This window comes from Ochrobactrum soli, assembly GCF_003664555.1.
GTDB classification, from domain to species: Bacteria; Pseudomonadota; Alphaproteobacteria; order Rhizobiales; family Rhizobiaceae; genus Brucella; species Brucella teleogrylli.
Map to the genome: position 1 here is coordinate 282,995 of NZ_RCHH01000006.1, position 56,071 is coordinate 339,065.

Below are 56,071 nucleotides of genomic sequence, written 5' to 3' on the forward strand. Positions count from 1 at the left end.
TTCCGTGCCCTCAAATGCGAGATAGGCGCCGCCGATCATCAGAAGCGGCATGATGAGACCGGGCGCGAAATAGCTGAAGATCAGCGCCAGCGGCAGCAGAAAGATCAGCTTGTTGCGCAGCGATCCCTTGGTGATTTTCCAGATGACCGGCAATTCCCGTTCCGGCTTCAGACCAACGACATATTTCGGCGTCACCGCCGTATCATCAATCACAATGCCTGCCGCCTTGGCGCTGGCCTTTGCGGTTTGTCCAGCCACGTCATCCAAAGAGGCCGCCGCCATTTTTGCGATTGCTGCCACGTCATCGAGAAGTGCAAACAAGCCGGACGCCATGGGAGGCCTTTCTTTGTCATTGCGATAAAGGTTAGCTAAACTTGTAGGGGGCCTCAGTCCAGCACCTATTGGCAGGGAAAGCCAATTGTATTCGATCTGGAGACAATCTGTGTATGATTGTCAATATATCCAGATGCATTCCGATCATTATATCTTGCTGCAACACAACAGGAGAGATCGCCATGCTTAATCAGATCAAAGGCCTTCACCACGTTACGTCGCTGGCAGCAGATGCCCGTTCGAACAACAAGTTCTTCACGGATGTGCTGGGATTGCGCCGCGTCAAGAAGACCGTGAACTTCGATGATCCGAGCGTTTATCACCTCTATTACGGCGATGAAGTCGGCACGCCGGGCACCGTCATGACCTATTTCCCCTTTCCCGGCATTCAGCGCGGTCGCGATGGTACGGGCGAGGTGGGAACAACCGTTTTTGCAGTCCCGCAAGGCTCGCTCGGTTTCTGGAAGGATCGCTTCGCGCAATCCGCCGTCACGGTCGAATCGGAAGATGCAGCTTTTGGCGAAAAGCGCGTCTTCTTCCGTGGCCCGGATGGCGACAGCTTCGCTCTGGTGGAAGTGAAGGACGATCCGCGCGAGCCTTGGGCGCATGAAGGCATCGATGCCGATCACGCCATTCGCGGCTTTCATTCGGTTTCGATGCGCTTGCGTGACGAGGGCGCGACTTCGGAACTGCTCAACTATATGGGCTATCAGAAACTGGACGCGAAGGATGGCATTACCCGTCTCATCATGCCGGAAGGCAACGGAGCCGGTGTGATCGATCTTCAGACCTTGCCTTCTGTCGGTCGTAACCAGCAGGGAGCAGGTTCGGTGCACCACGTCGCCTTCGCGGTCGAAAACCGCGAAAAGCAGCTGGAAGTTCGCAAGGCCCTGATGGATACCGGCTATAATGTCACTCCAGTGATCGACCGCGATTATTTCTGGGCGATCTACTTCCGGACACCGGGTGGTGTTCTGTTCGAAGTCGCAACAAACGAACCCGGCTTTGATCGCGACGAAGACACCGCGCATTTGGGCGAAGCTCTGAAGCTGCCGTCGCAGCACCAGCATCTTCGTGCTTATCTCGAAGAACATCTCGACAAGATTTAAGCGCGAGCAGGAGACAGATTATGACCATTCAGACCTACGTGCACCGGCTGAAGGCCGGTGCGGTCGGCGCGCCGCTGTTCATTGTCTTTCACGGCACCGGCGGCGATGAAAATCAGTTCTTCGGTTTGGCCGAACAGCTTTTGCCGGAGGCGACCATTGTTTCCCCGCGCGGCGACGTGTCGGAATTTGGTGCCGCCCGCTTCTTCCGTCGGACGGGCGAGGGCGTCTATGACATGCCAGACCTTGCCCGCGCCACGGACAAAATGGCTGCGTTTATCGCCGCTCTGGTCGAAGAGTATCAGCCGTCGGAAGTGATCGCTTTGGGTTATTCAAACGGGGCCAATATCATGGCCAATCTGCTGATCGAGAAAGGCAGGATATTTGACAAGGCAGTGCTTCTACATCCGCTTATCCCGTTCAAACCAGCGAATAATCCGGGGTTGGAAGGCGTGAAAATCCTGATGACGGCTGGCCGAATGGACCCGATCTGCCCGCCGGATTTCACGGAGGCGCTCGCGCACTACTTTGAAAGCCAGCAGGCCTACGTCGATCTTGTCTGGCATCCGGGCGGTCATGAACTGCGCCAGACCGAACTGACAGCTGTGCAGGAATTCCTCGGCTGACAAAGTCGATCACCGCCATTCGTAAGGATGGCGGTGATTTTTATCTCTGTGGAACTCCAGATACCGCACTTGATTTTATCAATATATATTATATGTAAGCGTATATTGAATTTGGAGTTGCCTCATGGATAGTGTTACGGGCACCCTTGCCGTCATGTCGCGCCAGCAGATGGAAAATCGTGCGGGCGAAGTGGCCGAATTGCTGCGCACCCTGTCGCATCCGGCCCGTCTGATGCTGGCCTGTGCGCTGGCGGAAAAAGAATATTCGGTTGGTGAATTGGAACATGGGCTTGGCATTCGTCAGCCGACCCTGTCGCAGCAACTCGGTGTACTGCGGGAATCCGGCATCGTCGAAACCCGGCGCGAAGCCAAGCAAATATTCTATCGCCTGACGGAAACCAAGGCGGCGCAGCTTATCGAGGCGCTGTATGGCATCTTCTGTCATGACGCGCCTAAGGGAGATTTGTCATGATGACCTATCTCCAGTCGCTGGCAGGCGGCATGCTTCTCGGTGCAGCGGCGATTTTTCTTCTGATTTTCAATGGTCGCATTGCCGGTATCAGCGGTATCGTCGGCAGATTGCTGAACGGAAGTCAGGCCGCGCTCAATGCAGCTTTCGTTCTTGGCCTCATTCTCGGTCCGTTGGTCTATGCTGCGCTTTTCGGGAGCTTTCCTGCTACAACCATTTCGGCTTCCTGGCCGATTATCGTCGTCGCCGGTCTTCTGGTCGGCATTGGAACGCGCATGGGCTCGGGCTGCACATCTGGCCACGGTATCCTCGGCATGGCCCGTTTTTCCAAACGTTCCATCGCTGCAACAATCACCTTTCTGATAACTGGTGTTGCAGCAGCAACTCTCGCGGGAGTTCTGTTATGAAAAGTTTCGCTTATTACCGGCTCGCGGCAGCTCTTTTCACAGGCGCGTTATTCGGGTTCGGATTGTCGCTTTCAGGCATGATCGACCCGTCACGGGTGCAGGGCTTTTTGAATATCGCAAGCGGTCACTGGGACCCCAGCCTTGCATTCGTGCTCGGCGGCGCTCTTCTGGTCGCCATCCCGGGCGTAATGCTACAGCGTAAGCTGGCAAAGCCGGTGCTGGATGACAGCTTTCACCTCCCCGAAAAGACCCAGATCGACCGGCCTCTGCTGTTTGGCTCGGCGTTGTTCGGTCTCGGCTGGGGACTGGCCGGCTTCTGCCCGGGACCTGCGGTCGCAGCCTTGTCTATCGGCTTGCCGCAGGTCTGGTTATTCGTGGCTGCCATGGCGGCAGGCATGATCATTCACGACCGTTTTTGGAAGGCTTAAAGCCCGCGCGCAATCACGAGTCGCTGAACTTCGCTCGTGCCTTCATAAATCTGGCAGACGCGCACATCGCGATAGATGCGCTCAACCGGATAATCGGCAAGGTAGCCATAGCCGCCGTGAATCTGGATGGCGGCGGAACAGACTTCCTCTGCCATTTCCGACGCCACAAGCTTGGCCATCGAGGCTTCCGTCAGGCAGGGTTTGCCCGCCTCGCGCAAGGCTGCGGCATGCAGGACCATCTGGCGGGCCGTTTCGATCTTCGTCGCCATATCGGCAAGACGGAAGGCTACGGCCTGATGTTCGGCAATCGGCTTGCCGAAGGTGATGCGCTCTTTGGCATAGTCGCGGGCTGCTTCGAAAGCGGCGCGCGCCATGCCCACGGCCTGCGCGGCAATGCCGATGCGTCCGCCTTCAAGATTGGCAAGCGCAATTTTATAGCCTTCACCTTCCGCCCCCAGCCGGTTTTCCAGTGGCACGCGCATATTGGTGAAAGCCAGCGCGCAGGTATCGGATGAATGCTGGCCGAGCTTGTGTTCGACCGTCATGACCTCGTAGCCTGGTGTGTCGGTCGGCACGATAAAGGCCGAAATGCCCTTCTTGCCCGCAGCGGGATCGGTGACCGCAAAGACAATCACCACACTGCCATTCTTGCCGGACGTGATGAATTGCTTGGAGCCGTCGATCACATAATGATCGCCATCAAGCCGGGCGCGGGTTTTCAGCGCCGACGCATCGGATCCGGCCTGCGGTTCAGTCAAAGCAAAGCCGCCGATCCATTCGCCCGAAGCCATTTTCGGCAAAAAGCGGCGTTTCTGGTCCTCCGTCCCGAAGCGCAGGATGGGTACGCAGCCCACCGAGGAATGCACCGAAACGATGGTGGAGCAGGCGCCGTCGCCTGCCGCGATTTCTTCCAGAGCCAGCGCATAGGCCACCATGCCGAGGTCGGAGCCGCCCCATTCTTCCGGCACAAGCATGCCGAGAAAGCCAAGTTCGCCCATCTCGGTCAGTTCCGCACGCGGAAAGGCATGTTCGCGGTCACGTTGGGCGGCACCCGGTGCCAGACGCTCCTGCGCGTAATCGCGGACAGCCTCGCGGATCTGCTCCTGCGTATCGGTCAGAAGCATCACACGATCCTTTCAATGCCGATTGAGGTGGCTTCGCCGCCGCCGAGGCAGATACCAGCCACGCCGCGTTTCAGGCCATGCGTTTCAAGTGCGGCGAGCAGCGTCACCAGAATGCGCGCGCCGGAAGCGCCGATCGGGTGGCCGAGCGCGCAAGCGCCGCCATGAATATTGACCTTGTCGTGCGCCAGATCGAGATCGCGCATGGCCGCCATCGTGACGACAGCGAAAGCTTCATTGATCTCGAACAGATCGACATCCTTGAGGTTCCAGCCGATCTTTTCCGAGAGCTTGCTGATTGCGCCGATAGGCGCGGTCGCAAAAAGGTTCGGCTTGTCGGCATAGGTCGCATGACCAACCAGCACCGCGCGCGGGGTCAAGCCACGCTTCTCCGCTTCAGATGCGCGCATCAGGACGAGCGCCGCAGCGCCATCGGAAATCGACGAGGAATTGGCCGCCGTTACTGTGCCGCCATCGCGGAATGCAGGGCGCAGCGAGGGGATCTTGTCGAGCTTCGCCTTGCCGGGCTGTTCGTCAATCGAAACCTGCACCTCGGCGCGACCGGATTTCACCGTGACGGGTGTGATCTCTGCCGCAAACAGACCGTCCTTGATGGCCTTTTGCGCGCGGGTCAGCGAGGCAATGGCGAACTCGTCCTGCGCTTCACGGGTGAACTGGTAGGCTTCCGCGCAATCTTCCGCAAAAGTGCCCATCAGGCGGCCCTTGTCATAGGCATCCTCAAGACCGTCGAGGAACATATGATCCAGAATCTGGCCGTGGCCCATGCGATAGCCGCCACGCGCCTTGGACAGCAGGTAGGGCGCGTTGGTCATGCTTTCCATACCGCCGGAAACGATCACATCCGCCGAACCGGCCAGCAACAGATCATGCGCCAGCATGGTGGCTTTCATGCCCGAACCGCACATTTTGTTGACGGTCGTAGCCCCGGTCGAAACGGGCAGTCCAGCCTTGATCGAAGCCTGCCGCGCCGGGGCCTGTCCCTGACCCGCAGGCAGGACACAGCCCATCAAAACTTCTTCGACAGCTTCTGGTGCCAGACCCGCACCGGCCAGTGCGCCGCTGATTGCTGCCGCGCCGAGATCGGTCGCCTGCGCGCCGGAAAAGTCGCCCTGAAAGCCGCCCATGGGGGTGCGGGTTGCGCCGACAATGACAATAGGATCGCTGTGGGACATGATTATTCCTCGCTTCCTGATGGTGAATTTATTTCGCAGCCATGCGCAGCGCACCGTCGAGACGGATGACTTCGCCGTTGAGCATCTGGTTTTCCGCAATGTGGCGCACGAGCGCTGCATATTCCGCCGGGCGTCCAAGCCGCGACGGGAACGGCACCGATGCGCCGAGCGCGTCCTGCACGTCCTGCGGCATGCCTGCCATCATCGGTGTCTCGAAAATGCCGGGGGCAATCGTCATGACGCGAATGCCGTGGCGCGCCAGTTCACGCGCGACAGGCAAGGTCATGGCCGCAACGCCGCCCTTCGAGGCGGAGTAGGCGGCCTGTCCGATCTGGCCGTCAAAGGCGGCAACCGAGGCGGTGTTGATGATCAATCCGCGTTCGCCGCCATCGCCCGGTTCATTCTTTGCCATGGCTTCGGCTACCAGCCGCAGCATGTTGAAGGTTCCGATCAGATTGATCGAAATGGTGCGCGCAAAACTGTCGAATTTGTGTGGACCTTCGCGGCCTAGCACCTTTTCGCCCGGCGCAATGCCTGCGCAATTGACGAGCGCATCGATACGGCCAAAAGCCTTGAGCGCGGCAGCAATGGCAGCTTGTCCATCTGCCTCGCTGGTCACGTCGGTGCGCTGGAACATAGCGGCTGCACCAAGCGCTTTCGCCGCCGCTTCACCCGCTTCCGTGTTGACATCCAGAAGGGCTACCTTGCCGCCAGCTTCGACAACCATCCTGGCCACAGCCGCGCCGAGACCTGAGCCCGCGCCGGTGATCAGAAATACCCGATCTTGAATCTGCATAATTGTACCTCAGGCTGTTGTCTGTTGCTGTTTGTCGATTTCTGCCTTGCGCAGCAGAAAGCGCTGGATTTTTCCGCTTGGCGTTTTCGGCAGCTCGCTGACGAAATCGATCTCGCGCGGATAGGCATGGGCGGAAAGCCGTTTCTTCACATGTTGCGCCAGTTCTTCGGCAAGCGCGGGCGTGCCTTCCTGTCCGGGTGCCAGAATGACGAATGCCTTGACGATTTCGGTGCGTTGCGGATCAGGAACGCCGACGACCGCCGCCTCATTGACCGCCGGATGCTCCAGCAGGGCGCTTTCCACGTCGAACGGTCCGATGCGATAGCCGGATGAGGTGATGACATCATCGGCACGACCAATGAAGCTGACGGAACCGTCGTCTTCGAATTCCACCGTATCGCCGGTGCGGTAATAGCCGCCTGCAATGGCTGGTGTTTCCTGCTTGTAATAACCGAAAAACCAGAGCAGTGGCGATTTTGCGATATCGATGGCGAGAACACCCGGCTGGTTCGGGCCGAGTTCATTTCCGGCCTCATCCAGAACCGCGACGCGATAGCCCGGCATGGCATAGCCCGCCGAACCCTGACGCACGGCATGTTCAAGACCGTGGTGATTGTTGACCACCATGCCGAGTTCCGTCTGTCCGTAATGGTCGTGGATCGGCGCGCCGAGATTGGCGTCGAACCAGCGGATCACTTCCGGATTGAGTGGCTCGCCCGCACTGGAAACCACGCGCAGACGTCCCTTGATCCGGGCTGCCGCCTCCGGGCCTGCCGCCATCAACAGGCGAAAGGCGGTTGGCGAACCGGCCAGACTGGTAACGCCCAGACGTTCGATAATGTCGTAGGTGCTTTCGGCGTTGAAACCGCCTTCGTAAAGCGTGGTGGCGATGCCCAGTTGCAGTGGGCCCGTCACGGCATAGTAAAGCCCATAGGCCCAGCCGGGATCGGCAATATTCCAGAAAATGTCGTCGGATCGCAGGCCCACGGCTTCGCGCATATAGGCGCCAAAGGCGAGCAGTGCGAAAAGCGGAACCGGCACGCCTTTTGGCAGGCCAGCCGTGCCGGAGGTGGACATCATCATGAAAAGATCATCACCCTTGCGCATGACAGGCGGACAATCGGTGGAGGCAGCGGCGAGCGCTGCGCGGAAATCGATATCAGCGGCAGGTGCGGTTTCGTCGGGCGCAAGTATCGTTGCGACCTGCGGGCAATTTTCGACTTCGTCAAGCTTGCTGCGATTGGCAAGATTGGTCACGACCAGTTTTGCATCGCTTGTCTTGAGACGGTGTTCGATGGCCTTTGGACCGAAAGCGGTGAAGAGCGGCTGATATATAGCGCCGATACGCCAGGCACCGAGAATGGTTGCAACAAGTTCGGGTGTGCGTGGCAGGAGACCGGCAACGACATCGCCCGCACTGACGCCTGCATTCTTCAGCACGTTGCCGACTTTTGCGGAAAGATCGCGCAATTTTTCAAAGGTGAGTTCTGTCACCTGGCCGTCGGCGGAAATCGCGCGCAGCGCTATCCGGTTCTCGCCGACATAACGGTCGCAGCATTCCACGCAGGCATTGAGGCCGGTGTCGGGATGGCCCGCAAGCTGTGTGATGGCATGATCGAGTTCAAACTTTGCCACGGCGTCATCATAACGCACACGCTGCGTGAAAGCAGACGCTTCAGTCATTCCGGTATTCCTCCCAGACTAGTCACGGCAGCGCCAAGCTCCTCTAGTAACGCTGCGAGGAAGAGGTTAATCCCTCAATCATTGCAAACAATGACATTAGAGGTCTTAATTGGTGACCGTTTTTGCAATAAAGTTCAGTCCATGGAACGCCATAATATCACACCCGGCTTCGTTGAAGATGCTTTGGAAAGCGTGCGCCAGCGTGGCATCGATACCGCGCCATTGATGGCGGCAGTCGGTTTGCCGGATAGACTGACCGAGCCGGTCACGAATATCCAATACGGTCGCCTGTGGTGGCTGATTGCCGAAACCATCGATGATGAGTTCTTCGGTTTGGCCGCACGCCCGATGCGGCCCGGCAGCTTCAACCTGCTTTGTCATGCCGTTTTACATGCGGGCACTCTGGAGCGTGCCTTGCGCCGTGCCTTGCAGTTTCTCAATGTCGTGCTGGACGATCCGCGTGGCGAATTGCGCATTCGCGACGGCATGGCGCATATCGTGCTGACGGATGCAGGTTCGCCGCGCCCAGCCTTCGCCTATCGCGCCTACTGGCTAATCCTGATGGGCGTGGCGTGCTGGCTGGTGGGGCGGCGCATTCCGTTGCGAACACTCGATTTCGCCTGTCCGGCACCCGTGGACCGGCAGGATTATCGAAAATTCTTCGGCGCGCCGGTGCTGTTCGATCAGTCCGCAACGCGACTGGTTTTCGATTCATCCTATCTGGCCTTGCCGATCATTCGCAGCGACGTAGCGCTCGAAAATTTTCTGCGTGAGGCTCCGGCCAATATCCTGATCCGCTATCGCCACGATCACGACATTTCCTCACGGGTTCGCGGGCATCTGAGTCAGATGCCTGCGCAGGAATGGCCTTCATTCGAAGATATAGCCGTACAGTTGAAAATGTCCGCCCCGACGCTGCGGCGCAGGCTGAAAGCCGAAGGGCAGAGTTTTGGAACGATCAAGGACGAGTTGCGCTTCGTAACAGCACAGCAACTGTTGCAGGAGGACAGGCTGACCGTTGCGGAAGTTGCGGCGGAACTCGGCTATAGCGAGCCCAGCGCATTCTATCGCGCCTTTCAAAAATGGATCGGGCAAAGCCCCGGGACATTCAGAAAAATCGAGCCTTCCCAATAAAGGCCAGCGGGTGCAAGCGCATCTGCTCCAACTTTTTTGCGAATGAAAGCGTTAATATCTGTACCCGGCGGTTCTCCGGTGTTAAAGCACCCGCGCAACAAGAACTGGCGGCCTCCCACCGCGCAAGCAGCTGACATATCCGAAAATATCGTATTGACGACAGATTTGGCTTCATTCATGTCGTAATCCGACCGTTTGCTGTTCCAGCCTGGAAACCCTGACAATGACCGAACGTCTTTCTTTCGCCCGTGATCGCATCAATGTTCTTCTTCTCGAAGGCATCAATCCGACTGCCGTTGAATACTTCAAATCCTCCGGCTACACGAATGTCACGCATCTTCCCAAGGCGCTGGACAAAGCCGATCTGATTGAAGCGATTTCGCATGCGCATATCATCGGTATCCGCTCGCGCACGCAGCTGACCGAAGAAATCTTCGCCGCAGCGAACCGTCTGGTTGCAGTCGGCTGCTTTTCCGTCGGCACCAATCAGGTCGATCTGAAAGCGGCCCGCAAGCGCGGCATTCCGGTTTTCAACGCGCCGTTTTCCAATACGCGCTCGGTTGCAGAATTGGTGATCGGCGAGATCATCATGCTGATGCGTCGCATTTTCCCGCGGTCGGTATCGGCTCATGCCGGCGGCTGGGATAAGACTGCGACCGGCAGCCGCGAAGTGCGCGGCAAGACGCTCGGCATTATCGGATACGGCAATATTGGCTCGCAGGTCGGCAATCTGGCCGAAAGCCTCGGCATGACCGTTCGCTACTACGACACATCCGACAAGCTGCAATACGGCAATGTGAAGCCAACGGCGACACTCGACGAATTGCTGAAGATTTCCGATGTCGTCAGCCTGCATGTACCGTCGAACAAGTCCACGTCGAAGCTCATCACCGAAGCACGACTGCGCAAGATGAAGAAGGGCGCCTTCCTCATCAACAATGCGCGGGGCACGGTTGTCGATCTGGATGCGCTGGCAAAAGTTCTTCAGGAAGGCCATCTTGCCGGTGCGGCAATCGACGTTTTCCCGGTCGAGCCTGCTTCCAACAACGACAAGTTCGTTTCACCGATTCAGGGCATCGAGAATGTCATTCTGACGCCGCATATTGGCGGTTCGACGGAAGAAGCGCAGGAGCGCATCGGCATCGAAGTGACGCGCAAGCTGATCGAATATTCCGATGTTGGCTCGACGCTGGGCGCCGTGAACTTCCCGCAGGTTCAGCTTCCGCCGCGCCCGACCGGCACGCGCTTCATGCATGTGCATGAAAACCGTCCCGGCATCCTCAACAGCCTGATGAACATTTTCTCCACGCATGGCATCAACATCGCCAGCCAGTTTCTGCAGACGGATGGCGAAGTGGGCTATCTCGTGATGGAAGCTGACGGCGTCGGCGAGGCCAGCGACGACATTCTGAACGCCATGCGCGAAATTCCCGGCACCATTCGCGCGCGCCTTCTGTACTAACAGTCAAAACAGCTGTTTTAATTCTATGACGGCGTACCCCGGTGCGCCGTCATATTCGTTTCAAGAAACTGTATTATATGCCCGGCAAATAAGGACTTTTTGCCATGCAGTTTTTAAAGACATTTGATCTCTTTCCTTTTCTGGATACGGTCGTCAGCCTGACCGCAGCATTCATTTTCGGCACGCTGATCGGCGCGGAACGCCAGTATCGGCAGCGGACCGCAGGACTGCGCACCAATGCTCTGGTGGCGCTCGGCGCTGCCGCTTTCGTCGACCTTGCGGTACGTATTGCCGGGGCGCCGGAATCCACGCGTGTAATTGCCTATGTCATTTCGGGTATCGGCTTTCTGGGCGCAGGCGTCATCATGAAAGAGGGCATGAATGTGCGCGGCCTCAACACTGCCGCGACGCTCTGGTGCTCGGCAGCAGTGGGCGCATTTGCGGGAACCGACATGGTTGCCGAAGCTGCGTTGCTCACGGTTTTTATCCTGTTCGGCAACACGCTTCTGCGTCACCTCGTCAATCTCATCAGCCGCATCCCGATCCATGAACGCGCTTTGGAGCAAACTTACGAAGTGCGCGTCATCGCTTCTCATGACGGGATGGAGGAACTGCGCGAATTGCTGGTCGAACGGCTGGAAGACGCGAAGTATCCGGTCAGCGACGTGGAGATCACTGATCGCAACCCGAAAACCGTGGAGATACTGGCAACCCTGGTCAGCACATCCATCGAGCCGGATGAAATCGAGGCAGTCACTGCTTTCATGGAAAAGCAGAACGGCGTTTTCTATGCGGGCTGGGAAGGCAGTTCGAAGGACTGACGCTCGAAGGCTATGCGCTTATCGGTCGATGCGCGTGGAAAGCACAATGGACGACATGGTGCGTTCCACGCCTTCAAGCGCGCCGATCCTGTCGAGAACTGCGTCCAGTTCCTGAATAGAGGGCGCTTCAACCACGACAATCATATCGAAATGACCGCTGACGGAATGGAGCGTTCTGACCGTCATCATGCCGCGCAGCGCGGTTTCAACCTTTGGCGCTAGTTTGGGCAGTGCTGTCACTAGCACATGGGCGCGCACCAGATCGCGCTCGAATTCCGGTGCGATTCGAACGGTATAGCCCTCGATGACGCCCTGCTTTTCCAGCTTTTCGATGCGGCTTTGCACAGTTGTTCGCGAGACGCCCAGGCGTCGGGCGAGCTCGGCTGTGGAAGCGCGCGCGTTTTCACGAAGGAGGGCGATGAGGTTCAGGTCTGCATTTGTCGGCATAATGCATAATTATTACGGCATAATGTGCAAAGAAACAACGTCAGATCGTCGGTTCATACGCTTCTTTTTGCATAAGACTATGCGATTCTTGCATATCGAATTGCATTCCAGTGGGACCAGAAAGGCCAAGGGGAAAACAAAATGAAACAGATCGTTGTCGTCGGCGCAGGTAAAATCGGTGCAACCATTGCCGATCTTCTGGCTTCCACAGGTGAGTATGACGTCACCGTCGTCGATCGTTCGCAGGCACAGCTCGACGCGCTGGAATCCGGTGCCGCAGTCAAGACGCAGGCGCTCGACATTGAAGACGCCAAGGCGCTTGAAGCTGCCCTTACCGGCAAGTTTGCCGTGCTGAGCGCCGCTCCGTTCCACCTGACCACCCGCATCGCCGAAGCCGCTGCCAAGGCAGGCGTTCACTATCTCGATCTGACCGAAGACGTTGCCAGCACGCGCCGCGTGAAGGAACTGGCCCAGGACGCCAAGACGGCTTTCATCCCGCAGTGTGGCCTTGCCCCGGGCTTCATCTCCATCGTCGCTTATGATCTGGCCAAGCGTTTCGACAAGCTCGATAGCGTTCGCATGCGCGTCGGCGCTCTGCCGCAATATCCGTCCAATGCGCTCAACTACAACCTGACCTGGAGCACCGACGGCGTCATCAACGAATATATCGAGCCTTGCGAAGCCATCGTGGACGGCGAACTGTCGGAAGTTCCAGCGCTGGAAGAACGTGAAGAATTCTCGCTCGACGGCGTGACCTATGAAGCGTTCAACACCTCGGGCGGACTCGGCACGCTGTGCGAAACACTGGAAGGCAAGGTGCGCACCCTCAACTACCGCACCATTCGCTATCCGGGCCACGTTGCGCTTATGAAGGCGCTTCTGAACGATCTCGGCCTGCGTCATCGCCGCGAAGTTCTGAAGGACATCTTCGAAAACGCGCTACCGACTACGCTTCAGGACGTTGTCGTGATCTTCGTGACCGTTTCCGGCACCAAGAATGGCCGTCTGGTTCAAGAAACCTACGCAAACAAGGTTTATGCTGCGCAGGTTGGCAAGATCGTCCGTTCCGGCATCCAGATCACCACGGCTTCGGCCATTTGCGCGGTGCTCGACATGCTGGCCAAGGGCGACCTGCCGCAGAAAGGCTTCATTCGTCAGGAAGACATCACGCTGGAAGCATTCCTCGCGAACCGCTTCGGCAAGGCCTATGCACAGGACGACCATTCCACGCGTCTGGTTGCCTGATTTTTCTGGGCTGATGAACTTGGGCTCACTGCGTGTCAGCGCAGTGAGCCCTTTCGTGCTTTTGGCCAAGGGGGCTTGCCACCGGGGCTTTGAGAAACGGGCGAACTCTCGCCTCATGCAACGGCACTCCGGTCAACAGCCGGAATTGCACAGGACTATGAAACAGGGAAATCATGTTGAAATCAGTTTTGCTGGCCGGTCTGGCCACTGTCGTCCTCGCCTTGCCCGTTCAGGCCAAGGAATGGAAGGAAATCCGTATCGCCAGCGAGGGCGCATATCCTCCGTTCAATTACATGTCGCCAGAAGGCAAGCTCGTTGGCTTCGATCTCGATATCGCCAATGCTCTGTGCGAAGCCATGGAAGCCAAGTGCACGGTCGTCGCCAATGATTGGGATGGCATGATCCCCGGCCTGCAGGCCAACAAGTTCGACGCAGTGATCGCATCGATGGCCATCACGCCGGAACGCGAACAGCAGGTTGCCTTTACCGAGCGCTATTACACGACGCCGCTTGCGGTCGTCGTGCCCAAGGATACGGACCTCACTTCGCTTGAACCGTCGGCATTTGATGGCAAGACCATCGGCGCACAGGCTGGCACCACGCAGGGCAATTATGCCGATGACGTTTATGGCAAGGCTGGCGCTGACGTGAAGCTCTATCCGACCGCCGACGAAGCCAATGCCGATCTGGAAAGCGGTCGCGTCGATGCGATTGCAGCCGACAAGTTCCTCGCTGCCGACTGGCTGAAGAAGCAGGGCGCGGATTGCTGCAAGTTCCTCGGCGACATTCCGGGTTCCGAAACCAAAATCGCCGTGGCGCTGCGCAAGGGCGATGACGATCTGCGCGAGCAGTTCAATGCCGCGATCAAGAAGATCCGCGAAAACGGCACCTACGACACGATCCGCAAGAAGTACTTCGATTTCGACATCTATTGATCTTAAAATATCATCGGATGCCGCCAAAAGGCTACTTGATGTTGGCGGCATCCGGTGCTTCAGTCAAACTGAAGCCGATGAGGTTCGCGCGCTGCACTAAACAGCGAATTTCTGTCGGACGAACTAAAAAGCAGTCAACAAAATAAGCATTTAAGGGGAAACCATCATGCTGAAATCTATCCTTGCCGCGGGCCTTTTTGCTGGCCTTTCCACTGTGGCCGCCGTTATTCCGGCGCAGGCAAAGGAATGGAAGGAAATTCGCATCGCGACGGAAGGCGCTTATCCGCCCTTCAACTTCGTTGCTGCTGACGGCTCCCTTCAGGGGATGGACGTTGAAATTGGAAAAGCGCTCTGCGCTGCCATGCAAGCCAAGTGCACGATTGTCGCCAATGACTGGGACGGCATGATCCCCGGCCTGAAGTCGAATAAGTTCGACGCTGTTCTCGCTTCCATGAGCATCACCGAAGAGCGCAAGAAGCAGGTCGCATTCACGGACAAATATTATTCCACGCCGCTCGCAGTCGCCGTTCCGAAGGACAGCGCGATCACTTCGGTTGACGTTGAAGCGTTGAAGGGCAAGACCATCGGCGCGCAGGCTTCCACGACGCAGGCAACCTATGCCGAAGACGTTTATGCAAAGGGTGGTGCCGAAGCCAAACTTTACCCGACCGCCGACGAAGCCAATGCCGATCTCAAGAGCGGTCGTCTGGATGCCGTCGTGTCGGACAAGTTCCCGCTCGTGGATTGGCTTAAGGCTGATGGCGCTGATTGCTGCAAGCTGCTCGGAGACGTGCCGGGAACGCAGACCGCAGCCGGTATTGCCGTCCGGCAGGAAGACAACGATCTGCGCGAACAGCTGAATGCCGCGATCAAGAAAATCCGCGATGACGGCACCTATGCCACCATCGTGAAGAAATATTTCGACTTCGACATTTATTGATCCCGACCAGCAGCAGACTTTGCTGCAAGCAGAAACGCGCCAGCTAAACGCTGGCGCGTATTGTAATGAGAATGCCGGAAATACCGATGCAAAATCAGGATATTATCGTTCTAGGCGCTGGCATTGTCGGCGTTTCGGCTGCGCTTCATTTGCAGGCGCGCGGACGTTCCGTCTGTCTGATCGACAAGGCAGAGCCGGGGCAGGGAACGAGTTTCGGCAATGCCGGCCTGATCGAACGCTCCAGCGTCATTCCCTATTCCTTTCCGCAGGGTTTTGGGAAGCTTCTGCGCTACGCCACCAATCGCCGTACCGATGTGCGCTATTCTCCGCTTTATGTTCCGCGGATGGCGCGCTGGCTTTACCGTTACTGGCGGGAATCGTCGCCGGAACGTCTGGAGATTGCCGCGCAGGCCATGCTGCCGCTGATCGAAGCAAGCGTGCATGAGCATGATGCTCTGATTGCAGAGGCGGGCTGCGAAAAGCTCATTCGCAAACAGGGCTGGATGCAGGTTTACCGCAACCAATCCGCTTTTGATGCCGCGGTGCGTCGTCTACCCAATTTACAGCGTTTTAATCTGGCCTATGACATTCTGGATGCCGGAGCCTTGCGCGCACGCGAAACCGCTCTGGGCGAGGTTGCGGGTGCCATTCACTGGCTCGATCCCAAATCGGTGGTCAATCCGGCTGGACTTGTGCGGGCCTACGCCGATCTATTCATCAATCGCGGCGGCAGATTTGTACATGGCGACGCGTCAACGCTGGCGCAGAATGGCGACAACTGGCAGGTGACGACGCGGGAAGGGCCGGTTAAGGCGCGTGAGGTTGTCGTGGCGCTTGGGCCTCAGTCGGGGCTCATTTTCCGCCGCTTCGGCTATCCCATTCCGCTGGGCATCAAACGCGGCCATCACCTGCATTTCGCAATGCGCAACAATACGCGACTGGGCCATACAGTGGTGGATGAGGAAGCCGGTTACGTTTTGGCGCCGATGGTGCAGGGTGTACGGCTGACCACCGGCATCGAATTCGCTTCGCCCTCGGCTGCGGCCAATCGTATCCAGCTTGGAAAGACGGAGAAGATTGCGCGGCGTCTGGTGCCGCAGCTTGGAGAGCCGGTGGACAGCACGCCATGGCTTGGTCTGCGCCCATGCCTACCAGACATGCGACCGGTGATTGGTCCGGCACCGCGCCACAAGGGATTGTGGTTCGATTTCGGCCACGCCCATCATGGCCTGACGCTGGGCCCTGCAAGCGGACGCCTCATCGCTGAAATGATGACAGGCGAGAAAACCTATATCGATCCGACGCCTTATTCGGCAGAACGCTTCCTGTAATCGTTGAATATTTTGTGACAGGCTTGTCAGAGGCGACGAAGCGGGGCTATCAATTCACCCCTCACATTATTCCGCAGTTCTGCGGACCAATTGATCCGGAAAATCCTCGTGAAAAAGAATTCCCTGGGCCGCACCGGCCTCTCTGTCACTGAAATTTGCCTCGGAACCATGACCTGGGGTGTGCAGAACACCGAAGCCGACGCCCACGAACAGCTGGATATTGCTGTCGATGCAGGCATCAACTTCATCGACACGGCGGAAGGCTATGCCATTCCGATGAGCGCTGAAAGCTACGGCAAGACCGAGACCTATATCGGCAACTGGTTCAAGAAATCGGGCAAGCGCGACAAGGTCATTCTCGCCAGCAAAATTGCGGGCGGCGGTCGTCAGGAGTGGATTCGCGGCGGCGCCCGCCCAAGCCGCGCCAGTGTGCGCGAGGCGGTTGAGAACAGCCTGAAGCGCCTTCAGACCGATCACATCGATCTTTACCAGATCCATTGGCCGATGCGCTCGCATTATCATTTCGGACAGGGGTGGAATTTTGATTTCACCAAGAACGATGCGAAGTCGGAATTGCAGCATATGCATGACACTTTGCTCGGCCTCGACGATATGGTTCGCGAAGGCAAGATCCGTCATGTCGGTCTTTCCAACGAAACCGCATGGGGAACGATGCGCTGGCTGCGTCTGGCTGAGGAACACGGTCTGCCGCGCATGGCGTCGATCCAGAACGAATATGGTCTGTTGCAGCGCCACTATGATTACGACATGGCTGAAGTGTCTTTGGCGGAAGATATCGGACTGCTGGCCTATTCGACACTCGCCGCAGGCGTGCTGACGGGCAAATATCTTGGCGGCAATGTGCCAGCCGGTTCACGCGCGGCGGTCACCGATGGCGGCCTGTGGCGTGACAATTCCCATTCGGAACCGGTGGTGCGTGCTTATATCGATGTTGCCAGGAAGCATGGCCTCGATATCGCCCAGATGGGCATTGCCTTCTCGTTGACCCGCCCGTTCATGACCTCGGTCATCATCGGGGCCACGACTGTTGAGCAGCTAAAGACGGATATCGCGGCCCATGAGCTGAAACTGTCGGACGAAGTGCTGGCTGATATTGCGGAAGTTTACCGCAACAATCCGCGCCCGCTCTGATCGCGCTCAATAGAGCGCGGTTCGATGTGATTGGATCAGATCGGCGCTCTAATTCTTTGTTTTAACGCGCATCTTTTCCGAAAACCGTTTCACACTTTTCGGGATGCGCTCTAATGCTGACTATGAAAAGCCCGGTTTTGACCGGGCTTTCTGTTATCCGGCCAGATAAATCTCATTCTTGACGATCCACTGGTCGATTGGGGTCATGCTGGACGAACTGACAATGACCATGCGATCAAAACGAAGACTACGACCGGACAGTGCATCTGAAAGACGTTTCATTTCGACGCGTTTCTCCGGCGTCTCATGAACGCCATAGGCAAGAGACACATGCGGGACGAAACTTGCGAGATCGTCCATGCCCGAAATGCCGATTGTATCTCGCTTCAAATTCATCAGCGGCGGCGTTTTCTCCAATTCGGCATAGAACGAACGGAAATACGCTTCCGTTGTAGTTATACCGTCGATCTTGATATCGAGCGGCTTGCGCCCTATCGCAAGGCTGAGAACCAGCGGTTGAAGCTCTTCAGCCGAACGTTCCATATCGGGGATCAAGGTCGCATGCGGTTCGAAAACTGGTGTATCAAAGCGAAGCGCCAGATCGCGAACTATCGTTTCGAGAAACTGGAGGTCGCCACGCGACGGGCGCAGCCAGACGGAATGAAATGTCATGGGTCAGGCACCCTTTGCGCCCTTGGTCGCATGGTCGGTTTTCAGTGGCCGCACACTACCGCGCAGAATGAGCGGCATGTCCAGGATAATCGTCTGCGGCGGCTCATTGGGTGCGCTTTGTCGTTCATCGAGCAGGCGAACGATTTCCGCCGAAAGGCGCTCCGCATTCTGATCGAATGTCGTCAGACGATATGCGCCCCAGCGCGCCTCGGCCACATTATCGAAACCGATGATCGAAAGGTCCTCCGGAATGCTGAGATTATAGACATCGCGCGCGCAGTCCATCAGGCCAAACGCCATCAGATCATTGACGCAAAGCACGGCTTCAACCCGATCCTTATCGCCAAGAAGCAGCGAACCGGCGGCGAACCCGCTGTCATAGTCCGTCAGTTCACCGCGCTGCACGACCACCGGCAGGCCCATACTGGCCGCCTTGGCTACAAATGCTTGCTCTCGTTCCACAAGGCTCGGACTGCCGACGCTTGATGTAATCAGGCCAAGCTTTTTTAAACCCCGCGCAGTAAAAACATCGACCGCCGTTTCTGCTGCGAGTTTGTTGTTGGCGTGGACGCGGTCTGCCCCGGCCTCGGTCCGGCCCACGAGAATGAGCGGTTGGCCATTTCGCTGCGCCAGTTCGACGAAGGACGAGGAAGGCATGCCCGACAAAACCACCGTCGCTTCCGCACGATAGCGCAACAGCGCCTCGTGGGCGGCAGAAAGGTTCTCGCCATGCTGACCGGTGGGGATCAAAACCGGCACATTGCCGCGCGCCGCAAGACGTCGGGAAAGGGTGGCGATCTGGCGGGCACGAAAAGGGCTGTCGGGATCGGCGGCGATCATGCCGACGATACGGCTGCGGTGGGCGAGAAGACCGCGAGCAAGATCATTGACCTGATAGCCAAGCTTGTCGGCGGCTTTCAGCACTTTCTCGCGGGTTGCAGCCGAGACGCTCGCGCCGGGCGTGAAGGTGCGCGAGACGGCGGAGCGCGAAACGCCTGCTTCCTGCGCCACTTCATGCGCGCTGATGAAGCGCGGGCCACCACTGGCGTCCTGATCCTGCTGAGCCATTTCTAGCGCCCCACTTTCGAAAGAACATCGGCGCGAAGAAAGCGCTCCACAACGAACATGAATGCAATCGACGGCACAAGCAGTATCAAAGCGCTGATTGATGCAATCTGATAGTTGCCGCCAGAGCTTGCCGTATAGAGCAAGAGCGGCAGGGTGGAAATGTCCGGTGCGCCCACGAAATAGGTCCCGGTAAATTCATCCAGCGATTCGAGGAAAACGAAGATTGCGCTTGCCAGCAGCCCCGGTGCGGCGATTGGCAATGTGATGTCGAAGAAGGTTTTCATCGCGGAAGCGCCCATGGAACGCGCGGCTTCTTCAAGCTCGCTGTCGATGGCCGAGAAGGCAGCGGTTGCAATCCAGACCGCATAGACCAGACCATGCGTGACATGCACCAACACCACGCCGATGATCGTGCCGTTGAGGCCGAACGAATAGAACATTTGCGCGATGTTCACATAGACCGGGAGGTTGGGAAAGGCTTGCGGGATCAGGAGCGTCAGCAGGATCAGGCCACGAAACGGCAGTTTCAGCCTTGCCAGCGCATAGCCCGCTGGAATGGCCAGACCAAGCGAGACGATCACGGTCAGGATCGCGATGAGAACACTGGTTCCAAGCGACGACAAGGCATTGCCGCGCGGCGAAAACACATTCGCCCAGAAGGAGAAACCGTATTGCAGCGGCAGTGTGTGTGGAAAATACCAACGTTCCGCCACAGCCCACAGGAGGAGGTTGGCCAGCGGGCCGAAAATCGCGAAGGCCAGAAGGCCGAGTATGATGCCGCGCGGTATCCAGCGCCAGTCGAAGGTGGTGCTCATTTGCCGTGCTCCTTCATGGTCTGGCGCAGATAGATCCACGCCACCAGACTGGTCATCAGCAGCGAAATCGTGCCAAGCGCATTGGCGACACCGTAATCGCCATAGGCATTGATGCGGAAGGCCATATTGGCGGTAATCATGGTGGGTGATTGCGCGTTGATCATCAGCGGTACGGACAGGACCGACATCATGGTCACGAAGCTTAAGATAAGCCCCACAAGAAGCGTCTGGCGCACCTGTGGCAGAACAATCTCGATCAGGATACGCAGGCGTCCTGCGCCCAGATTGCGGGCGGATTCAATGGTGCTTCTGTCGAGCGAAGCCATAGCGCCTGCCAGCAGCAGGGTGACGAACGGGGTCTGTTTCCAGACGAAAGCGATGGTAATGCCGCGCCAGTCAAGAAAGCTCATCGCCTGCAACGGCGTCAATATGCCGGTTTCGATCAGCAGGCTGTTCATCAGACCGTTCTTGGCGAGAAAGGTCCGCAAAATCTGTCCGACGACGATAAAGGGAATGAACAAGGGCCAGCGATAGAGCCACCGCAGGACCGCGACAGCGCGCGGATTGGAGCCGAGCGTCAGGTAACCGCTGATCACGATGGAAAGCAGCGCTATCAGCGCCGACGACAGCACGACGATCAGCAATGTGAACAGAATGTCGCTTGAATAAAGCTCGAATGTCTTGGTAAAATTGCCGAAACCCCATTGCCCGGACACATAAAATGCTCCGGTGAGGGCGCCGAACAGCGGCACGATGAACAATACCACGACGATTGCCAATGCAGGCGCGACCAGCAGTAAACCCGTCAGTCTTGGCGACATTCGAGACCTCATGAAAACGATGGAATGCCGGATGCGCCTGCGGCGGCGCATCCGGCAACGCGGTTATCAGTTGCCAACTTGACGTTCGTAGGCTTCGAGAATGGCGGTGTTGTACGGCGCAATCGGGAAGGACTTGCCGAACTTGCCCAGATCATCTGACGAGATATCGGTGAAAAGCTTGTTCCAGGTGTCGGCATCGAGTTCCGATTTGACGTTATCGGCGTCAATGCCCGGATACCAGTTGAAGCGCTTCACAATGCCTTCGGCCTGAACCTTCGGGCTGGTTGCCAGCGCGACGAACTTTTCGGCCAGTTCTTTATTCGCACTCTTTTCCGGGATCACATAATGCATCGGCTGGCCCGGCATGCCCGGCTCAGGCAGAACAAGCTTCATTTCCGGCGGCAACTGGCCATTGGCCTTCCATGAATAGAACATATCCACCCAGACCGGACCCATGGCGATTTCGCCACGGCTTAGCATGTCGAGCGTTCCGGCATTGCCCGGCGTCAGGGTCGCGTTCTTGGTGAACTCCTTCAGCGATGCAAAAGCCTTGTCCCAATTCTTGGCTTCGCCTTCTTCAAACGGTCCCTGCTGAAGCTTGTTCGCATCGCCGCCATAGGCATAAATCCAGCCCATGACGAAGCTGACGCCCGAAGCACCGCCCTTGATGCCGTTATAGCCGAACTGCTTCGGATTTTCCTTGGCCCAGGCGACAAGCTCATCATAGCTCTTGGGCGGTGTGGCGACGAGTGCGGGATTATAGGCAAGCGCGGTCTGGCTGTTGAACATCGGCATGACATAGCCGTCGACATTGGTGCCGAGCGCCATCTTGGCATTGCCGCGGGTTACCAGCTTGCCGGTTTCGATCTTGCCGCGATAATTCTCAAGGAATTTGCCGGTGACCATCGGCCCGGCGAATTTTTCATGGATGACGGCAACGTCCGTATCCCATTTTTCGACATCCGCCTTGGACTGGGCTTCGAAACGCTCGAGAATCTTCTGCGAACCGGCATCGCCCGGGCCGGTGCCGACAACGCGCACGGTCGTGCCCGGATTTTCCTTCTCGAACAATGGTCCGAGATACTGGTTGACGTAATCGACCATGTTCTGGTCACCGGCGGTAAGCACCGTCAGTTCGTCGGCGGATGCAGGGGCCACGGTAAGACCGAGTACCATTGCTGCTTTCAGGACCGTTCTCATGAAAAACTCCTGTTAAATCCGGATCATCCGGTTTGTGGATTGCGATTGGGATGCAAGGCATCCTGTTGCTTCATCGGGAATTTTTAAGCTGCTGCGGACTGGTTGATGCCCGCAGTTACTGACATTGGCCGAGCCGAAACGCCGCCCGGCAAAACTGGTGCGGGACTACTTGTCGAACAGAAACAGCGCCTGTTCGGGTATCTGGATTTCGACATCCGTACCGGGTTGGTGGCTTTCCTGCGCATCGACCATGATATGGCGGTCGCCGATGCTGACCATGTGTCGCCAAAGGCCGCCGGGATAGCTGGTCTGCTCCACCCTGCCTGTGAGGACGAGGGCAGGTGCATTGTCGCGCTGTGTGCCCGGCTTTACGAGATGCGCAGCTTCGCTGCGGAAGCGCGCGGAAGCGATTCCGTCGGAAAGAGTGCGCCTTCCGGCTGGAATAGTGCTTGCCTTGTTATGCGCGCCTGCCGCGATTTCGATCCTGTCAGCTTTGATCGCAACAGGCAGTTCAATCAGATTTTCCGCGCCCATGAAGGCGGCCACAAAATCGGACGCCGGATGGTTGTAGACTTCCTCGGGTGCGCCAGCCTGGGCGATCTCGCCATTGTTGAGAATCACGATCCGATCCGCCATGACCATCGCCTCTTCGCGATCATGGGTCACGTGAACCGCCGTAATACCCAGACGGCGCTGCAAGGCGTTGATTTCATGACGCACCGACAGACGAATACGCGCGTCAAGATTGGAGAGGGGCTCGTCAAGAAGCAGAATGTCGGGCTGGATGGCCAGTGCACGACCCAGCGCGACGCGCTGGCGCTGACCTCCGGACAAAGCTGCGGGCTTCCTTTCCAGCAGTGCGTCGAGGCCAAGCAGGCGGGCAACTTCCTGCACCTTCTGCTTGATCGTGTCTTTGGCAATACCGCGAATGCGCAGACCATAGCCGATGTTCTGCGCAACCGTCATGTGCGGCCACAACGCATAGGACTGGAATACCAGCGCCATGCCGCGCTTGTCCGGGGGCAGGCGAGTCACATCAGCACCATTGACCCTGATCGCGCCGCTGCTGGGCGTGTTGAAACCAGCGATTGCACGCAGCAGGGTTGTTTTTCCACAACCTGACGATCCGAGCAGGGCAACGAATTCGCCTTTGCGGACCGACAGATCTACCCCTTTGAGAACCTCATTATTGCCATAACGAACGCGCGCGCTCGCCACCTCCAGAAAAGCTGGCATAGGCGTCTCCTCCCCAGGATCGCCGGCTGCTTCTGTTTTTTCTGCACAGCCGTGCAATTCAGATTGAAACATCTTTATGAGACCTCGACAAGCGGCAAAAACAGTTCCAATGCAGAAACAGCGCGAATGCACCCCCACATCGTGGCCCCCTGTTTAGCGGGCCTTTATTACAGCGGTGTGACGCAGCGCGACCGAGGTGGACAGCTTTGCATTCAATTCGGACAGGCCCTGTGCATTATTCAAGGTCGATGAAGAAGCCGTCAAGGAAGCCCAAACCGCGCTGCATTTCGGTTTTCAATGGATGCAAAAATGCAATGGCGTGCAACAGCCCCAATATCCGCCTGATTTACATGAGAAGCTGCTAATGAGAGCAAAGGAAGGATACAACAACGGAGCCTTATTCCGTGCCGCAACACGTTTTGTCCGGCTTCAATAATTCGGTTGCATAATCTTTCAATTGCAACTAAAGATTGATTTGCGGCATTCACACGGTTTTTGAGGGAAGGCCGTTTTGATTTTCTAAAATCCAGGGGGAATACAGGTTTCGAGTCCGTTCCATTAAACCCGTGGCGCTCCCAATATTTATTCTTTTTTTCGGTTTGATGATTGAGGATTGAGGATAATATGAGCATCTTCATGAAGAATAACTCAATGAATTTTTCTACTTATGATCCATCGCCAGTAATCAACGCAATGCAGCTGGCATCGCTGGATGGCGGTGGCAAACCCGATATTGATTACGGTTTTTCAGACATTGGCGAGAGGACGTATCACTCGCTCGAAACCATAGCCATCATCGTGCTCGAAATGGTGCGCGGGTTGAGATGGAAGCCCTTTGAGGGGCCTGAGGAGACCATCAATTGCCCGGCAGGTATGACGTTCATCATTCCCGCTCACATGAGCTGCGCAATTGTGTGGCCCAAAAATACCGCGCATCTGACGGTGACGCTCGACACGTCGTTCTTCTCGGCGGAAGAATGCGAAGAAGCTACCCATAGCTGGACGCCAATTCATTTTTCCAACAGACAGTGCCTGCAACTGGCGCAGATCCTTTGGGGCGAGCTACAAGTATCACCTCATGTAAGCAGCACCTATATGGATGCGTTCCGCACGGTGCTGACAGGCGTGCTGGTGCGCAATGCGTCTATCGCCCGCGGTAGCAACAAACAACAGTTTGGGCTCAGCAATTATGCCTGCCGGCAGATTGAGAATTATCTCAGGGAAAATTATCGCCAGCAGGTATCTGTGCCGGACATGGCATCCCTGATCGGGATTTCAGCGGGCCATTTTGCAACCTGTTTTCGCGCAAGCTTCGGTCTCACACCACATCAATATCTGATGCGACTGCGGCTGGACGAAGCCGAGCGATGCCTGCGCGAGACCGATATATCCTTGAGTGAGCTTGCCGCCACGTTGGGTTTCTCCAGCCAGAGCCACATGACGACTGCGCTTCGGAAATATCGCCATCTGACGCCGGGAGAAGTCCGGCGGCGCAGTTACGCGCAGCGGCGGAAGAATCTGTCCTGAACCATCAACTGATACGCGGACTCGGATTGGCCCGGCTTCATGCCGGGCCATGTCGTTTCTATCGCGTTGGTTCTGTTGAGCGCTCAGGCCTGCAACGGCGCGAGATATCAGTTTCCCGTGCCACCATTGGCATTTGAGGACGCGTTGCGGCGCACCCATTTGCGCCAGATGTAGATTTCGCTGCGCCGGCGGATACGACGAACCCGGTGAGAATCGTGAGAAAGCACGATCAGGCCAAGCGGAAGCATCCAAAAACCCAGCACAGGAAGAAAACCCAGTGCACCACCGGCCACCAGAGTGCCGCCCAACATGCGGCGCATCATCACCGATTGGGGAATCGGGATTCGCCGACCAAGAATCAAAATGACCTTGCGGGGCGCTTTGGGGTTCGTTTCTTCGTTCACTGGACCAGGTCTCTCCACAGCTGCTGCATATTTTTTACGTCTGAATGTCCCAGAGAATATAGGGTTTCGTGAGGCAGATGCAAAAAGTTGGAAAAAATACGATTTTGCCCTTTGCAAACCCGAAATCCTTTTGCTATACGCCACATCGCTGACGCAACGAGCACCTGTTCCCCGGTAGCTCAGTGGTAGAGCAACCGGCTGTTAACCGGTTGGTCGCTGGTTCGAATCCGGCCCGGGGAGCCACTTCCATTCGGAAAGTGCCTATTTCTCAATGTTTTCAATGCCTAGGGTTTCCTTCCAGTACACAATGCAGTACATGGGAAGGTACACATGGGTCTTACCTTGAAGTACGTACAGAAGACTCCTGCCGGGACGTTTCGATATCGTCGGCGGGTTCCTGATGATCTGAAAGCCGTTATCGGCAAGAGAGAACTGACTGAGTTTCTGGGGGATACGCAGAAGCAGGCAGCGACACGTTACGCCAAAACCCACGGCAAATTTGAGAAGATACTGAAAGACGCATTGCTGAAATCAGCAGGCGCTGCAAACGTTCCCAAGAAAGAGCTTTCTGAGTTTGAAATCTGGCAGGGCCTAAGAACTCGACTACGTGAAATGGGTTTCGATCCTCATTGGCAGGGCGTCACTGATCCTCACGATCCGCAAGACGAAGGCTTCCTGAGGGATATCACGGCAGATAATCTAGCCGCTCAGTATCCTGTCGAAGATGAAACCGGCTATCCCCTTGTTGAGGACCGACAAGAGAGCGCACTAATCAACGCAATACGAAATGGGATAGGCAAGCCGCCGTCTCCAACCTTAGGGGATGCTCAGAAGCTTTACCTTAAGGAGCGTGTTGAAGGGACCATTGACGAGAAAAAGAGTCGGTTACAAGTCGAACGTGTCATGGGATGGGCTGTTACGGCCCTCGGGGGCGATGTTGCGCTGCGCAATCTAAAGCGATCCGATGCCCGTGAAGTGCGGGATTATTTGCTGAATGAAGCCAGCGACGGTAAGCTCCAACCCTCATCGGTCCAGCGATACATGAACACGCTTAGAGCGGTCATCAATCATGCTATAGCGGAGTTCGACCTGAACGGTGTTACGAATCCTTTCAACGGGCTTGAAGTGAAGCGGCAGGGCTTGGCAAGAGACGACCGTCACCCGTTACCTGAGAAGGTCCTAAATAGCACCCGGAAGCGTATCCTCGAACATGCCGCCGAGGGGTCAGAATTGCCGCTCATTTGGCGATTGCTCGAAGGGACAGGGTGCCGCCTCAGTGAGATAACGGGACTACATAAGGCCGACATTCTAGCGGACGACGAGTTTCCCCACTTGAAGATTGAGCCACGGGCTAACCGACGCCTAAAGACGAAAGGTTCTGAAAGACCAGTCGCACTTGTCGGGGATGCGCTGGAAGCCGCCAAACAGGCACTTTCTGTAGCACCTGAGGGTTCGCCTTACGTGTTCCCTAAGTATGCCGACAATGCAGGCGATAAGCGGGGCGCTGATATGGCGTCGGCTGCGATCATGAAGCATATCAGGACCGTGACAGACGACAAGAAGCACACGATCCATTCGTTGCGCCACAACATGAAAGACCGGCTGATCAGCGCGGGTGCTTCACAGCAAGACCAAGATGCGATCCTAGGGCATTCGTCGGGAAAGATCGGTGATACCTACGGCAGCGTAAGGGCGCGGCTTAAGGCAACAAGCGAGGCACTTTTGAAGTCTTTAGGAAACAGTTGATTGCAAGGCACTTAGACATAGGCATCAATGATTATCAACTGGCGGCGGCGGGAATGGGTTTGCTGCTGGCGGTTGCATCGCTGTAACCGGAAGGGCGCGTTTCCCTGACAGCAGTTCGTGTAGGAAAACCATATTCTGCCGCTGAATATCTTGCTCGTTCGCCCATCCAACGGGGCCGTAAGCTAGTTTTTCGAGGTCACGTTTGTCGAATTGGTACCCGAGTTCTTTGCCCATTTGGTGTAAGAGTTGGACAAGAAGGTCCTCTCTCTGGCTGAAAAATCTTTCTTGTGCCTCCTGTCCGGGCACGGGAGTCGATAGATGATCCATGTAGGCCGTAAAGGCCGAAATCACGGGTTTGCAGCCGAAATATTCAAGGTCGACAAGATTAAGAGCGCCTACGTGTTCTGGATCAAGTCGGGTCCGTCGTGTGCGCATGAGGGACCTAAAGACACTTAGTTTCCGTGCTTGTTTGTCCGATCTAGCTTGCCGTAAACGATCAATCAAAACAGCCAATATCGGGCCTAGGATCACCGCAGCTATCGTTATTATGTCAATCCACCGCAAGCCGAGCAGAATTGTATCTTGCATCAAATCCCCCGAACCTTGTCTAGCTTGGCATTAATAGCGCCGAGAGGGGTCTCTATGCGGTGAATTGCGTCCTTATCAAACTGCACAGGCAAGTCAAAGCTCATCTCAACGTTAAGGGGCTGAGCGTCCGCAGTTATGCCAGTAATGGTAAAATGCCCGGTCGGGAGAAAGAAAGTTAGCGTTACCGCTACTCTTTCTTCAGGGCCCGGCTTGATAGAATATTTCCCATCATATCGCCCCCCACCGATGTCAGCGCCAGTAACGACACCATCGCGGAAGACGAACATGCCCATGGAATTGCCTGTAGCACCTGAAAAATACCCGACATAAAAGCCGTCTACGTCATGCTCAGTCATGCCATCTCCTACTGTGCTGCCTCAGCATTCTCTTTTTCGTCGTCTTCGTTGTTGATAGGCAGATTACTTAAATATTTCTCATAGGTCTTTCTAAGGTAGCTAAGGGCATGATCTCTATCAACATTGGCTTGTAGGTGTTCCTGCACAAACTGCATTCTTCCGACGTTTTCAGCAATAATTTCCGACCACGACTTCGCCCAAACCTCAATAGTGCCTTCCTCATTCTGATGCACCATGCCCCGCGGCATGTTCTTTTGCCTTGTCTTCTCTTTTGCGTAGTCATCTAGATCGTTAGAAACGACCCAAAAGCTCCAACGGGTTTTCAAGTGGCGGAACCGTTCATCCTTGGCAATTGTGAAAGCATATTGCTCAACTTGGGTAATTTCGCGAGCTCCCACGGGCTGGGACGGCCTCTTTAGTTCAACAACTAAGTGTTCCATTTCGTCGGGATGGTTTAGAGGAACCGACCTTGAAAGCATCAGGTCCACTATTCCAACTTTTCCATCGATCCGTTTCACCGGCGCATCAATAACGACATCTTCTCCGATGGCTTGTTTGTGCTTTCTCAGGACGGCAGTTAAGGATTGATCATCTACCGTTAAGTTGAAGTGCTCGCCAAAAATCCAAGTATTGTTGTCCGCAATCATTCTGTGAAGCTGACTGCGTTCTTTAAGTAATCGTTTTGTATCTGGCTCAAATATTAACGCATCTAGTCCCGTCAGAAACTTCATTCTATCGCTAACAAGGCGTGAGGCCGTGATGATATTGGATAAGCTCGCCTCTTCGAGAAGTTTTGATAACTCTTGTTGTTTTCGTTGAGGAAGTTGAAGAACCTCACGAAGTATGTGTTGAAGTTCCTCTGGACCCCTTTCTATTGCATGCCGAAGCATACGTAGCTGAAATGCTTTGCTACGGGGGTTTAGATCATTGAAGTCTGCAAGTTGTTGGTTTACATTAAGCGCGACTATTTCAAATATCTTGCGTTCGGCAATCTCAACGGTTGTCTTTGGCTCCTCAGAATACGGATAGACATTCTCCTCTTTCCATTTATCAATTTCGCTTCGTGCCACTTCTGTATCGATATCTTTGAAGTGCTGCTTTATTTTATCTGTGGCTTCATCAAGTGCTGAATGGAGCTGTGCGTTCATGTCCGCAAAGTCCATAAGTCCTTGTTCTTGCATGCGATTAATGAAATTCGATTTTAAGTAAGCTGAGAACTGATGCCCGGGGGTATGAAACGTTGGGGATATCCGGTGGAAAGGAAAACCCTCATCGCCGCAAAGGAAAATCCACCTCTCGGATGTCGAGTGCCATTCTATTAGCTCGATCTGGGCTTCGTACTCAATGTCTCCGTCCCTGATCGGGGTAAGTTGCAAAGGGGTCCGTCTAGCAATTAAGCTATCTGGATCAAGTATCTGATGTTCGACGTAGATTGACGCATCTTTGTAATCGGTGAGATACAGCGCAAAGATTTCCGATAACGGTTGAACCGAGTGCTCCGGGTTCAAAGAGCGAAAACCTTGATCCAGCTCTGTTATGCGTACCTGAACGCCTGTCGGTACTAAATCATCAACAGCTATTGGGTTGGAGACACGCACATCTGTTATGTTGTCTCTCAGTATTGAGATGGTAAATTGGTACTTCTTGCCGTCCTCAGCGCGGAAAACGCTTATCCAGTCGGCGGCACGTCCAAATGCCAGAGCTTTAAAACGCCCTTTGCCCTCTTTGCCGTGCAGTATCCTATCTTTGTCTCTGGATCGTCTTCCATTCGCTTTCCACGACCCTCCGAGCTTTGTAAATATTCCCTCGACTTCGTTGTGCCTAATTCCGTGGCCGTTGTCGGTGATCAAAATCGCTGATCTTGATATGTCAGTTTCTTCGAAGTTGATGTCCACACGAGTTGCATCCGCGTCCAAACCGTTCCAGATCAGTTCGGCTAACGCGGGAATTGGCTTTGCAGCTGAAAGTTTACGTAAATGGTCTTTCTCAACCGTGACATGGTAATGAACTTCGGACATGTGTCCCCCCTGAGCTTCCGCCATAGATATGACGTTTGCCTATCAAGTGAAAGAAATCAAGGTGAGATGAAGTACCCGGAAATGTTCGTAGAAAATTTGCTTACGCCACATCTGATATAAGAGAATTTCGCAATCCCCCCTGTACCCCTTCCTTTCCTTCTGCATGGCAGCACATTGCGCAGCCGGTAGAGCACTCAGGGCGTTTCGATAGGTGGAGGGCAGGCAGAACCAAAGGATACGAACGGCTTACCTGAGGGCTTCACGTGAGGGGCGGGGGTATGCACTGACGTTCAAACGAAAAAGGCCACAGTCTCGCTCACTGTGACCCTTTTCTTAACCCTCTAGCGTAAGGGGGTGCTTGGGCTGCAAAGCCTAGGCATCCCCACGGATACACCGCATTCACCCATCTGACAAGCAGTTACTGCCCCTTCGCTCGACCCTTCGGGTGTCTCAAAAGTAAACTTTATAGACAGGCATATTGACGTGTCTCAAAACAGTCTCTAAACGTATGTCTACAAACTCTCTTAGAGATACGGAGACGGATAAATGATCGTCGCTTATGCCCGTGTTAGTTCCATCGGACAGGATCACAGCACCCAGATTGAACGCCTCAAAGCCGCTGGGGCTGAGAAGATATACAGCGAGAAGCAATCGGGCTTGGACAAGGACAGGCCGAAACTGAAGGCGGCTCTTGAGTTCGTCCGTGAAGGGGACACGCTCATTATCACCAAGCTTGACCGTCTGGCGCGTTCAGCGGCACACCTTCACCAAATCTTAGAGATGCTCGACAAGAAGGGCGTTGGCTTTCGTGTGCTGGATGACGCGGCGCTGGATACTACCACACGAACCGGAAAGCTCATGTTCGGCATTCTCGCCTCAATGGCTGAGTTCGAGACGGCCTTGCGTAAGGAGCGGCAGCTTGAAGGGATAGCCAAGGCCAAGGCTCGGGGTGACACTGGAGGCCGCCCTAAGACTGTCGATGAGGCCGCTATACGGGTACTGAAAGCGGACGGCAAATCAGTCCGGGAGATCATGAAAGCAACCGGAGTGAGCCGTGCGGCGGTCTATAGGGCGCTTCAGGGTGCCTCTGGGTCACAAAATCCGTAGTTATTATTCTTTTTTTTCAGAGAGCAGTATTGAGCTAACTTACTGCTTTTATTACGCAAACGGATTTGTCACGGCTTGGTCACAACCTTCACAACAAAGCTCTACTGGGATAAGTCACTGATATAATTCGACTTAATTCGTCCCTCTACTGTCTAGTGCTCGTTTCAGTTCCATTGAAGTAGAGCCAATTTTTGTCACAAGCTTTCCCTTAAGTGATTGATAACGTTGACCTCAAAACGGATGTTTATTATTTTGCTTATACTGTAACACACTGAAATAATTGATAAAATTGCATTGACGTTTTTGTCCCCGTACACCATTTTCACCCCAGTTCCCGACCGCAAGGCAAGGGGATTGCGGGCCGAGAGGGCCGGGTTCTTTGACAACTGAATATTGAAATTGGGCCTAATCAAATCACCGACCCGACGCATGGATGTCAGCACGTCCGTGTCGCTGGGTTTATGTACAAATTCGAGCAAGAGAAAGGAGATCAATGAGACCATGCAAAGCCCACGGATGCGGCTTCTTTGCTAGAGGCTTCAGCACATATTGCGAAAACCATAAGCGCAACCTGTCGCGCCACGGGCATCCACGCCAGAAGGGCATCACAAAGGCAGACCTAAAGCCTTACGTCAAAGAGGTCCGAGCGTTCCTCGCGGACAACCACCCCGACAAATCTAAGGTCGTCCTTCAAGATGTCTGGGACAGGACCGTCAAGGAAGCCCAGCGGTTCCTAGACTTAGCCGAGAGAGGGCGACCTTTCGTCGGGTACGAAATGGAAGCGTACCAAGCCATTTTATCGCTGTCCCGGGAACAGGACGCGGAAACGATAGCCGTTACCTTGATCGCAATGGGCGTCTGGTACGAGGAAGACCCGCATTTCTGGAAGTATGACGAGGGTTTTCGCTTCCAATCAATCCGTATGCTGCTCCGTCTAAATCCCCGTGAAGCGTCTTGGCAGCGGCGCGATGGGAAAATGCTGCGGTCATCGTACCGGCAGATACCTCCAAGGGTCATGCAGTACCTCTGGGGCATCGTCCATTCAACCGGATTGATCGCTTACGGTGTCGGCATCGTCAAACACAAAGCAAAAGCCAAAGCGGCACTTCTTGAGAAACAGAGGCAGGAACGCGCGGCCTTCTTTGGCGAAACATCACTAGAGAAAGAGAGCTAGAAATGAACGAACAACACGCCGAAGGAATGTTCACCTCGGACGAACGCATGGTCCTTCGTAAGGGCGACCCACGGCTTATGCGTGAGGACCGGGAAAGGCGGTTCCGTAAGGGAGAGACTGAGTTGACGCTTTTCTCCGCTGCTGGGTTGCGGCGCGTTCTTCCGGGGCTGGGGACGCAAGAAAGTGAAGCGTTCGGCACCTTCGTGGACAGCCTGAGAGCCACCACGGCGCGGCTTTAACGTGAAGGGGTTATCGAATACAGCCTGCGTTAGCAACGTGCTCGGGGAGATATACGACGGGGCAGGGCAATGGCACACGGGCTTTCTGCCTTATGGGCAATTCGCGGGTCTTATCGGCACGACCACAGCGGACCTTATGCGGCGGCTCGTGCAACTAGGGATCGTGGAACACACGGGTGAACGCCATAGGCTAACCCGGATGGCAGTGCGGAAGCGTTTCGGCATGGTCATAAAGAAGCACAGGAAGGGTAAGCCAGACCTACGATTTGACGTGATCCTCCCGGAGGGAATGGTTCATGTTGTCACGAACCTTAAGGCGACGAACCTACCTGAGACCCCGATTGAGAAGATGAATAGGTCGGGAATGTCACAGAGAGATATTGCCTCTTGGCTCGGCAAATCACAGCAGTCAGTCAGTAAGCACCTCAGAAGCCTTCCGCCTAGACTGAAGAACTGGCCGGTGGTCGGGACGTGGGACGACTGTTCAGAAGCAGATAACGACAACAGGTCTGACAACCATTCCGCAACAGCCGCTTGACCTATAATCCTATAAAAAGCCCAGAAAAGCTGGGTTTAGCGACAACCATTCCGCTATATATAAGGTTAATCCTATGTGGGTCTCGCGCTGCTCGCCCTGTCCTTAGATCCAGCTTATTGAAGGTACTGATAAGGGAATTGATGCTCCGTACTCAAACGGAAATCAAATCTTATATGTCATACCTAAGGTGATCATCATGTATACGCCCAAGTTCATCTTGGAATTTATCATGAGATAACCTTAGATTTAGGGCATTAATGTTGGTCGCTTCGCTCCTTTGTATAAGGAGTATCGGTGAAGAGTCCTCACCTTTAGAGTAAATCTCTAGGTCCACCATTAAGATAACCTTAGGTATACACCTAACAATCAACCAGAAAGGATACGTGGCCATTCCACCCAACGACACAGCCATGCCTTTAATTAGGTACTATGATACCTTATACTCAATCCAGAGCTAACCATCTTACTTCCCTCTTGGAAGATGGTCAGGTCTACGACTAGGACGACTTAGCCCGGCAATCGGGTGTCCTTGAAGCTGAAATACAGCGGACATGTCGCCGCCTGCCTCGACCACAACAACAGCGCCCTCAGCGTGGAACGCATCATAGAGGCATTTGACTTCGCTGAGCGCCACAACCCGAGACACGGGCGAATTGTACTCTCACGACCTTTCAACGGGTCAGTAAAGGGTAGCTCTCAGGGCGCTCACCAACACGACAAGACAACTTACGGCTTCATGCGGTCAGGTATTCGCGCCTGAGCGTTCGGCCATTCTTACACATTGAAAGGAACTACATATGCATATCATCGCTAACGGACCACGTGACGGCACAGCAGCACTTGCTGAGGAAGCACGGAACGCCAAGACTACATCTGCGGAAGCGTTAGCCCGGTCAAGGGCCGCACAGCAGCCGCACCCGATTACCGAAGATTATTTAAACTTGTTCCATCACTCCGGGATGAGTACCCGTGAAGCTATCGCACTGGCCCAGACCGGGGGGCATCCATATTCCAGCCAGAATGTCCCTAGGGGCTTCGATACGGTAGTCGGCTATTTTTACGACCACTACGAATGGTATCCCGCAGCCTACGATGAGGAAAACGGCAACGCGATGCTGGATAAGGAAATTGTTGAATACGAAAGGTGGTGCGCAAAGTTTGCCCGTAAGCTCGGGCTGGAAACCCCCACAGTCGAAGCCCCGGCAGCACTTAAGGCGCACGGAATAATGACGCTGAAGGCTTACCCGGAGGCGCTGTTGGAAATTCGTCTTATCGAGATGCCGTGAGCATTTCCGATATGATCGAAAATTATCCCATATATATCAGTAACAAAGAGCACCTCGCCAGTGTCTCTGCCGGTCGTCATTATCTCATTGCAACGGACGGAGCTTGCAAAGGCAATCCCGGACGTGGCGGATGGGGTCTTGTTAAACAGCTTTGGGATGGGAAGCAGCTTCTCAGGCAGGCACCTAATGCGGGTCAGTCTCCCTATGTTACGACCACGAATGTACGCATGGAGATGATGGCAGCGCTCAAGGCCGTCGTAGGGATCACCGAAACGGACACCCCCGCCGTCATCCTGAGCGACAACGAAATGGTCATCAAAGGTATGACTGAGTGGATCACAGGATGGAAAACCAAGGGGTGGCGGGGATCAAAGGGACCGTTAGCCAATGTCGATCTATGGCAACAGCTTGACGCCGCTTGCGTAGGAAAGGTCATTCATTGGTTTTGGGTGAAAGGCCACGCCGGTCATGACCTCAACGAGATTGCCGACACCTTAGCAAGTAACGCCGCGCTTGGAAAATATCCAAAAGGGCGCAAGACAATTCAGATTATGAACCCAGAATTGTTTATCAACCGCACACACGTCTATGCTGACTGTCAGACATCCATATCAACGACCTCGCTCTGATGATACATGCGCTCGAGCTGATTATGGCGGATACGAAATTGGCTCCGCCGTTTCAGTCCAGTTTGAGGCTCAATTTTTAAGGCCGGATCGTAATACACTGTGCCATCAGCGACAGCCTTGAGGAAAAGCGCTAAGTCGGTTTGCTCACACAACAGGATGCGCGGACCGTAGCGGTATTCCGGCGGAGGTGTTCTGAACAGGGACGGCACATAAGCTGCCTGTGCGTGCTTGCGGCTCCAGTGCTCGATAATACCGGGAAACTTCCATAGTGCGGCTACCTCGTCGCGCCTGTCGAGAAGCGCAATTCCGCCGTCCATATCCGTGATCTTATCTGTTGCCATATCATAGCCAGTCATACGTAGTTGAAGCCCGGTACCCGCGTGGAAGGGCTTGGTACTGGCGTAGATGCCGCCAAAATTGATACGGCCAGTCTTGCCACTTTTGTCGGGGTAGCCGAAGCGACGCACGAAGGCTTCGGCACCGTTGTCACGGTAAAAGCCGCCAGTTGGCTCTGGCGTCATCAGCGTGACCACGCTCGTCGGCCTATAGCCCTTAAAGTCCCTAACTCCATACTGCTTGATTTCCCAACCGAGGTAGTCTGGTTCCGCATAGCTATTTGGCGTGATACCTAGCTCGGCCTCGAGAGTGTAACCACCGCCATTCCGAGCGGCGTAAAGCTGCTTGACTCCATGTCGGTCGAGCTTTTGCGATGGAATCCAATGCTTGCGATAAATCGCCTCTAGGGTTTCCAGCAGGCGCTCTTTCGTACTGCCGGCGGCTGGCTCGGATGGTATTTCCAAGAACACCCCGACCGGCTCAAGGTTGCGGAGTGCCTCAAAGGCGCGGGCAATGGGACTGCCGGCTGGTACGGCGTAGCCAAGCACCGTGCCGTCTCGCGTAATTCCGAGGAATAGCACGCGACCCTCATCACGAACCCTCATTACGTCGCCGGGCGCTTGGCGTGCATCTTTCAGCTTGGCCCCCTTGAGGAAGCCCGACATGCGCACTTCGGGATACTTTGGATAAAGAATCAGCTGGGCGTTGGGAGCGGGGTAGCGCCCGCCCTCGTCAATCCACAAGAAGCGAACGGAGGCCTTCGCACGATCGCGAACACTGCCGGCTACCTCTGCGTCATCAGTGCGCACCTCGCCGTGCGGAATGACATTCAAGGCGGAAAAGTCACCACCTAGGTAAATCTGGTTCTTGGAGTTGTCATTCGGGGCCAGTTTTTTGGCGTAGATGCGTACGGCTCCGTCTTGGCGCATCACGCCGACAAGGGCCTCCAGTGTTTCAATCATTCTTTATTCCCCCGATTTCAACCTCCGGTGCCTCCCCCCGGAGCCAGCCGGCAAGAGTGCCCACAACTTCACCCTCTGTTCGGCGGGTTTTACCCTTCAGGGCACACTCCCAGACGGTACCAACGCGCCAGCCGTTGTGGAGCAAGGCCATGATTGTCTTATGATCACGTTCGACATTTCCCTGTATTTTTGCCTGCCAGAACTCAGATCGGGACACAGGCAGACGGAACAAGTGACAATTGTGACCGTGCCAAAAACAGCCATGCACTAACACAACTGCTCTGTGTTTCGGGAAAACCATATCCGGCTTTCCGGGCAGCTTGGCGTCATGCAACCGGTATCGAAAGCCTTCAGCATGAAGGGCGCGACGTACTTGCAATTCGGGCTTCGTGTTCTTTCCACGAATTCCTGCCATCATCTTGCTGCGAACGTCGGGAGGCACGATGTCAACCATGCGCGACGGCTTTTTGAGGTTTCTCGCCATTGGAAGGGGAAAAGCCAATTTCTTTGGCAATTCCGGGCAACCAAGGACTCATCGCCTCTGCAATGGCTTCGACCACCGGCACCACTACGGCATTGCCAAACTGCTTGTAGGCTTGCATGTCGGATACCGGGATTTCCCAAGTTCGATTGCCGCGCTCAAAACCCATCAGGCGAGCGCACTCCTTTGGTGTCAGTCTGCGCGGACGCTTCCCCCTACCTTGGTCCACTAGGATTTCGGAACCGTCCTTATAGTAACGAGCAGAGAGGGTACGTGCGACATCGCCCGGACCGAACAACCCGAACCCAAACCCGTTACCCTTTGCCTCGTGCTTCTTCTTGTAGGCTTGGAGATAATCCCACAGCTTTGGGGTAAGGGTGTATTTTTCGGCAACACCAGCGTCCAAGATAGACCCGAGCGTGGGCGCTGGTCCTTCGGGCACCGCCACACTGTCAAAAGAAAATTGGGTTTTGTGATCCAGAAACCCTGCAATAAAGATGCGTTCTCGGCCTTGGGGAACCCATGGGCGGGCGCTGACAATCCGTGTGACAACCTTATAGCCTAGTTCGTTTTCCAGCACGTTCATGATTGTTTCAAACGTCCTGCCCTTGTCGTGGCGTTGGAGATTCTTCACGTTCTCCAAGAGGAATGCTTTTGGCCTGTGGAAGCGAATAATTTGAGCTACGTCGAAAAATAGCGTACCCTGAGTAGCATCAAGGAAGCCGTGCGGTCGACCAAGGGCATTTTTCTTTGATACACCCGCAATAGAAAATGGCTGGCACGGAAAGCCTGCCAGCAACACATCATGCGCTGGAATACGAGCTAAAGCCGCATCGTCTTTGGTGTACTCGCGAATGTCGCCCGCGAAGACGTGTTCTTCTTCTTCAGGGAAATTCTTCCGGTAGGTTTCGGCAGCGTATTTGTCCCATTCACTTGTGAAAACGCACTTGCCGCCAATGTTCTCAAATCCTACACGCAGCCCGCCTATACCAGCGAACAGGTCTACGAAGCGGAACCGAGCGGACCGTTCTGGTGGTCGATGATTGTTTGCCATAAGCCGGAGCTTATCCAGTGCGAGGAGGGAAGGGGAGCACTCGCCATTCTCGTGACGATAGGCTGAACGCAATGACACCTTTATAGCTTTAGCCGCTTCTTCGACGGTTAGGCCGGCTTGTTCCCTGAGCTGCGCGAACTCGCTCTTGTTGTCGTGTAGGGTCACTGCCCGAATCTCCACTGTGTCATTTTTTGCCATTTTGGCACAACTAGACTCAGGCTACAAATAATCCGTTCTTTATTTGTTCACGATAGAAATTGGTTTCACACAGATTGTTGTACTCGTGCCGACGCTGCTTGCTGTAGTTTCATATTTGAAAGAATCTCCCAAATACCCATTGCGTGTAAAAATTCAACATAAGGCAGTTCACCTATAACCGGCACTTCGGGGCAAGTCTCGAATGTCTCTCTGGGTGACCCGACGACTGGCGGGATTGATGACGCCTACAATGCTGGGCTGTCGCTGTCCCGGCTGCTTCGGGAGGGTGAATGCTCACAGGAGGAAGCGCGGGCAATCTTGCGTATCCTCCCGTTCGGTAACTCACTCCCCGCTGTCACGTTCTCTAATGCTATCATCGGCGATTTGCCAAAACATGGGCCAAGAGTGGCACGATAGCGGAAATATTAGGGTCCCCGTAGGTTAACGCTTACGGGAGCCTTTTGCGTTCGACTTCGAGATTAGCTTAGCGCATTTTGTTAAAGCTTTACTTGAACTTGATTTTGCAGTACACAAAAGGCACCCCTAGCAGTACACACGGCTAGGATAGCAAGTTCGCCAAGGAAGCCATAAGGCTTTGAAAATGAAAGAGAATACTGGCATCTGAATACGGTTTGATTTTCTGTATTCAGTCCGGCCCGGGGAGCCACTTCAATTGCTGAAGTTGCTTAATATCTCAATCACTTGCACAAAACTAGTCAAGCATTGCATTAGCAATGGACTGTGACTGAACGGCGTTTTACCCGTTTCAGTTCAGGCAAATTTCTCCATCTTTAAATCGTCACGTGCAGAGCGCGAATCACTTCGCCGCAGTGGCACATTGGGCCGCAGAACCGTCATTGAATGCTGATGGCTTCAGGCAGGCGCAGGAGAGCGTTCAGTCGATTTTTCCGCAATCCCCAGTCCAGAGATGAATCACGAGCCAGCGGGCTGCGCTGGAGCCGCAGGGTGCCGTTGTGCGGAGAAGAGCAGGTCCGGTTTGAGATCCCCCATCCCGACATAGGGATTTGCGTGGTTTGCCAATATCCAAAGACTGATCGTGGCTGTGAGCACGTAGAGGATCAGGGCACGCCGCCCGGCAAGCGGTCGGTCGGCATGGACCGAAGCAATCGTGATGGCTGTCAGCAGGGTCAGGAAAAGGACGAGATACCACTTGGATTCGTCGATCGACGCGCTCGCCACCGCCAATCGCTCATTACGGGCATCCTGAAGTTCGTCAAAATCATTGACGAGTTGCGAGACAATCGGACCGGGCAGGCCCGAAAGCGCAATCTTTTGGACCATGGCGCGAATCTCCAGAATCGCGTGATCCACTTCCAATGTCGAAGCCGTGTTGTTCCGTCGTCCCCATTCATCGTCGACCACGATGGTGCGATAGTTGAGCACCGCAGTCTTTAGTTCCTCATCGTTGAGAACCAAGGGGTTAGCTGTATCCAGCAATCGGTGGATGGCAGAGCGCTCCTTGCTCACCGAAAAATCGGCGCGAGAATTGAGCGACCATGCGTCGGCAGCGACAAAGCCAATGGAAAGCGCCCATGCGGTTGCAATCGTTCCGAGAAAGGCTGGTGCAGGTATGGAAAAAATATCGTGTTTGGCGTGCACATTGAGATATCGTAGCGCGCAATAGCCTATAGCGAATAGTATAAGAGCAAAAGCTATGAAAAACAAAAAGACGGCATAGGTGGGAAATTCTAGAAACGTCGCGAGCATTGTTTATGTCTCCACCTAACCCCTGAATAGTGGGGGGCAATAATAACTGCTCGTCCGGCTCTGGCAATCGAGAGCGCAAACAATAAACAGAAAGGTCGGCCCGTAAACAACGCCGACGCGGAACCTCCGGGGAGGGAGTTTTGATGATTTATCCTGTGCATGACAGTCATGGTAATCGCATCGGCACCATCATGCCTGAAGACAGCGAAAACCCCGAGGAACGCTGGATCGCCTACGCGCTGCACAATCAGCGAATGGCCTTCGGCAGCTGGCAGGCAGCACGGGACTGGATTGAAAGAAAAGCCGCAGATGAGGGCGCGCGATAAGCCACTTCCGAAAGATGTTCCGCGTGCTTCTTTTCGGTTAACCTAATTTAGCGGTTTCATGTGCATTTAAAACTGACATAGCTATACTTTTTTTGAAAAGGAACTGTCACGCTTGGGAGAATATTGATGCTACGGATTGCAGCTGTTGGTCTTGCTTCGCTTTTTCTTTGTCTGCCTGCGACGGCGGCCTCTAAAAAATGCGCCAATGCGCAAGATCAGGCCACGATGACCCAATGCGCTGGCGATGATTTTTCTGCTGCCGACAAGAAGCTCAACGGCAACTTCAGGGAAATCCAGAAGCGTCTTGCCGATGACGCAGATGGAAAGGCGCGGTTTGTCAAAGCCCAGCGCGCATGGATTGCATTCAGAGATGCCGAATGCGGTTTCAATGCGGGCAATTCTTCCGGTGGCAGCATCTATCCGATGCTTGTTGCCAGCTGCAAAACCGACCTGACCGAGCAGCGCAATAAGCAACTGCGGACTTATCTAAGCTGCGAAGAGGGTGATCTCAGTTGTCCGGTTCCGGCTAATTGATTCTTTGCTTCCGAATCGCAGCGCCATATTTCGGGCTGCAACGGGGCGCAAACTCCCGATCGGAAGAACAGGCGGAACTATAAACGATCATATGCCTGTCTTCCGAACCAAGGAGGATATGCCGTGAAAACGATGCTTCTAGCGATCGGATTGGTCGCGCTATCGACGGCTGGCGCGTTTGCAGCCGAACCTGCCAAGATGATGGATAGCCAGTCCGGCAAAATACTGACCACGCCGAAGGGCATGACGCTCTATACGTTTGACAAGGACGAAGGCGGTAAATCGTCCTGCGATGCCAAATGCCTGAAGATGTGGCCTGCATTTCATGCCGACAAAGGCGCAAAATCGGACGGCGACTTTTCTGTCGTCAAAGCCACGGACGGCAAGGATATGTGGGCTTACAAGGGAATGCCGCTTTATCGTTACCACGACGACATGAAGATGGGTGACGTTAAAGGCGACGGCAAGGGCGGCGTCTGGCACGTCGTCAAATGAAAGAGGGCGCTACGGCGCCCTTTTCGCTTCTAATCGTCATGAAATCATCCGCGTATGGTGACGGCGTAAAGCAAAGCCAGAAAATTGACGAGCATGAAGCCTGTTCCCATATAGGGCAAGGCCTTTGCAAAAAAGAACTGCAGCTTGGCCATAAATCATCTCCGCAATTGAACGATTGCGGCACTCTACGAGCCATTTCAATCCAGGATTCGGCAGCGAGGTTTCCAGCTGTTGCAATTTGTAACGTCAGATTGCCGACGAGGGATCAATTTCCGGTCGGCGCTGTCGCGCCGGAAACACCCTTGTCGGGAACCGGCGGTTTGTTACCGTCCGGATTGGTCACCATGGTCAAAGCCGCTAATGCCAGCAGAATGGGGGCGGCCAGCATGGCCACGCGCAAAACGAAGCAAGCCGCGTGCTTCACTCGTCTCCATGTCGGCGCTTGTCTCATGGCCTTATTGTTGCACAGCCTGTCCTTTCCAATGCGTTAACAGATCGTAATGTTCTAAAATTCCCCAATCACACTGGCCGCAGGCGTTCATTCGTAGGCCAAGAGAAAACACCAAGGATTTTTTACACAAAGGGCTCGAATCGCTTGACGAAGTGGGCAGGGATCAATATTGGAACTGCGCAGAGCCGAACCAATTGATTTGGAAACGCTCTCAGGAAGGCCTCGTGGCGGAGTGGTTACGCAGAGGACTGCAAATCCTTGCACCCCGGTTCGATTCCGGGCGAGGCCTCCATCTCTTTCTCAAAATCACTGTAAGCGGTTGATATCCAAGGTTTTATTTTCTTGGGTGTGGCAATCTATTCACACGGTGTTCTGCCGCACTTTGATCGGGTGTGGCAAACCATGCCGTCTTTTGGCTCTCAGCCTCCGCAATATGTTCGCCCCGGCTTAGTAACTGACTGAAATTTCAATACTGTGGAGGGCGTCTAGATGCCGAAATACGGCATGTGCCGTATATCATCGAGGCCAAATCTGGCGTTTTCTAAACGCCGGATTGTGCGTCAACGCCCGCATGATCTCATCGTATATCGGCGTCAGCTGGCGGGGCCAGCAAAGGAGGAACGATGAAGACCATAGCTTTGTTAGCCGTTGGTGCATTCATGATGGCAGGAACTGCATTTGCGACCGCGCCAACGAACGGAAACCTGGATACCCAGACGGTAAAGTCCGATAAATCTACCGGGGTCATTGTCGCGGGCGGCAAGAACAGGAGCGGATTTACGACCAGTTCGGGATCGGGTTTCAGCGGTGGACGGACCATTTTCGGCGGTTGAATGATTTGCCCCGTTTAGGCGGGGCAGACGCTCACATGTGCTCTCCCGCAAGAGAGTTCTGCCTTAATGCTTATGCCTGCAGATAGTGTATCAAAACGAAATCCGGCGTTCGCAGTACAAACGGCTCTTTGAACGGCCACGGCACCAATGTGTCAGGTGACGTCATCCTGGGCTATGATGCCGCCTTCGCCTTCGAGGATCGCTATGCGTTTGGCTTCGGAGGCGGTGAATTTCAAGCGAACGCCAACTCCGCGTTCATCTTCCGGGATAAAAACTGCGCCGAGATCTTCCAACGCGCTTTGTAGCTGATTGATCGTTTCAGCGGACGGCTTGTCGATCTTCCGCTCAAAATCTTCGATAACCGATGCATCCACCTTGGATAGTTTGGCGAGGTTATCGCGTGAAATCTCAACGAGCGCGCGGCCTGCTCGACACAATGGGCCTGTCAGCATTTTTAACCTCCATGTTTTAGCTGCGGGAATTGAACCGTGAGTCTAAAGCGGAAACAAGTCGGATAACGCGGTGAATTCCCGTCAGGCCGCCAATCACTCAGTCGTGGTCGTCATGATCGCGGTCGGATGGTGTCTGCGTGCGGGCGAGATTACCTTTTGAGAAAGTATAGCCGGTCTCAACTGCATTCAGCCCGAACTTGTTGCGCAGGCGATCAATCGCGGTTTCGGCGACAGCACGCTTTGTGGCCTGCGTATCGACCAGATCTGGCGGGTCAGCCCGGTCGCTTGAGGATAGCTCGCCGACACCGATTCCAAGCAGCCGGAATTTGGTGCCATCCAGCTCCTTTTCCAGAAGCTGCAATCCATGCCGGAAAATGCGGTCAGCCAGCTGGGTCGGGTCCGAAAGCTGGCGATTGCGGGTGCGTAGCTTGAAGTCCTGCGTCTTGAGCTTGAGGACGACAGTGCGCCCGGCAATTTCGCCTGCTTTGAGCCGTCGCGATACTTTTTCTGCAAGCGCACGCAAAACAGGAACCAGATCGGCCGCAGTGGAAAGATCGGTGCTGAAGGTCGTTTCCGCCGAAACGCTTTTCATATCATGTTCCGGCTCTACCCGTCGGCTGTCCTGCCCCCGCGACAGGCGATAGAGACGCTGGCCCATGGTGCCATAGGCCTTCATCAGCCCGCCTTCATCCATCGTCTGGAGCTGGCCTATGCTGCGGATGCCGTCGCTTTGCAGCTTGGCCGCAAATGCTTTGCCGACGCCCCAGATCATGCTCACCGGCTTATCGCGCAGAAAATCGAGCGCCTCGGCTTCTCCAATAACGGAAAACCCGCGCGGCTTTTCCAGATCGGAGGCCACCTTGGCGAGATATTTGCAATAGGACAGGCCGATGGATGCGCTGATTCCAATCTCGCTTTCCACGCGCTTGGAAAAGCGTGCGAGAACCACGGCGGGCGGCGCCTTGTGCAGCCGTTCTGTACCGCTGAGATCGAGAAACGCTTCGTCAATGGAAAGCGGCTCAACCAATGGGGTGAGATCACGCATCAGCTGGCGCACTTCGCGCCCCACGCGGGCATATTTCTCCATATTAGGCTTGATAACGACCGCCTCGGGACAGGCTTCCAGCGCCTTGAACATCGGCATCGCCGAACGCACACCATGAATACGGGCGAGGTAACACGCTGTCGAAACGACGCCGCGCTTGCCGCCGCCGATGATGAGCGGCTTGTCGCGCAATTCAGGATTATCGCGCTTTTCAACAGAAGCGTAGAAGGCGTCGCAATCGATATGCGCCAGCGTCAGCTTGTACAATTCCGGATGTCGCACCAGGCGCGGGCTGCCGCAGGAATAACACCGGCGCACCGAAGCACTCTTCTGTAGCGACAGGCAGTCGCGACATAAGCCTTGCTCCGAACTGTTTCCGGCGAAATTCTCAACCATCGTCCACATGCGCAGCTTCGTCGTCTGGCCCAGCTTCGACTCGATGAAGCCTGCTCAAACGAACATAAAAGGAACATGCTTTGTATATCACCAATCCCGCGCCACGCCACTGGCAGAGGCGCGCGCAACCGTCATGCTCTTGACATTGGCAGCGATATCACCAAGTTTAGTGTTATGAACAACCGTTTCGCCGCCATACTCCATCGGGTTCAACCGATCGCGGGATAAAGGCCCTCGAGTCCTGCCTAGCGCAGAAGGACTCCGGGGGATGGTTCGTCGCTTGCCTCAAGCGAATTCGACAAGCGCTTTCATGAAAACATCCCAATAATCCGCTTCGAGCCATCATGCTCGGAGATATTTATCTTTTATAACAGTGAGCTATCGCCATGAGCGTCAAGAATCGCAAGAAGCCCAATATTGTCGTCAGCGACGTCGACTACGAGCGCCTGATGGGGCTGGCCAACAGCGTCGCCGAGCAGCACGAGGAAATCGCCGACGAGCTGATGGCCGAACTTGACCGCGCCAAGGTCGTGCCTGCCAAGCGGCTGCCGCAAAATGTGGTGCATATGGGTTCGGTGGTCGAATTCCGTTCCAATGACGGACATGAGCGCCGCGTGACGCTGGTTTATCCGGGCGAGGCGGACATTGCACAGGGCAAGGTTTCGATTCTGACCCCGATTGGCACGGCATTGATCGGGCTTGCACCCGGCCAGTCGATTTCATGGACTGCACGCGACGGGCGGGCGCATGAGCTGAACGTTCTCAATGTGTCCGCGGCGGAAGAGGTCGTCACCGGGCCGAGCGCAGCCTGATTTCAGCGCAAAAACAGGGCGGTGTCGGTCGAATCAGTCGGCGCCGCTTTGCAAATGCTGGCCCGCACCGCCGGGCAAGAAAGACGCCGCTTTCTGGATGATAGCCGGGTCACGCCCGGTTTCTTCGCAAAAGCGCATCAGCGTTGGCTCGTGGCTTAAGAAAAACTGCAGCACACCGGCCAGAAAGCCCGGCTCACGCGCTGCCTGACGGATGGACGAGGCTTCGATGCCCGTCAGCGCCAGAAAGCGCGGGAGTAAATCCTTGTCCTGCGCAAGCCAGGCCAAAGCTTCAATGGCGAGACCCTGCGCTTCTGTTTCGTTCATAAGCGTTTTCATCGTCACCTCCATTTCAGCCGATCCATGCAGCCGCCACGCGGGCCTGCAATTGTTTTCATATAAGATGCAGGTCCTTGTAGCGACAACGGAATTATTTGCCTTTCGTCAATGAAATGAGGTTAAATCATAGAGTGGACCGAGGGGAATGTCGGTGCACACACTGTTTGGTGTCAGCCAATGCCAGTAGATGAATGAATAATCGGGCCGGGCAGTTGCCCCAGGGAAGTTTCGATGACGAAAAGCGTAATGATCGTCGAAGACAACGAATTGAATATGAAGTTGTTTCGCGATCTTATCGAAGCCAGCGGATACGAAACGATCCGGACACGAAACGGTCTAGAGGCGCTTGATCTCGCACGCGAACACCGGCCAGATCTCATTCTCATGGATATTCAGCTTCCGGAAGTCTCAGGTCTGGAAGTGACCAAGTGGCTGAAAGACGATGAAGAACTGCGCCATATTCCGGTGATCGCGGTCACGGCTTTCGCCATGAAAGGCGACGAGGAACGCATCCGGCAGGGCGGATGCGAGGCCTATATATCCAAGCCAATTTCTGTTCCAAGATTTATAGAAACGATAAAGTCTTATCTGGGCGACGCTTAGGCTCGACCAGGCGAGGGGGATCATGACTGCCAGAATTCTCGTCGTCGATGATGTGGCTTCCAATGTGAAGCTTCTGGAGGCAAGGCTGCTTGCTGAGTATTACGAAGTTGTCAGCGCTTATAACGGATCAGATGCTTTCGAAATCTGCTTAGGCGGGCAGATTGACGTTGTCCTGCTGGATGTTCTCATGCCGGGCATGGATGGCTTCGAAGTTTGCCGCAAGCTGAAGGACGACCCGCGCACCTCCAATATTCCTGTGGTCATGGTGACGTCGCTTGACCGCCCGGAAGACAAGATTCGTGGGTTGGAGGCGGGTGCAGATGATTTTCTCTCCAAGCCGGTCAATGATCTCCATCTGATGTCGCGCGTGAAAAGCCTCGCCCGCCTGAAGCTGGTCTCGGACGAACTGTTCCAGCGCAGCAACAGCGTGGCCGATGCCGAGGTGGAGGCGCTGCTTTCAGCCAAGGTTTCTGGTTCCGGTCCGAACTTGCAGGATGCCGCCCGCATCCTCGTTGTGGACGAGGATGAAACGGCGGCAGCACGGCTGCGCGTTATTTTGGGCGAAACCTATCGGGTCGATATCGCCACAGACGCCAATGCTGCTCTCATCAAGGCCATCGAGGCGGATTATGACAGCATCGTCGTTTCGGCGGCTTTCACCTATTACGACCCGCTGCGCCTCTGCTCCCAATTGCGCACCATCGAGCGTACCCGACTGGTGCCGATCATCCTGATTGTGCGGGAAGACGAAGGCGCGCTTGTTGTTCGCGCGCTGGAGCTTGGCGTTAACGATTATCTGATGCGCCCGCTGGAAAAGCTGGAACTTTTTGCGCGGCTGCGCACGCAGATCAAGCGCAAGTGCTACAATGATCTGCTGCGGCAGAGCCTGAACCGCTCGATCACCATGGCGGTAACGGACGATCTCACGGGGCTGCACAACCGCCGCTATCTCGATACGCATATGCCGGTGCTCTATAGCCGCGCCACGGGCCGGGAGCGCCCGCTGACGGTCATCATGATCGACTTCGACTATTTCAAGCGCGTCAACGACCAGTACGGGCATGATGCTGGCGACGATGTCCTGCGCGAATTCGCATCGCGCCTGCGCAAGAATATCCGCGGTATGGACCTGATGTGTCGCTATGGTGGCGAGGAGTTCATCGTCGTGCTGCCGGATACGGATTTGCAGGCTGGTGCAGCCGTTGCAGAGCGTATCCGCACCTCTGTGGAGGCAGTGCCTTTCTCGGTCGCTAGCGGGCGCCACAAGGTCAATATGACGATCAGTGTCGGTCTGGCTGGCTTGCGCCTGATCGGCGACAGCGTGGAAGCGCTGTTCGACAGAACTGATGCTGCGCTTTATCTTGCCAAGAAGAATGGTCGGAATCGCGTTGTCGCTTCGGCTGCCTGAATGTTTTGATAAACAGCAGATCAAAAACAAAAAGCCGTCTCGTGAGAGACGGCTTTTTTGATTCCGGTCACCGCATGGGCAACGCGGGAAACGAATTACTTGATCTTCGTTTCCTTGAACTCGACGTGCTTGCGCGCAATCGGGTCGTACTTGGTCTTTGTCATCTTTTCCGTCATCGTGCGGCTGTTCTTCTTCGTAACGTAGAAGAAGCCGGTGTCAGCGGTCGACAAAAGCTTGATCTTGATCGTCGTAGCCTTGGCCATATCGAAATACCTGCTCTTTAACTTTGCCGGAGCATCACCTTTTCGGAAACCGGACCCGCTTATCGGGCTCCCATTCTCCGGGGTCATACTCTATGGATGGTAACCGCCAGCGATTCCGGCAATTCACCCGGCAGCGGAAATTCGCCGCATAACTACGGATTGGGGCCGAAAAGTCAAGTCCGCTTCTTTCTGAAAAGCAGTCTTCCTGCTGCAAAGATCGCATATGCGGCAAAAAATACCCCAAGCGTCCACGAAAAACCTGCCGGGCCGAAAGCATCCATGCCGACACCCACGGCCTGCGGGCCTGCCAGCATGCCAATTGCATAGCAGAACACGAAGGCGGCATTGGCCGACGCCAGTTCGCGGCCTGTGAGTTCGGAACCAAGATGCGCAAGACCGACCGTGTAGAGACCAGCCACCACGCCACCCCACAGGAACAGCACGCCCGCCATCAGATACCAGTGTTGCATCAGATAGGGCAGCGCGATCATGCCGATGAGGCCTGTGACTGCGCAGAACAGCAGAAGCTTGCGGCGGTCGGGAATCTTGTCGCTGATGATGCCAAGCGGAATTTGCAGCAGCACATTGCCGAGACCGATCATCGTCAGCAACAACGCAGCATCCGCTTCCGGATAGCCAATGCGCGCGCCAAAGACCGGGAAAAGCGCGAAGCCGCCTGTTTCCACGGCACCAAAGACGAAGACCGCCATGGTCGCGGTTGGCACGGCGAAGATAAACGGCAGGAAGGGAACATGTTCACCTTCCTCGAAATCCGGGCTGTCGCGCCAGGCAATTGTCACCGGGATGAGCGCAATCATGATGATTGCGAATCCAACGAAGAATGGTAGGCCACCGGCGCTGCCGATCTTTGAGAAAAGCCATGGTCCGAGCGCGAAACCGAGCGAGAGCGACGTGGAATAGATCCCAAGCACCAGTCCGCGTTTTTCAGGTGGTGCTGATGCATTGATCCAATATTCTGACAGGACGAACAGCACCGTCAGCGCGAAATGCAGCACGATGCGCAACGCGAACCATGCCCAGAGCGGCTGGAAAAAATGAAAGCCGAGGAAGGCAATACCGCCGATGACGAGCATCAGAAAGATGGCTCTGACCACGCCGAGCTTCGCCGCAATCGGAGCGGCGAGGGGGGCGGCGGCAATCGAGGCAAGCCCGGCAACAGCGGTATTGGCGCCGATAAGGCTTGCCGAATGACCGCGGGCTTCCAGCAGCACGCTCAAAAGCGGAATGCCCAGCCCGATAGCTGCACCCACTGCGCTGATGGTCGCAATGGCCGCAGCAAGCGAACGCCAGTGCATCTGGCCTTCCTGCGGAAGAGCGCCGTTCACGCCTTCCGTGCTTGTTTTGGCAGAAGCACGGTCGGTTGCTGGAATTTCTGTATTCATCAGGTCAGATCACTTCACGGACAAAGCGGCCGTGCCGCACACGGTATTGCACCACCGGAAGGGCGGCAGGCAAATCAAGGCGTGTTTCAGCCAGTAGATTTTGTGCTTCCTCCAGGATGATCTGGGTAATGCGAGCGAGATCGAGTTTGCCCACATCATCGATCGATACCCAGTCGAGATTTTCCAGCTCGCCGCTCGGTGCGAGCTTTTGTTTGCCGAATTCCGGCAGGCTGTCGCAAAATGCGATGAAGAAGCGTGTATCGAATCGACGGACATGTTCCGGCGGGGTCACGGCACGCGCAAAATAGCGCAGGCTGGACAAAGCGGGCAGAGCACCCTGACCGAGAAAGGCCCGCCAGTCCTGATGATTAGCCGGGAGGCCAAACGGCGGTTCGGCGGAAGACTCGGCGTTGACCGGATGCGCTACACGCAGCCCGGTTTCCTCGAATGTTTCGCGGATGGCGCAGAGGCCAAGCGCGCGGGCGCGACGCATCGACGGGCGGGAACCCATGCCATTCAGAAGTTTCAAGGTGTCGTCGTGGCTGAGTTCGCTCGAAGCTGAAATCGCGCCGTCAATTGAATCGGCACGTCCGCCTGGAAACACGAATTTTCCCGGCATGAAGGCAAGGCTGTGATGGCGCTTGCCCATCAGCACGCGGGGCTTGCCGGATGAACGGTCGATCAAAAGCAGTGAGGCTGCGTCGCGCGGGCGCAGCACCTTCTTCTTCTGTTCAGCCAAGGGCGTGGAAACTGTCACGGTCATGATAGCCGGATCAGGTCACGTCGCCGTAGTCGCCTTCGCCCTTGCCCCCGAAACCATGCATGTAAAGCGCCCATTGCAGGCCGATGGTTGCCCCTTTGAGCGGCTGGAGCAGCATGAGCGACAAAATGACCGTCAGCGGTCCCCAGATCGCCATATGCGCCCACAGCGAAAGGTTGGTCGTGGCTTCCACGCCCATGAAAGCGCCGACCACGATGTGACCGACAACCAGAATCGTCAGATAGGCCGGAAGGTCATCAGCACGCTGTTCGGTATAATCCTCGTTACAGACGGAACATTTGGCGACCGGCTTGACGAAAGCGCGGAAAAGCTTGCCTTCGCCGCAATGCGGACAGCGGCAGCGGAAACCGCGCCACATGGCCTCGCCAAGCGGGCGCTTGGGATGGGCTTTTCTGCTGGTTTCGCCACCGAAAACCTGAATGTTCTGCGCGGAATTGGCCTCAAGCGTGCTCATTACCGACCTCTCTTCTTGTGACGCGGGATGCCCGAAGGCTTGCCCTTTCGTCCGCGCATCGTCCGGGTTGCCTTGTGATGCGAGCGCGTCGACATCGGCAGGGGATGCGGTTCCGATACCATCTCAAAACGAAGCGCGCCCGCAACGGGGAGCGCCTCAACCAGCCTGACCGTGACAGTATCACCGAGGCGGAAGCCTTTTCCGCTTCTTTCTCCGGCAATCGCATGGTTGGCTTCGTCATATAAATAGTATTCATGACCCAAAGTTGAAATGGGCACCAGTCCATCCGCGCCATATGTCGCAAGGTTCACGAAAAGACCGGCCCGGGTAACACCCGTCACGCGACCTTCATACTCGTCACCGAGATGTGAAGCGAGGAAATGCGCGATCAAACGATCCACGGTTTCACGCTCTGCCAGCATGGCGCGGCGCTCGGTTGAGGAAATCAGCGCGGAGATTTCCTCAAGGCGCGCTTCCTCATCGGTCGTTATTCCGTCCTTGCCAAGCCTCAGCGCCTTGATCAGCGCGCGATGCACGATCAGATCGGCATAACGGCGGATTGGTGAGGTGAAATGCGCATAGCGGCGCAGATGCAGCCCGAAATGCCCGATATTGTCAGGGCTGTATATGGCCTGGCTCTGCGTGCGCAGCACGACCTGATTGACCAGTTCCTGATGATCGGTGTCCTCGACAGCCACCAGAATACGGTTGAACTGCGATGGTTGCAGCGGCCCGCCCTTGGCGAGATTGAGGTCGAGCGTGCGCAGAAATTCGCGCAGGCTTTCCTGCTTGGCAAGCGCCGGCTCGTCGTGGATGCGGAAGATCAATGGCTGACGATGATCTTCCAGTGTTTCAGCTGCCGCGACATTGGCCTGAATCATGAACTCTTCGATGAGTTTGTGCGCATCGAGACGTTCCGGCACGATCACCTTGTCCACCTTGCCATCCGGCGTCAGCAGGATTTTCTTTTCAGGGAGATCGAGTTCCAGCGGCTCGCGGGCGTCCCGCCCGCGCTTCAACACCGCATAAGCTGCCCAAAGCGGCTTCAGCACACTATCGAGGATCGGTGCCGTCTTGTCATCTGTCGCGCCGTCAATGGCGGCTTGAGCCTGACCATAGGCAAGCTTGGCGGCAGAGCGCATCATGATGCGGTGAAACTTGTGCGATTTCTTTCTGCCGTCAGCGGCAAAGACCATCCGCACAGCCAAGGCCGGGCGGTCTTCCAGCTCGCGCAGCGAACAGAGATTGTTCGATATGCGCTCCGGCAGCATCGGCACAACCCGGTCCGGGAAATAGACGGAATTGCCGCGCTTCAAAGCTTCCCGGTCCAGCGCCGAACCGGGGCGTATATAGGCCGCCACATCGGCAATCGCCACGATAACGATCTGGCCACCGGGGTTTTCCGGGTCGGTATCCGGCTCCGCATAGACGGCGTCGTCATGGTCCTTGGCGTCGGCCGGGTCGATGGTGAGAAGCGGAACCGCGCGCCAGTCTTCGCGGCCATCGAGCGTCGCGGGCTTGGCATCTTCGGATTCGCGGATCACTTCATCCGGGAACACATGCGGAATTTCATGTTCGTGGATGGCGATCATCGACAGCGCCTTTTCGCTATCGATAGAACCAACCACCTGTCGGACCTTGCCACGCGGCAGCCCCTGACGGCGCGACGAGATCAGTTCGACTTCCACCAAATCGCCGCTTTCGGCATTTTCCAGTTGGGCAGGGTCAAGCTGCACTTCCGCCTGCTTGCGATCCACAGGCTCCAGCCGCCACTCGCCATTGCCAAGCTTGCGTACAACGCCCAGCACCGCATCGGTGCGGTGTTCGAGCCGCTTCATCACGCGCGCGGTATAGTCCGGTCCGTCGCGGTCCTCATTGCGGAAAATCTTCGCGAGAACGCGGTCACCGACACCGACCGCCGGACCGCCTTCGGACGCCTTGTTAAGCCGCGTGCGGCGCACCAGCACCACGGGCGGCTTGCCATAGGCGGCCTCGTCCCATTCGGCTGGACGGGCCAGCAACCCGCCATCCTCGTCGCGTCCCGTGACATCCAGTACGGTGACGCTTGGCAATGAGCCGGGACGTGAAAGCTTGCGTGCACGCTTTTCGACAAGACCGTCATCGGCCAGTTCGCGCAACAGGTCTTTCAGATAGACCCGTGCATCGCCCTTGATATTGAACGCCTTGGCAAGTTCACGCTTTCCAGCGCGATCAGGATTTTCCTCAATATATTTGAGGACTTCCTCACGCGTCGGCAGAAAGGCATGCGGATCACCCGCATGCGCCTCTGATTTCGCCTGTGCTGCACGCCGTTCGGTCCGTGCGGATCGACCGGAATCGGGTTTGGGAAAACGACGTGCCAATTGTTACTCCTCTGCCGCTGCGGCCTTCTTAGCCTTCGGAGCGGCTTTTGCCTTTGCGGGCGCTTTCCTTGCTGTCGGCTTTTTGGCTGCGGCTTTCTTTTCCGTACTGGCGGCAGATTTGCGGGCAGGGGCTTTCTTGCCCTTGGTCGAGCCAGCCTTTTCGGTGATCAGCGCCAGCGCTTCTTCCAGCGTGACACTTGCCGGGTCCTTGCCCTTCGGCAAAGTCGCATTGACCTTGCCCCAGTTCACATAAGGACCATAGCGTCCGTCGCGCACCGTGATCGACCCGCCATCCGGATGGTCGCCAAGCGTTGCCAGCGCCGCAGGTGTCGAACGCCCGCGACCGCCCTTCGACTGCTTGTCTGCCAGCACCGAAACGGCGCGGTTGAGACCAACCGAGAACACCTCCTCGGCATTTTCCAGATTGGCGAATGTGCCGTCATGGCTGACATAAGGCCCATAACGCCCGATGCCCGCTGAAATCATCTTGCCGGTTTCCGGATGCTGGCCCACATCGCGTGGTAGCGACAGCAGGGCCACAGCCTTTTCATGGTCGACCGTATCCAGCGTCCAGCCTTTCGGCAGGCTGGCGCGCTTGGCTTCCTTGCCTTCGCCGCGCTGGATATAGGGACCAAACCGGCCTGTCCGTGCAGTGATTTCCTCACCCGTAAACGGATCCTTGCCGAGCGACTTCGGTTCGTCGGCTGCTGCTGCCTCGCCATTGGCTTCGCCACCGAGCTGGCGGGTGAATTTGCACTCGGGATAGTTGGAGCAGCCGACAAACGCGCCATACTTGCCAAGTTTCAGCGACAGCACGCCGGTGCCGCAGGTCGGGCACGAACGCGGATCGCTGCCGTCTTCGCGAGCGGGGAAAGCCAGCGGCGCCAGTTCCTCATTCAGCGCATCAAGAACATTGGTAACGCGCAGTTCCTTGATGTCATCGACCGAGCCGGAGAAATCGCGCCAGAAGTCACGCAGCACATCTTTCCAGGAAAGCTTGCCATCGGAAATGAGATCGAGCTTCTCTTCAAGGCTCGCCGTGAAATCATATTCGACATAGCGATCAAAGAAGCTTTCAAGGAAAGCCGTGACCAGACGGCCCTTCGGTTCCGGGATCAGCTTGCGCTTGTCCATGCTGATATATTCGCGGTCGCGCAGCGTGGCGAGCGTGGCGGCATAGGTCGAAGGACGACCGATGCCCAGCTCTTCCATCTTCTTGATCAGCGAGGCTTCCGAATAACGCGGCGGTGGTTCGGTCGAATGCTGGGTGGCATCGATCTTTTCGCGTGCCAGCGCTTCGCCGCTGCGAATCTCCGGCAGCTTTGCGCTGTCCTCGTCGTCGTCCTCTTCCTCGCGATGATCCATATAGGCTGCAAGGAAGCCGTCAAACTTCGTCACCGAGCCATTGGCGCGCAGCATTGCCGAGCGCGAACCATTGACGGCTTCAATGTCAGCCGTGGTGCGCTCGATATCGGCGGCCTGCATCTGGCTGGCGATAGCGCGCTTCCAGATCAGCTCATAAAGCCGCGCCTGATCTTCATCGAGATAACGGCGCACTTCCTTCGGATGACGCGAAAAATCGGTCGGACGAATGGCTTCGTGCGCTTCCTGCGCGTTCTTGGCCTTGCTGGAATAATAGCGCGGCTTTTCCGGCACATATTTTGCGCCGAATGTGTCGCCGATGGCCTGACGTGCGGCAGTGATCGCTTCCGGCGCCATCTGCACGCCGTCGGTACGCATATAGGTGATGAGACCGGCAGTCTCGCCGCCGATATCCACGCCTTCATAAAGGCGCTGCGCCACCTGCATGGTGCGCGACGCCGAGAAACCGAGCTGGCCGGAAGCGGCCTGCTGCAAGGTCGAAGTGGTGAAAGGTGGTCCGGGATTGCGCTTGGTCGGCTTGGCTTCGACCGAAATAGCCTTGAAGCTTGCGCCTTCCAGCATAGTGCGGATGCCAGTTGCCTGTTCGCCATTCTTGATGTCAAGCTTGCCGAGCTTTTTGCCGTCCACGGCGGTCAGCCGCGCTGTGAAGCTGTCACTGCGCGGCGTCTTCAAAAGAGCGGCAATGTTCCAGTATTCTTCGCGAATGAACCGCTCGATTTCCGACTCGCGGTCGGCAACGAGGCGCAGGGCGACGGACTGCACGCGGCCAGCCGAACGCGCGCCCGGCAGCTTGCGCCACAGAACCGGCGAAAGCGTGAAACCGAAGAGATAGTCGAGCGCACGACGCGCAAGATAGGCATCGACCAGCGGCTCGTCGATATCGCGCGGATTGGCGATGGCGTCGAGAACGGCCTTCTTGGTAATGGCGTTGAACGCGACGCGCTTGACCGTCTTGCCCTTCAGCGCCTTTTTCTGATTGAGCACTTCCAGCACGTGCCAGGAAATGGCTTCACCTTCGCGATCCGGATCGGTTGCGAGAATGAGGCCATCGCTGTCTTTCAGCGCCTTGACGATATCTGACAGTCGCTTGGAGGAATTGCCGTCCACTTCCCACGACATGGCAAAATCTTCGTCCGGACGCACCGAACCATCCTTGGCTGGCAAGTCTCGCACGTGACCAAACGATGCCAGAACCTTATAGTTCGAGCCCAGATACTTATTGATAGTTTTCGCCTTGGCAGGCGATTCGACAACAACGACGTTCATTTAAAACAGCCCAGATTCGCGCCCCGCAGAGGCGTTTTGCCTCCCAACCGCGTCATATTTGTTGCCTTCCACATGAACAGAGGGCGGCGTTTGGTCAAGAGTGCGAGACAAAAAATCGCGAAATACAACTATAAATAGTGATTGCTAGATATGTAACTTTTGGTAGATTTGGAGCCAAATATGGTCGGAGCGTTCATAATTTGCATAGTGATTTTCTAATAAAGCTACTTGCTTATTTGTTGGGGGCAGCATGAAGCAACGTCGTGAAGATAATCCTGAGACCCTCGTATATATAGAACAGATGCTGGGCGAACTTGGGAAACTGGCAAAGAAGACAGACAATCCCTTATTGGCTTACATGATTCAAATGGCTTCGGAAGAGGCGAAGGATCTGATTGAGGGGAAGCGAAATCATTAAAGGAACGGGCGGGGCACAGATTACCCCTCGGGGAGGAGGGCGATCTGATTACCGGGATAGCGCACAAGGCGACCGGCCAGATCGAATTCCAGCAGAATAAGCTGGACCTGACTGGCACCAATGCCGGTATGGCGGACAAGACTATCGATATCGACCGGGCTCGGACCAAGGACATCCATAATGCGGTAACGTTCCTCATCCGTCATGAGCGCGGGCAGTTCATCCAGCGGTTCTTCC

General features: G+C 55.7%; 60 protein-coding genes and 2 tRNA genes (2 of these 62 cut by a window edge). 30 read left to right on the forward strand and 32 right to left on the reverse strand.

Annotated features, from left to right (window positions below; genetic code table 11):
* Positions 1-333 carry the start of a DUF808 domain-containing protein gene (locus D8666_RS13080; protein WP_109367305.1) on the reverse strand. Its footprint begins 612 nt before the window's first position, so only the first 333 of its 945 coding nucleotides appear in the window; the start codon lies at positions 331-333; its stop codon lies off the left edge, out of view.
* Between the two features lie 182 nt (positions 334-515).
* Between D8666_RS13080 and D8666_RS13085 the strand changes: the two genes are divergently transcribed.
* The 5 genes from D8666_RS13085 to D8666_RS13105 all read left to right on the forward strand — a co-directional run bounded on the left by D8666_RS13085 (position 516) and on the right by D8666_RS13105 (position 3,369).
* Positions 516-1,442 (forward strand): VOC family protein, encoded by a 927-nt coding sequence (locus D8666_RS13085; RefSeq protein ID WP_109367306.1) that lies wholly within the window; start codon positions 516-518, stop codon positions 1,440-1,442.
* 20 nt (positions 1,443-1,462) lie between these two features.
* On the forward strand, positions 1,463-2,065 hold the full coding sequence (locus D8666_RS13090; protein ID WP_109367307.1) for an alpha/beta hydrolase: 603 nt from the start codon (positions 1,463-1,465) through the stop codon (positions 2,063-2,065).
* 124 nt (positions 2,066-2,189) lie between these two features.
* Positions 2,190-2,537, forward strand: coding sequence for a sulfite-sensing transcriptional repressor BigR (bigR, locus tag D8666_RS13095; protein ID WP_109367308.1), 348 nt, complete (start codon positions 2,190-2,192; stop codon positions 2,535-2,537).
* Positions 2,534-2,941 (forward strand): YeeE/YedE family protein, encoded by a 408-nt coding sequence (locus tag D8666_RS13100; RefSeq protein ID WP_109367309.1) that lies wholly within the window; start codon positions 2,534-2,536, stop codon positions 2,939-2,941. The genes bigR and D8666_RS13100 overlap by 4 nt, the downstream gene beginning before the upstream one ends.
* Positions 2,938-3,369 (forward strand): YeeE/YedE family protein, encoded by a 432-nt coding sequence (locus D8666_RS13105; RefSeq protein ID WP_109367310.1) that lies wholly within the window; start codon positions 2,938-2,940, stop codon positions 3,367-3,369. The genes D8666_RS13100 and D8666_RS13105 overlap by 4 nt, the downstream gene beginning before the upstream one ends.
* Here the strand turns inward: D8666_RS13105 and D8666_RS13110 are convergent.
* Genes D8666_RS13110 through D8666_RS13125 form a run of 4 tightly spaced genes read right to left on the reverse strand, consistent with a single transcriptional unit; the run spans position 3,366 to position 8,162 of the window.
* Positions 3,366-4,493 carry an acyl-CoA dehydrogenase family protein gene (locus tag D8666_RS13110; RefSeq protein WP_109367311.1) on the reverse strand — a complete coding sequence of 376 codons (1,128 nt, stop codon included), beginning with the start codon at positions 4,491-4,493 and terminating at the stop codon, positions 3,366-3,368. The genes D8666_RS13105 and D8666_RS13110 overlap by 4 nt on opposite strands.
* Positions 4,493-5,683 (reverse strand): acetyl-CoA C-acyltransferase, encoded by a 1,191-nt coding sequence (locus D8666_RS13115; protein WP_109367312.1) that lies wholly within the window; start codon positions 5,681-5,683, stop codon positions 4,493-4,495. Before D8666_RS13115 ends, D8666_RS13110 begins: the two co-directional genes overlap by 1 nt.
* Before the next feature lie 28 nt (positions 5,684-5,711).
* Positions 5,712-6,479, reverse strand: coding sequence for a 3-hydroxyacyl-CoA dehydrogenase (locus tag D8666_RS13120; protein WP_109367313.1), 768 nt, complete (start codon positions 6,477-6,479; stop codon positions 5,712-5,714).
* Between the two features lie 9 nt (positions 6,480-6,488).
* Positions 6,489-8,162, reverse strand: coding sequence for an acyl-CoA synthetase (locus tag D8666_RS13125; protein WP_109367314.1), 1,674 nt, complete (start codon positions 8,160-8,162; stop codon positions 6,489-6,491).
* 141 nt (positions 8,163-8,303) lie between these two features.
* Here D8666_RS13125 and D8666_RS13130 point away from each other — a divergent pair, with 141 nt between their 5' ends.
* The 3 genes from D8666_RS13130 to D8666_RS13140 all read left to right on the forward strand — a co-directional run bounded on the left by D8666_RS13130 (position 8,304) and on the right by D8666_RS13140 (position 11,579).
* Complete coding sequence (locus D8666_RS13130) at positions 8,304-9,296, forward strand: AraC family transcriptional regulator (RefSeq protein WP_109367315.1); 993 nt, start codon at positions 8,304-8,306, stop codon at positions 9,294-9,296.
* Positions 9,297-9,519: 223 nt separating this feature from the next.
* Entirely contained in the window at positions 9,520-10,758 is a 1,239-nt protein-coding gene (gene serA / locus D8666_RS13135) for a phosphoglycerate dehydrogenase (RefSeq protein ID WP_109367316.1), read from the forward strand.
* A gap of 104 nt (positions 10,759-10,862) precedes the next feature.
* Complete coding sequence (locus D8666_RS13140; protein ID WP_109367317.1) at positions 10,863-11,579, forward strand: MgtC/SapB family protein; 717 nt, start codon at positions 10,863-10,865, stop codon at positions 11,577-11,579.
* A gap of 18 nt (positions 11,580-11,597) precedes the next feature.
* On the opposite strand, the gene D8666_RS13145 is transcribed toward D8666_RS13140, so the two are convergent.
* The gene (locus tag D8666_RS13145) at positions 11,598-12,026 is read right to left on the reverse strand and encodes an Lrp/AsnC family transcriptional regulator (RefSeq protein WP_078336932.1); all 429 of its coding nucleotides are present in this window, start codon (positions 12,024-12,026) and stop codon (positions 11,598-11,600) included.
* 141 nt (positions 12,027-12,167) lie between these two features.
* On the opposite strand from D8666_RS13145, the gene D8666_RS13150 reads away from it, so the two are divergent.
* The 5 genes from D8666_RS13150 to D8666_RS13170 all read left to right on the forward strand — a co-directional run bounded on the left by D8666_RS13150 (position 12,168) and on the right by D8666_RS13170 (position 17,629).
* Positions 12,168-13,271, forward strand: coding sequence for a saccharopine dehydrogenase family protein (locus D8666_RS13150; RefSeq protein WP_109367318.1), 1,104 nt, complete (start codon positions 12,168-12,170; stop codon positions 13,269-13,271).
* 173 nt (positions 13,272-13,444) lie between these two features.
* Positions 13,445-14,206: an ABC transporter substrate-binding protein gene (locus D8666_RS13155; protein WP_109367319.1), complete on the forward strand. Its 762-nt coding sequence runs from the start codon at positions 13,445-13,447 to the stop codon at positions 14,204-14,206.
* 178 nt (positions 14,207-14,384) lie between these two features.
* Positions 14,385-15,146, forward strand: a complete 762-nt coding sequence (locus D8666_RS13160) for an ABC transporter substrate-binding protein (RefSeq protein WP_371830817.1) — start codon at positions 14,385-14,387, stop codon at positions 15,144-15,146.
* A gap of 80 nt (positions 15,147-15,226) precedes the next feature.
* The gene (locus D8666_RS13165; RefSeq protein ID WP_109367982.1) at positions 15,227-16,477 is read left to right on the forward strand and encodes an NAD(P)/FAD-dependent oxidoreductase; all 1,251 of its coding nucleotides are present in this window, start codon (positions 15,227-15,229) and stop codon (positions 16,475-16,477) included.
* Between the two features lie 108 nt (positions 16,478-16,585).
* Positions 16,586-17,629, forward strand: coding sequence for an aldo/keto reductase (locus tag D8666_RS13170; protein ID WP_121538296.1), 1,044 nt, complete (start codon positions 16,586-16,588; stop codon positions 17,627-17,629).
* A gap of 153 nt (positions 17,630-17,782) precedes the next feature.
* Here the strand turns inward: D8666_RS13170 and D8666_RS13175 are convergent, their stop codons facing one another.
* The 7 genes from D8666_RS13175 to D8666_RS23990 form a co-directional block, all read right to left on the reverse strand.
* Positions 17,783-18,301 carry a 2'-5' RNA ligase family protein gene (locus tag D8666_RS13175; RefSeq protein ID WP_109367322.1) on the reverse strand — a complete coding sequence of 173 codons (519 nt, stop codon included), beginning with the start codon at positions 18,299-18,301 and terminating at the stop codon, positions 17,783-17,785.
* Between the two features lie 3 nt (positions 18,302-18,304).
* On the reverse strand, positions 18,305-19,369 hold the full coding sequence (locus D8666_RS13180; protein ID WP_109367323.1) for a LacI family DNA-binding transcriptional regulator: 1,065 nt from the start codon (positions 19,367-19,369) through the stop codon (positions 18,305-18,307).
* Between the two features lie 2 nt (positions 19,370-19,371).
* On the reverse strand, positions 19,372-20,184 hold the full coding sequence (locus D8666_RS13185) for an ABC transporter permease (RefSeq protein WP_109367324.1): 813 nt from the start codon (positions 20,182-20,184) through the stop codon (positions 19,372-19,374).
* Positions 20,181-21,005 carry an ABC transporter permease gene (locus D8666_RS13190; protein ID WP_121538298.1) on the reverse strand — a complete coding sequence of 275 codons (825 nt, stop codon included), beginning with the start codon at positions 21,003-21,005 and terminating at the stop codon, positions 20,181-20,183. The genes D8666_RS13185 and D8666_RS13190 overlap by 4 nt, the downstream gene beginning before the upstream one ends.
* A gap of 66 nt (positions 21,006-21,071) precedes the next feature.
* Entirely contained in the window at positions 21,072-22,205 is a 1,134-nt protein-coding gene (locus D8666_RS13195) for an ABC transporter substrate-binding protein (RefSeq protein WP_167836082.1), read from the reverse strand.
* Positions 22,206-22,370: 165 nt separating this feature from the next.
* Positions 22,371-23,441 (reverse strand): ABC transporter ATP-binding protein, encoded by a 1,071-nt coding sequence (locus D8666_RS13200; protein WP_109367327.1) that lies wholly within the window; start codon positions 23,439-23,441, stop codon positions 22,371-22,373.
* A 260-nt stretch (positions 23,442-23,701) separates the two neighbouring features.
* Positions 23,702-24,079 (reverse strand): hypothetical protein, encoded by a 378-nt coding sequence (locus D8666_RS23990; RefSeq protein ID WP_147438001.1) that lies wholly within the window; start codon positions 24,077-24,079, stop codon positions 23,702-23,704.
* Here D8666_RS23990 and D8666_RS24485 point away from each other — a divergent pair.
* The gene (locus D8666_RS24485) at positions 24,066-24,968 is read left to right on the forward strand and encodes an AraC family transcriptional regulator (RefSeq protein ID WP_235858955.1); all 903 of its coding nucleotides are present in this window, start codon (positions 24,066-24,068) and stop codon (positions 24,966-24,968) included. The genes D8666_RS23990 and D8666_RS24485 overlap by 14 nt on opposite strands.
* Before the next feature lie 107 nt (positions 24,969-25,075).
* Here D8666_RS24485 and D8666_RS13210 read toward each other — a convergent pair whose 3' ends face one another.
* A complete protein-coding gene (locus D8666_RS13210) occupies positions 25,076-25,291 on the reverse strand; it encodes a hypothetical protein (protein WP_235858964.1) in 216 nt (71 codons plus the stop codon).
* A 249-nt stretch (positions 25,292-25,540) separates the two neighbouring features.
* Between D8666_RS13210 and D8666_RS13215 the strand changes: the two genes are divergently transcribed.
* A tRNA-Asn gene (locus D8666_RS13215) sits at positions 25,541-25,615 on the forward strand.
* Between the two features lie 87 nt (positions 25,616-25,702).
* A complete protein-coding gene (locus tag D8666_RS13220; protein WP_121538300.1) occupies positions 25,703-27,118 on the forward strand; it encodes a site-specific integrase in 1,416 nt (471 codons plus the stop codon).
* Positions 27,119-27,142: 24 nt separating this feature from the next.
* Here the strand turns inward: D8666_RS13220 and D8666_RS13225 are convergent, their stop codons facing one another.
* The 3 genes from D8666_RS13225 to D8666_RS13235 are packed head-to-tail and all read right to left on the reverse strand — an operon-like array spanning position 27,143 to position 30,080.
* Positions 27,143-27,706 carry a DUF6680 family protein gene (locus D8666_RS13225; RefSeq protein WP_121538302.1) on the reverse strand — a complete coding sequence of 188 codons (564 nt, stop codon included), beginning with the start codon at positions 27,704-27,706 and terminating at the stop codon, positions 27,143-27,145.
* Positions 27,706-28,062 (reverse strand): hypothetical protein, encoded by a 357-nt coding sequence (locus tag D8666_RS13230; protein ID WP_121538304.1) that lies wholly within the window; start codon positions 28,060-28,062, stop codon positions 27,706-27,708. Before D8666_RS13230 ends, D8666_RS13225 begins: the two co-directional genes overlap by 1 nt.
* An 8-nt stretch (positions 28,063-28,070) precedes the next feature.
* Entirely contained in the window at positions 28,071-30,080 is a 2,010-nt protein-coding gene (locus tag D8666_RS13235) for an ATP-binding protein (RefSeq protein ID WP_121538364.1), read from the reverse strand.
* Between the two features lie 546 nt (positions 30,081-30,626).
* Here D8666_RS13235 and D8666_RS13240 point away from each other — a divergent pair.
* From D8666_RS13240 to D8666_RS13275, 5 genes are all read left to right on the forward strand, one after another.
* Entirely contained in the window at positions 30,627-31,187 is a 561-nt protein-coding gene (locus D8666_RS13240) for a recombinase family protein (RefSeq protein WP_121538306.1), read from the forward strand.
* 775 nt (positions 31,188-31,962) lie between these two features.
* A complete protein-coding gene (locus tag D8666_RS23995; protein ID WP_147438002.1) occupies positions 31,963-32,361 on the forward strand; it encodes a hypothetical protein in 399 nt (132 codons plus the stop codon).
* Positions 32,362-32,363: 2 nt separating this feature from the next.
* The gene (locus tag D8666_RS13255; RefSeq protein WP_121538312.1) at positions 32,364-32,600 is read left to right on the forward strand and encodes a hypothetical protein; all 237 of its coding nucleotides are present in this window, start codon (positions 32,364-32,366) and stop codon (positions 32,598-32,600) included.
* Positions 32,601-34,097: 1,497 nt separating this feature from the next.
* Positions 34,098-34,424, forward strand: a complete 327-nt coding sequence (locus D8666_RS13270) for a hypothetical protein (protein ID WP_371830818.1) — start codon at positions 34,098-34,100, stop codon at positions 34,422-34,424.
* A complete protein-coding gene (locus D8666_RS13275) occupies positions 34,421-35,053 on the forward strand; it encodes a ribonuclease H family protein (RefSeq protein ID WP_209445983.1) in 633 nt (210 codons plus the stop codon). The genes D8666_RS13270 and D8666_RS13275 overlap by 4 nt, the downstream gene beginning before the upstream one ends.
* On the opposite strand, the gene D8666_RS13280 is transcribed toward D8666_RS13275, so the two are convergent.
* From D8666_RS13280 to D8666_RS13295, 4 genes are all read right to left on the reverse strand, one after another.
* Positions 35,023-36,351 (reverse strand): MvaI/BcnI family restriction endonuclease, encoded by a 1,329-nt coding sequence (locus tag D8666_RS13280; protein ID WP_121538320.1) that lies wholly within the window; start codon positions 36,349-36,351, stop codon positions 35,023-35,025. The genes D8666_RS13275 and D8666_RS13280 overlap by 31 nt on opposite strands.
* Positions 36,344-36,805, reverse strand: coding sequence for a very short patch repair endonuclease (locus D8666_RS13285; RefSeq protein ID WP_121538322.1), 462 nt, complete (start codon positions 36,803-36,805; stop codon positions 36,344-36,346). The genes D8666_RS13280 and D8666_RS13285 overlap by 8 nt, the downstream gene beginning before the upstream one ends.
* Positions 36,798-38,051 carry a DNA (cytosine-5-)-methyltransferase gene (gene dcm / locus D8666_RS13290; RefSeq protein ID WP_235858957.1) on the reverse strand — a complete coding sequence of 418 codons (1,254 nt, stop codon included), beginning with the start codon at positions 38,049-38,051 and terminating at the stop codon, positions 36,798-36,800. Before dcm ends, D8666_RS13285 begins: the two co-directional genes overlap by 8 nt.
* A 966-nt stretch (positions 38,052-39,017) precedes the next feature.
* The gene (locus D8666_RS13295; protein WP_235858958.1) at positions 39,018-39,704 is read right to left on the reverse strand and encodes a bestrophin-like domain; all 687 of its coding nucleotides are present in this window, start codon (positions 39,702-39,704) and stop codon (positions 39,018-39,020) included.
* A 251-nt stretch (positions 39,705-39,955) separates the two neighbouring features.
* Between D8666_RS13295 and D8666_RS13300 the strand changes: the two genes are divergently transcribed.
* From D8666_RS13300 to D8666_RS13310, 3 genes are all read left to right on the forward strand, one after another.
* Positions 39,956-40,138, forward strand: coding sequence for a hypothetical protein (locus D8666_RS13300; RefSeq protein WP_109367330.1), 183 nt, complete (start codon positions 39,956-39,958; stop codon positions 40,136-40,138).
* Positions 40,139-40,264: 126 nt separating this feature from the next.
* Positions 40,265-40,672 carry a lysozyme inhibitor LprI family protein gene (locus D8666_RS13305; protein WP_121538326.1) on the forward strand — a complete coding sequence of 136 codons (408 nt, stop codon included), beginning with the start codon at positions 40,265-40,267 and terminating at the stop codon, positions 40,670-40,672.
* Between the two features lie 123 nt (positions 40,673-40,795).
* Positions 40,796-41,167, forward strand: a complete 372-nt coding sequence (locus D8666_RS13310) for a COG4315 family predicted lipoprotein (protein WP_109367332.1) — start codon at positions 40,796-40,798, stop codon at positions 41,165-41,167.
* A 265-nt stretch (positions 41,168-41,432) separates the two neighbouring features.
* Here D8666_RS13310 and D8666_RS24230 read toward each other — a convergent pair whose 3' ends face one another.
* A complete protein-coding gene (locus D8666_RS24230) occupies positions 41,433-41,591 on the reverse strand; it encodes a hypothetical protein (RefSeq protein ID WP_167836083.1) in 159 nt (52 codons plus the stop codon).
* Positions 41,592-41,836: 245 nt separating this feature from the next.
* On the opposite strand from D8666_RS24230, the gene D8666_RS13315 reads away from it, so the two are divergent.
* Positions 41,837-41,910: transfer RNA gene (locus tag D8666_RS13315), tRNA-Cys, on the forward strand.
* A 331-nt stretch (positions 41,911-42,241) separates the two neighbouring features.
* Positions 42,242-42,451 (forward strand): hypothetical protein, encoded by a 210-nt coding sequence (locus D8666_RS13320; RefSeq protein WP_109367333.1) that lies wholly within the window; start codon positions 42,242-42,244, stop codon positions 42,449-42,451.
* 152 nt (positions 42,452-42,603) lie between these two features.
* Here D8666_RS13320 and D8666_RS13325 read toward each other — a convergent pair whose 3' ends face one another.
* Both D8666_RS13325 and D8666_RS13330 read right to left on the reverse strand, forming a co-directional pair.
* Positions 42,604-42,903 carry a hypothetical protein gene (locus D8666_RS13325; protein WP_109367334.1) on the reverse strand — a complete coding sequence of 100 codons (300 nt, stop codon included), beginning with the start codon at positions 42,901-42,903 and terminating at the stop codon, positions 42,604-42,606.
* Between the two features lie 97 nt (positions 42,904-43,000).
* Positions 43,001-44,344: a DNA polymerase IV gene (locus D8666_RS13330; protein ID WP_109367984.1), complete on the reverse strand. Its 1,344-nt coding sequence runs from the start codon at positions 44,342-44,344 to the stop codon at positions 43,001-43,003.
* 386 nt (positions 44,345-44,730) lie between these two features.
* On the opposite strand from D8666_RS13330, the gene rnk reads away from it, so the two are divergent.
* Positions 44,731-45,156, forward strand: coding sequence for a nucleoside diphosphate kinase regulator (gene rnk / locus D8666_RS13335; RefSeq protein WP_109367335.1), 426 nt, complete (start codon positions 44,731-44,733; stop codon positions 45,154-45,156).
* A 33-nt stretch (positions 45,157-45,189) separates the two neighbouring features.
* On the opposite strand, the gene D8666_RS13340 is transcribed toward rnk, so the two are convergent.
* On the reverse strand, positions 45,190-45,492 hold the full coding sequence (locus tag D8666_RS13340) for a DUF3572 domain-containing protein (protein ID WP_109367336.1): 303 nt from the start codon (positions 45,490-45,492) through the stop codon (positions 45,190-45,192).
* 231 nt (positions 45,493-45,723) lie between these two features.
* Here D8666_RS13340 and D8666_RS13345 point away from each other — a divergent pair, with 231 nt between their 5' ends.
* Together D8666_RS13345 and D8666_RS13350 are read left to right on the forward strand one after the other, a co-directional pair.
* A complete protein-coding gene (locus D8666_RS13345; protein ID WP_007878616.1) occupies positions 45,724-46,095 on the forward strand; it encodes a response regulator in 372 nt (123 codons plus the stop codon).
* Positions 46,096-46,117: 22 nt separating this feature from the next.
* The gene (locus D8666_RS13350) at positions 46,118-47,503 is read left to right on the forward strand and encodes a PleD family two-component system response regulator (protein ID WP_109367337.1); all 1,386 of its coding nucleotides are present in this window, start codon (positions 46,118-46,120) and stop codon (positions 47,501-47,503) included.
* Positions 47,504-47,598: 95 nt separating this feature from the next.
* On the opposite strand, the gene rpmG is transcribed toward D8666_RS13350, so the two are convergent.
* The 6 genes from rpmG to topA form a co-directional block, all read right to left on the reverse strand.
* Positions 47,599-47,766 carry a 50S ribosomal protein L33 gene (gene rpmG, locus D8666_RS13355; protein WP_002966024.1) on the reverse strand — a complete coding sequence of 56 codons (168 nt, stop codon included), beginning with the start codon at positions 47,764-47,766 and terminating at the stop codon, positions 47,599-47,601.
* 173 nt (positions 47,767-47,939) lie between these two features.
* Positions 47,940-49,082 (reverse strand): MFS transporter, encoded by a 1,143-nt coding sequence (locus D8666_RS13360; protein ID WP_109367985.1) that lies wholly within the window; start codon positions 49,080-49,082, stop codon positions 47,940-47,942.
* Between the two features lie 91 nt (positions 49,083-49,173).
* Positions 49,174-49,932: an NUDIX hydrolase gene (locus D8666_RS13365; RefSeq protein ID WP_121538328.1), complete on the reverse strand. Its 759-nt coding sequence runs from the start codon at positions 49,930-49,932 to the stop codon at positions 49,174-49,176.
* A 10-nt stretch (positions 49,933-49,942) separates the two neighbouring features.
* Positions 49,943-50,404, reverse strand: a complete 462-nt coding sequence (locus D8666_RS13370; protein ID WP_109367339.1) for a DUF983 domain-containing protein — start codon at positions 50,402-50,404, stop codon at positions 49,943-49,945.
* Positions 50,404-52,767 carry a ribonuclease R gene (rnr, locus tag D8666_RS13375; RefSeq protein ID WP_109367340.1) on the reverse strand — a complete coding sequence of 788 codons (2,364 nt, stop codon included), beginning with the start codon at positions 52,765-52,767 and terminating at the stop codon, positions 50,404-50,406. Before rnr ends, D8666_RS13370 begins: the two co-directional genes overlap by 1 nt.
* A gap of 3 nt (positions 52,768-52,770) precedes the next feature.
* Entirely contained in the window at positions 52,771-55,416 is a 2,646-nt protein-coding gene (gene topA / locus D8666_RS13380; RefSeq protein ID WP_121538330.1) for a type I DNA topoisomerase, read from the reverse strand.
* 250 nt (positions 55,417-55,666) lie between these two features.
* Here topA and D8666_RS24235 point away from each other — a divergent pair, with 250 nt between their 5' ends.
* Positions 55,667-55,834, forward strand: coding sequence for a hypothetical protein (locus D8666_RS24235; protein WP_167836084.1), 168 nt, complete (start codon positions 55,667-55,669; stop codon positions 55,832-55,834).
* A 20-nt stretch (positions 55,835-55,854) separates the two neighbouring features.
* Here D8666_RS24235 and dprA read toward each other — a convergent pair whose 3' ends face one another.
* Positions 55,855-56,071 carry the end of a DNA-processing protein DprA gene (gene dprA, locus D8666_RS13385; RefSeq protein WP_109367342.1) on the reverse strand. Its footprint extends 950 nt past the window's final position, so only the last 217 of its 1,167 coding nucleotides appear in the window; its start codon lies off the right edge, out of view; it ends in the stop codon at positions 55,855-55,857.

Coding starts and splice junctions, on each gene's coding strand:
- D8666_RS13085 (WP_109367306.1), top strand. CDS start 516: ATGCTTAATCAGATCAAAGGCCTTCACCACGTTACGTCGCTGGCAGCA.
- D8666_RS13090 (WP_109367307.1), top strand. CDS start 1,463: ATGACCATTCAGACCTACGTGCACCGGCTGAAGGCCGGTGCGGTCGGC.
- bigR (WP_109367308.1), top strand. CDS start 2,190: ATGGATAGTGTTACGGGCACCCTTGCCGTCATGTCGCGCCAGCAGATG.
- D8666_RS13100 (WP_109367309.1), top strand. CDS start 2,534: ATGATGACCTATCTCCAGTCGCTGGCAGGCGGCATGCTTCTCGGTGCA.
- D8666_RS13105 (WP_109367310.1), top strand. CDS start 2,938: ATGAAAAGTTTCGCTTATTACCGGCTCGCGGCAGCTCTTTTCACAGGC.
- D8666_RS13110 (WP_109367311.1), bottom strand. CDS start 4,493: ATGCTTCTGACCGATACGCAGGAGCAGATCCGCGAGGCTGTCCGCGAT.
- D8666_RS13115 (WP_109367312.1), bottom strand. CDS start 5,683: ATGTCCCACAGCGATCCTATTGTCATTGTCGGCGCAACCCGCACCCCC.
- D8666_RS13120 (WP_109367313.1), bottom strand. CDS start 6,479: ATGCAGATTCAAGATCGGGTATTTCTGATCACCGGCGCGGGCTCAGGT.
- D8666_RS13125 (WP_109367314.1), bottom strand. CDS start 8,162: ATGACTGAAGCGTCTGCTTTCACGCAGCGTGTGCGTTATGATGACGCC.
- D8666_RS13130 (WP_109367315.1), top strand. CDS start 8,304: ATGGAACGCCATAATATCACACCCGGCTTCGTTGAAGATGCTTTGGAA.
- serA (WP_109367316.1), top strand. CDS start 9,520: ATGACCGAACGTCTTTCTTTCGCCCGTGATCGCATCAATGTTCTTCTT.
- D8666_RS13140 (WP_109367317.1), top strand. CDS start 10,863: ATGCAGTTTTTAAAGACATTTGATCTCTTTCCTTTTCTGGATACGGTC.
- D8666_RS13145 (WP_078336932.1), bottom strand. CDS start 12,026: ATGCCGACAAATGCAGACCTGAACCTCATCGCCCTCCTTCGTGAAAAC.
- D8666_RS13150 (WP_109367318.1), top strand. CDS start 12,168: ATGAAACAGATCGTTGTCGTCGGCGCAGGTAAAATCGGTGCAACCATT.
- D8666_RS13155 (WP_109367319.1), top strand. CDS start 13,445: ATGTTGAAATCAGTTTTGCTGGCCGGTCTGGCCACTGTCGTCCTCGCC.
- D8666_RS13175 (WP_109367322.1), bottom strand. CDS start 18,301: ATGACATTTCATTCCGTCTGGCTGCGCCCGTCGCGTGGCGACCTCCAG.
- D8666_RS13180 (WP_109367323.1), bottom strand. CDS start 19,369: ATGGCTCAGCAGGATCAGGACGCCAGTGGTGGCCCGCGCTTCATCAGC.
- D8666_RS13185 (WP_109367324.1), bottom strand. CDS start 20,184: ATGAGCACCACCTTCGACTGGCGCTGGATACCGCGCGGCATCATACTC.
- D8666_RS13190 (WP_121538298.1), bottom strand. CDS start 21,005: ATGTCGCCAAGACTGACGGGTTTACTGCTGGTCGCGCCTGCATTGGCA.
- D8666_RS13195 (WP_167836082.1), bottom strand. CDS start 22,205: ATGAGAACGGTCCTGAAAGCAGCAATGGTACTCGGTCTTACCGTGGCC.
- D8666_RS13200 (WP_109367327.1), bottom strand. CDS start 23,441: ATGCCAGCTTTTCTGGAGGTGGCGAGCGCGCGCGTTCGTTATGGCAAT.
- D8666_RS24485 (WP_235858955.1), top strand. CDS start 24,066: ATGAGCATCTTCATGAAGAATAACTCAATGAATTTTTCTACTTATGAT.
- D8666_RS23990 (WP_147438001.1), bottom strand. CDS start 24,079: ATGAAGATGCTCATATTATCCTCAATCCTCAATCATCAAACCGAAAAA.
- D8666_RS13210 (WP_235858964.1), bottom strand. CDS start 25,291: ATGATGCGCCGCATGTTGGGCGGCACTCTGGTGGCCGGTGGTGCACTG.
- D8666_RS13220 (WP_121538300.1), top strand. CDS start 25,703: ATGGGTCTTACCTTGAAGTACGTACAGAAGACTCCTGCCGGGACGTTT.
- D8666_RS13225 (WP_121538302.1), bottom strand. CDS start 27,706: ATGCAAGATACAATTCTGCTCGGCTTGCGGTGGATTGACATAATAACG.
- D8666_RS13230 (WP_121538304.1), bottom strand. CDS start 28,062: ATGACTGAGCATGACGTAGACGGCTTTTATGTCGGGTATTTTTCAGGT.
- D8666_RS13235 (WP_121538364.1), bottom strand. CDS start 30,080: ATGTCCGAAGTTCATTACCATGTCACGGTTGAGAAAGACCATTTACGT.
- D8666_RS13240 (WP_121538306.1), top strand. CDS start 30,627: ATGATCGTCGCTTATGCCCGTGTTAGTTCCATCGGACAGGATCACAGC.
- D8666_RS23995 (WP_147438002.1), top strand. CDS start 31,963: ATGGAAGCGTACCAAGCCATTTTATCGCTGTCCCGGGAACAGGACGCG.
- D8666_RS13255 (WP_121538312.1), top strand. CDS start 32,364: ATGAACGAACAACACGCCGAAGGAATGTTCACCTCGGACGAACGCATG.
- D8666_RS13270 (WP_371830818.1), top strand. CDS start 34,098: ATGAGTACCCGTGAAGCTATCGCACTGGCCCAGACCGGGGGGCATCCA.
- D8666_RS13280 (WP_121538320.1), bottom strand. CDS start 36,351: ATGATTGAAACACTGGAGGCCCTTGTCGGCGTGATGCGCCAAGACGGA.
- D8666_RS13285 (WP_121538322.1), bottom strand. CDS start 36,805: ATGGTTGACATCGTGCCTCCCGACGTTCGCAGCAAGATGATGGCAGGA.
- D8666_RS13300 (WP_109367330.1), top strand. CDS start 39,956: ATGATTTATCCTGTGCATGACAGTCATGGTAATCGCATCGGCACCATC.
- D8666_RS13305 (WP_121538326.1), top strand. CDS start 40,265: ATGCTACGGATTGCAGCTGTTGGTCTTGCTTCGCTTTTTCTTTGTCTG.
- D8666_RS13320 (WP_109367333.1), top strand. CDS start 42,242: ATGAAGACCATAGCTTTGTTAGCCGTTGGTGCATTCATGATGGCAGGA.
- D8666_RS13325 (WP_109367334.1), bottom strand. CDS start 42,903: ATGCTGACAGGCCCATTGTGTCGAGCAGGCCGCGCGCTCGTTGAGATT.
- D8666_RS13330 (WP_109367984.1), bottom strand. CDS start 44,344: ATGGTTGAGAATTTCGCCGGAAACAGTTCGGAGCAAGGCTTATGTCGC.
- rnk (WP_109367335.1), top strand. CDS start 44,731: ATGAGCGTCAAGAATCGCAAGAAGCCCAATATTGTCGTCAGCGACGTC.
- D8666_RS13340 (WP_109367336.1), bottom strand. CDS start 45,492: ATGAAAACGCTTATGAACGAAACAGAAGCGCAGGGTCTCGCCATTGAA.
- D8666_RS13345 (WP_007878616.1), top strand. CDS start 45,724: ATGACGAAAAGCGTAATGATCGTCGAAGACAACGAATTGAATATGAAG.
- D8666_RS13350 (WP_109367337.1), top strand. CDS start 46,118: ATGACTGCCAGAATTCTCGTCGTCGATGATGTGGCTTCCAATGTGAAG.
- rpmG (WP_002966024.1), bottom strand. CDS start 47,766: ATGGCCAAGGCTACGACGATCAAGATCAAGCTTTTGTCGACCGCTGAC.
- D8666_RS13360 (WP_109367985.1), bottom strand. CDS start 49,082: ATGCACTGGCGTTCGCTTGCTGCGGCCATTGCGACCATCAGCGCAGTG.
- D8666_RS13365 (WP_121538328.1), bottom strand. CDS start 49,932: ATGACCGTGACAGTTTCCACGCCCTTGGCTGAACAGAAGAAGAAGGTG.
- D8666_RS13370 (WP_109367339.1), bottom strand. CDS start 50,404: ATGAGCACGCTTGAGGCCAATTCCGCGCAGAACATTCAGGTTTTCGGT.
- topA (WP_121538330.1), bottom strand. CDS start 55,416: ATGAACGTCGTTGTTGTCGAATCGCCTGCCAAGGCGAAAACTATCAAT.
- D8666_RS24235 (WP_167836084.1), top strand. CDS start 55,667: ATGAAGCAACGTCGTGAAGATAATCCTGAGACCCTCGTATATATAGAA.